Below are 50,296 nucleotides of genomic sequence, written 5' to 3'. Positions count from 1 at the left end.
TGTCGAGAGTGCGGAGGAGTTCCGCACTCTCTTGAGTGATGTTTTCGAGCAGCTGACTAACCGCGTGAGCTTTGCGAAAAACTGGGTCGCAGAGTTCCTTGATCTCCAGAAATTATCCTGAGTACTAGCACGCCCGAGGCCGCGTTCACGCACGAGCGCAGGTGTTCCTCGCTCTGTGCCTTCGTCTCGTCGTCGCAATCACCAACTACGAACGCGGAGACAATCCGGGAAGCACGATCATCACGGTGTGACAAGAGTTCTATGACACCCTCTGTAGGGTTAAGGGGCCGCTCTCATCAAGTGCTTGGTATACGTGTTGGGCACTAGGTGGCAGGTCTGCTGGCTGCGACACGTCACTCTAGGCCTCCGTTAGCAACATCAAACACAGAAGCAAGAGATTCTCGCATTGCTTGGCGCCGATGCTGACGCCGATGGGACTCCGAAAGGTAGTTTTCCCGGACGACCGCTGCAGACGCTGATCCCTGTTCGTCGGCGATATCCTCGAGTTGGCCTAACAGTTCGGAGACCGCGCTCTGATAGCTTGCATACCAGAAGCGTCGGCCCATCTTCGCTTTGGGGAGTTGGCCGTGAACAGAAACATTAGCGTCAGCTGCGAGACGTTTGAATCGCCGGCGTACTGTGTCCACGTGGATGTGTCCTGATGTAGAGCGATTAGATGGAAAGAGATAGCCATTCCATCCCTCCCGCTGTGTGAGCTCGTCGATACGGCTGGTTAGGGCCTCAACACCAACGAGTAGTGCGACTGTCCCAGGGCCGTTCTTTCGGCTGTCATCAAAGTTGAGGTGGGGGTCATTGGCTTCGAGATTGATTTGGGAAGTATGTAACTCAGCGACTTCACTGGGGCGTAGTCCCCAGCCGGCAAGTGCGATTGTGATGAGTTGCTCTTCGGCTGTATCCGCGACCTGGTAAATTGCGTGTACCTGTTCAGCTGTCAACGCTGCATTGTCTGGTTCTTCTCGTTCCCAGCCGAATTCTTCGGTGGCTCCCTCTAGTGGGTTATACTGCGCTCGGCCACGGCGCATTAAGAAGTTATACCAGTCCTGAGCGACGCGAAGGTACTCCAGTTTGCTGCGATCAGTGCCGAGGTCTGCATCGAAAACGTCCAACACAGCAAGCGCGCGTTCGATTTCGCCAACGCGTTCACTGGGGTCAGCTACTGCTTCGAGTAAGTCCTCGCGACCGTGGAGGCGCTGATACACGCGGACGTATTTCTTGAGGCGGTGCCGACGTGTTTCAACCGTGCTATCGGCCATCCGGCCCCTGGTCTGGAGACTCTTGAGGTAGCTTTCGGCTGCGTCAACAGTCGCTTCTGCTGCGCCTTCCCACGTTTCTGTGGTGTCTGTGTCCGACTTGAGGTGAAGTACCTCAGTACAAAATTCGTTGAGCGTCCGATCGTGATGCTCACGTAGTGCGTAGGAAATCCCTGAGTAGCCCAGCTCTGTCAATTGCTGATAGGAGGGTACGACATCAGGATCGTGTTCTAATTGGCGGCGGAGATCAGGGGCGATCTCAGTCCAGTAGAACTCTGCAAGCTCTTGCTCGGACATCTGACTCCAATTTATTTGCTCAGACACGGCTCTCACACCACAGAAGGTTGGTTCCTCTCTTTGGGGGTGATTTTAGCGCTGGCATTCTGATGCGATAGCGTCTTTCTTCTATCTACTTTATATTTTTGCTAATGCGAGTGTGTCGTCCACACACTTGCAATAAGCAACATTTCACGGTCTGGGTGGTAATTCTGCAATAAATTGGATAGTGCTATATCAAGTACGCCATCGCGGGTCCACCACATTTTCGGGATCTCAAATTCTACCAACCACTAGACTGCTGACAATGTCTTTGCGTGGCGGTACCGATTGACGAGACAGCTATGAATCTAAGAGAGATCTGAAACAGTCGATTTGGCGACTAATGTGACGAGTTGAAACCGTTCGCCGCCGCGCTCAAAACTACGATGACGTCTCAACGAATGTCGGCGGTCCGATGGCATCGAGTGCGGCCAGATTGTGTATGGAGGACCCACGGACACAAGAATGAACAATGGACCTCGGTAGTTCTTTGAGATACCTCCACTCAACGTCTCCCGTAACCAGAATCGGTTGATAGATAGATATATACTGAGGTCGTGGTCTTATACTAACACTTCTGCATATGCCCGCTGCAGCCTCCAGTACACGAACGCCCTCTTGGCGGACATTAAGTGGTTATAGTCTCATTTTCATACTCGGTAGCACACTATTGAGCCTCCGACTCCTCAATAGCCTCCACCAAGCTGAGAACGTGTGGGTAACGCTTCTCGGACTCGTGATCCCACTAGTCTGTTCGCTCGGTTTACTAGTGGGTGGGTTCCTTCTGTGGCAAAAAGGAGTCGATGAAACAGCTATTCTGCGAGTCGCACTCTGGTGTGTAGCTGGAGGAGTGCTGTTAGCGGTCGGAACGGGGTTTGTCCATTTGTATCTACAGGCGAGGGGCCTGCTCGTAGATACCCAGCTGTTCATCATCTTGAATGCGATTTCTGGAGGTAGTCTCACAGGATTCGTCGTTGGTGTCTACGATATCCGTCGTCGACGTGCCGAACAGCGTGCGGCACGATTGAACGAATGGCTGACTGTTCTCAACCGTATCCTCCGTCACGACATCAGGAATCAGGCCAATATTGTTTACGGGCACGCCGAACTGCTTGAGGAGGCGACGGAGCATCGAGATGAGATCAAACGTATCCAGGAACACGCGATGGAGTTGGTCTCTCTTGGCGATCGCGCTCGAATGCTTGAACAACTCTCAAAGGAGAATTCACGGAACTTACAAACCGTCGATGTAGCCGCGCTTGTGGACAAACAACTCGTCGAACTCACGTCTGATTATTCCAATGTCGACGTGGAAACGTCGTTCCCGGACGAACTTCGAGTCTCGGCACATCCATTGCTTGAATATGCGCTGCAGAACCTCCTTGAGAATGCAGTTATACACAACGATAAAGAAACGCCCCAGCTCTGGGTCTCCGCTTCAGTGCCTGAGGACCCTGGCGCGGAATATGTCGAGATCGAGATCGTTGATAACGGCCCCGGGATACCCGACAGCGAAGTCGCAGTCTTGGAACAGGGCTATGAAACGCCGCTTGAGCATTCCGGTGGGCTCGGGCTCTGGCTCTCGAAGTGGATTGTTGCTGAATCGAGTGGCCGACTGTCCGCGGACACTGCCTCACCACACGGGACGCGCATCTGCATTCGCCTTCCACTCATCGATAACTAATTTGCAGTACCAATTTGAAACAGTTCGCAGCTGGACCAGCTACATTACTCTTATCCGGCGTCGGTAGTAATCTCATCCAACCTTCCTCTGTGATTTCGTATAACCTAGAATTGTCCGCAGGTCTGGCCTTTTTTGATCTAGCGATGAGATTCGCGAGTTGGGGTACAACCGGTTTACACAATCTCCTATGCGAGGTTTACCGCGACGTTGTGTTTACCGTCTCGAAGCTCTAGTAGGATGTCAATGGTCACGAACTTACTTGGGCTGAAAATACATCGGAATCCCGGGCCAAACGAATATTGAGATATGTAACTATCCCGTCTACTCGCCGCCTACAGCAACTCCTTGAGGACGGGCTGTCCGTGGACCTCTACACTTTCCGTCCGTCCCCGTGCTGGGCATAGCGTCGATATACGTCGTCAGTTTACGGGCGAGAGTGTTCGTCTCAGTCTCGCTACTCCGCACTGCCTTCGAAGACGTGTGCGGGACGGACATCCCAGAAACGGGGTGGTCGTCTCACCCGAGTTTAACTCTCGGTGGACTCGGACGGGCACGTTTGCGGTGCAGCGACGTGTCCTCGTCCCCGAGTTCGGGGCCAGTCTACGGTGGCCCGTGCGAAGTATCCGTTTTGGCCGCTTCGCTCGTTGAGGGGGACCTCCGCGCCACCGACGGTGAATTCACCGGACAAATTTTATTTGACGAGTATATACGTGTGTGTGTATGACAAGCAATTCTCCTCGAAAAATAGCCTCACTTGACACGGCACATCAAATCGTACAAAAACTCCAGGAACTCGATGGGGCAGGTGCCAGTGAGATCGCCGAACATCTTGATATCGGAAGAAGTACAGCTTATCAGTATCTTATGACGCTACTTGACGAAGGATACGTTATCAAACGTGATCAAAAATACCACATTGGACTGAAATATCTAGATCACGGTATGTATGCTCGTAATAACCACCCAATGCTTGAAGTTTCCCGGCCGTCATTACAGGACCTAGTTGATAAGACCGGAGAGATTGGATGGATAACTAGCGAAAACAACGGAAAACTGGTTACTCTAGATATTGTTATTGGTGAAAGAACTCTGAATGACAAATTCCGTGGTCGGATCGGCAATAGAGAATATATGCACGCCCACGCAGGAGGGAAAGCAATTTTATCAGGATATAGTTATGATAAGATTTCAGACATAATTGAATCACATGGGATGCCAGCATATACTGACCAAACAATAACAACCAGAGACGATCTGATGGAAGAAATAAAAGAAGTGCGTGAAATAGGTGTAGCGTTTAATGATGAAGAAGCGATTAGTGGGTACAGAGCTGTTGGTGCGCCTGTAACTCTTGATGGGGAGACGGTCGGTTCAATTACTATTGGAGGTCCAAAGAACCGATTGGATGATGAGTACTTTCGTAATGAACTCCCCAGCCTTGTCCGGGGGCTGATCAACGAAGTAGAATTACGTGGCTCTGTGTCATCTCCTTGGAAGTGATATTGAAATCCGACGAGACCCAGTGCTGTCCTGAATCTACGAATAATATGCGTACATATATTCTTGAAGTCTGCTTGTTCCTGTTGTCGTTAAGGAGCATTCTCGCAGAATCTCTTACCGTAAAGTGACTATCAATCAATAAATACTACCGTAACAGTCGTACATCTGTTATTTACTCCTTTACTCACTCTAATGTAATCGAAGAGTATTCGCATATGCGCATAGACGGAGGATTGCGAGTGGGTCGAATTTCCTCGTATGCCTCCGATTGTTTGTCCAATTTATTGTGGCCAAGAGCTGCTGTACCCGAAGACAGGTTGTTTGTTTATGCCGACAGTCTACTGGTAGGACGGCAAGTTTTGATGAGATTAAGCCAAGGTATTCTCTGAATCCCAAATAAATGTCTAATATCTGTGCAGATCTTGCTTCATAATTATATGTTCTGTGTTCACTCGCTTTGGCTGTTTTCCTTCATCAACACTATAATTAAAAACAGGAGTGTTCCTCAATAGCGCTATTTGATCTAACCTCTACAATTAGCGTTCTGAAACAGTGTTTGTTGTTTACAAACATTGTTGTGAGGGATCAATTAGCGACGCAGATCAGCGATATCTTTTTAATGAGGTTCGGTTAATCATTGTCACGCACGTTGCGTAAATGGGGTCTAAACAATGGTCGAACTCACCAACGATACAATAATTTGGGAAGACAATGTCGTACAGCATCGATTGAATTCCTTTCCACAGATAACACAGACAAATCACAGGGGACGGAATGTTCGTGTATACGAGGACCGTCCCGACCTCTTGTTCGAGTTATTTGCTGCAGCCGTCAAGGAATCTCCTGGGTCAGAATTCGCTGTTTTCCCCGAATCTGGTGTCAGTCGCACATACCGTGAAGTTGCTAACCGTGTAGATCAACTTGTGGAGGGATTTTTGTCTCAAGGGATATCAGTAGGTGACCGAATTGCCTTGATCCTCGACAGCCGAGTCGAATTTGTTGAATCCATACTTGCTGCTGCCAAGATTGGGGCTGTCATTAGTCCGTTGAACACTCGCCATTCTCCAGAAGAGATACAGGCTCTGCTTGCAGAGACAAACCCGGATCTGGTCATTGTTGGCAGTGCATACGTTCAGAAACTTGCTGGTTCTAATTATGAGCCACCGAGTGACCAAACATACACTGTAGGCGGGACTGACCCGAAGAGTTCCTACGAGGAGTTACTACAAAGTGAGACCAGAACCGCCCGCCCTGCGAACGTCACCTCTGAAGACCTCCTGACCGTTATGTACACGTCAGGTACTACTGGACAGCCTAAGGCAGTCCCCATTGACAACTTCAATGGTGTCAATGCCGCACTGAATAACGCTCGTGTTCACAACTTGGAAGAGAACATCAGTATTCTCGTTCCGTCGCCACTGTTCCATGTAACGGGGCTCGTTTGTGGGCTCCTGACAGCAATTGCTGTTAACGGAACCGCAGTGATTATGCGGGAGTATGATCCAGATCGATTCCTCCAATCTGTTGAATCAGAGGATGTCAATTACTGTATGGGGGTGCCAACCCATCTTGTGTTAGCCGCTGAAAAGGTGACAGGCTCGAAATACGACACTTCGTCGTTCAAAAAGTTCGCCTACGGCGGTGCTCCTATGCCGAGTGAAGCTGTTCCGAAAATACGCGAGGTTTTCCCGAATATTGAATTGTATCACTCATATGGTAAGACTGAAAACTTCGCCGGCATTGCTGCGATGATTCCAGATTCATACATCGATGATAACCCAGAAGTTGTAGGTATGCCAACACCTACAATGAAATTCTCCGTGGTCGACGAAAACCGGAATCGCCTGCCTCCCGGTGAAATTGGTGAATTGGCGATGTATGGTCCATTTGTTGCTGAGCGGTACCTAAATCCACCCGATGGAACTGACGAAGAGTTCCGTGATGGATGGCACTACACTGGCGACATAGGCGTCATTGATGAATCCGGTTTCATCAGACTCCGAGGACGCAAGGGGGATATGATGATCCGTGGAGGCGAAAATATCTACCCTGTGGAGGTGGAGGACGCATTGCTCTCCGTGGGGGCCGTCCGTGAAGCTGGGGTTACTTCATTTCCTGATGACGTCCTCGGGGAGCGGGTCATTGCAGTCGTCGCTCCAAGGGAGCAACAGCGCGTAACCGAGGATCAACTCCGGACAGCCTGTGAAGAACATCTGGCAGAATACAAGGTTCCGGACATTTTCCGCATCGTCGATGAGTTACCTCGAAATCAAAACGGTAAGTTAGAACGTGACGAATTAGTTCCGAAACCGTTGCAGTTCGGTATTAAATTTGGTGAGTGAGGTATGCACCGAGGTTTGATGCAGCACCGTGGGAAAAATTTATTCACTGTGGCCAGTATGCAATACACGGAATGTTAGAAGACACAGTCTGTATTGTGGCAGGAGCAGGCCGCGGCCTCGGAAAAGAAACTGCGAAACTGATGGCCGATGAGGGTGCATCCGTCGTTGTAAACGACCTCGGTGCTGATCTCTCCGGAGAGGGTGAAGATGAGCAACCAGCACAGCAGACGGTTGATGAAATCACTGAGGAAGGTGGAGAGGCGATGGTTCACTATGGAGATATCACAGACCTAGAGTACACCGACCAACTCATCGCCGACACAGTCGAGGAATATGGTGCTGTACACAGCATTACAAACTTTGCTGGGATTCTTCGCGATCGAATGATCTTCAATATGACTGAGGAGGAGTGGGATGCAGTCATTGACGTCCATCTGAAGGGGCATTTCTCTCTGCTTCGGAATGCCTCCCAGCACTGGAAAGCCCGGTACGAAGAAGAGGAATTTGAGCGACAACGGTCATTCCTCGGTGTATCTAGCTCGGCGGCGATTGGGTGGGCTGGACAACCTAATTATGCGGCTGCGAAGGCAGGTGTTCTTGGCCTCACACGAAACTGCGCGCAAGAACTTGAACGATATAATGTCCGAGTGAACAGCCTTTGGCCAGAGGCCTACACACGAATGTACAAGTCTATTCCTGAAGAATATCAACCCGACGGGATGACTGATGAAACGCACGGACCACAGCTTGTCGCTCCGCTACCTGCTTTCTTAGCGAGTGAGGAAGCGACAGACATCACAGGGTGTACGGTCGGACTTGGGTCTGGTGAACTCTCGTTCATCTCTGACCCCGACCGCGAACGTAAAATTATCAAGGAAGTTCCAGCGGATACGAAAACAGGTGGGTGGACGCCAGAACAGATCGCCGACTCGTGGGAAAATCTCACTGACGGCTATGAAACGAAGCGGACATCGAAGCCAAGCATCCCGAACGTACAGAATTGATGGCTCCCCACGGCCTGGCTTCAGTGTAAGTCGTCTATCCGGTCACAGTCGACTCGGTTACTAAGCTGCTTGCTCTGTTCGGTAGGTGGTGTTTAGTTTGGAGCATTGAGCCAAGCAGCAAACGCTTGGAGCCAATTTTCAGCAGTTTGCGGCTCAACGTGGCTAAAACAGTTTGAGAACGAGGATGTTCGGCGTTTGAATTCTCGGAAAATTCGCTCGATAGTGTTCCGATTTCCAGTCCGTTCAGCTTGAAATCGGAGCCCAGATCTGGCCAGTGCAGTTTGGAGGTGCTGAGCGCCATCGATGAGAAATACGGCGGATTCGACATCGTGTTTCTGGCGGAGTTCTCGCAGAAAGATCTCGGTTAATGCGGTCGTTGTCGTTGCAAAGAGTCGCAGATGCAGCAGGTCATTTGTGTCGGGATCGGCGGCAGCGTACAGCCAGAATTGCTGGTCATTGATTCGAATCACGGTTTCGTCGAGCGCAACGTGATTCGGGCTTCGTCCGTCTGCGGGCTGTAGATCGGCCTTTTGCACCCAATCGTGAATCGCTTTGCGAGATCGTTCGACACCCAACTCTTCGAGTATTGAGACGGTATTCGACAGCGACAACCCCGCTAACTGCAGCTGAATACCGAGCTTCATCGCACGCTCGGGTGTCCGCTGTCGCTCCACAAAATCCAAATCAATCCAGTCTGTACATCCGTTGAGGCGGGCGATTTCTGCCATAGACCAGCAAGAAATTCTCCCGCCTCACCCTTCATCCTTAACTACTTGACTTCGCACGTTAGACGAAGATACCCTCGATTTCTTGCATTAGCTCGTCGGTGCTTCGGTTCGGGCTATTCAGTGCCCAGGAGATGAGGTTCTCGACGCCTTCGCGGAAGGATCGTTTGATATCGGCACGTAGCGACGCTGCATGACCGAGAATCGTTCCAAGAGCGCTGTGTGCAGCACCCAGCTTAAGGAGGCTGTAGGCCAGCATCAGCAGGTGCCAGTGCCGACTGGCACCTGCGGCATGCCGGAGCTCGCAGTCACCAAAACCGAGGTCCTGCTTGGTGTCTCTGAAGAACGTCTCGATGCGCCATCTCATCGCGTACAACTCGATGAGATGGCTCGCGGGCGCGTCGATTTTGTTCGACACGATGTACTTCACGCTCGGTTCGTCGTCCTCGTCGTCTTGCTCGGTGGGTTCTTTCTTCGTGATCAGCAGCTTCACTTCACCGAGGCGGCCAACCTCACGCTTCTGTGTCCAGATGTGGTAGGTGTCGCCGTCAATCGTCCGAGGAACCGTGTCGACGCGCTTGGCCAGCGCGTCGACACGGATCCGTTCACCACCATACGTGACACGCGCGTCACTCTTGACGGCAGAAACCCACTCTTTGCCGTAGCCTTCGAGGTGAGTCACGAACTCCTCGGAACAATAGCTTATGTCGAAGAGATAGGTGTCCGCCGGGACACCTATCTCGATGAGGTCATCAACAAGATCGATGGCGAGTTCGACACGTCGTTTGGCGTCTTTCTCGTAGAGGCGGAAGCCAAGCGGATAGGTGGTTTTCTCGTCGGCGTAGAGTGCGTAGATGAGGTTCTGTCCCCAGATGTAGCCGGGAACAGTGTGGTCGTAGAATTTCCCTACGTTGGGGATTTTCTCGCCTGTTTTGTGCGTGAAGGTGTCGTCGATGATGACGACACCTTCACTGGACCAACGAGTGTCGTCGGCTTGCTGAAGAAGCTCCAGACGCTCTTTGTTCAGTTGATCTTCATCCCAGTCGTACTCGGTGAGGAACTTATTGAGAGCGCGTTCGCTCTTGGCTGGAAGTACGTGCGTGGAGATACCGTCCACGGTCTTGTTGCTGGCCGCAACAAGACCGGTGACGTAGGTCTTGGCATGGTACTTCTGCCGGGTTGAAAAGCACTCTAACTCGTCGATTGGAGCGGTACAAGATAGAAACGACGTGAGTGGGAGCATCCGATCTTCACGTCTCTCTACGCGCTACATCAGCATAAGGTGCGAAGTCAAGTAACTAAACACGACCGTTCGGTAACAGAAAAGTCAGTGTGAAAACCTCGCTCGGTGGAGTGTTCAACGATCAATTGGTCTGAAGACCGGGATTGATACGCTGTCGTCTGCAGTCGGGATGAATGTCACTTCTACACTCGTGCCGATCTCAATCGTATCTGAGGAACACTCTTGCAATGCTGTGAGGATTCGGGGCCCCTCGTCAAGCTCAACGTAGGCAAGTACAAGTGGTAGTGCATCTTCTGGCCACTCAGAGACAAGCGTCGTTGATGTGTAAGCGTACACTTCACCAGTGCCTGTCGCCTCCAGCCATTTGACATTATTACCCAGGCAGTCCGGACACCGCGCACGTGGGTAATAAAACGAGAGATCACAGTCATTACACCGGCGGAGGAGAAGTCGACCTTCTGCAGCTGCTTTCCAGTACGGCTCCGTCTCAGGATCCACTGCTGGTGTCGGCCGCGGCTCCCAACTCATTGTTCAACCCTCCCTAGTATTGCGGTTGACCCAGCGTGTCTCGTACCTAGGTAACCACCTGTTCCGTGCGCAAGGGCAACCTCGGCATCAGGAATCTGTACTGGACCGTTTGCCTCACCTCGTAGTTGTCGAACAGCTTCAATTACCTTCGTCATCCCCCCGCGGTCAGGGTGGTTTGAACACAGCCCCCCACCGTCGGTGTTGAACGGGAGTTCCCCGTGTGGTGCTTGTAGGGTCCCTCCTTCGACGAACTCACCACCGTTGCCTTTCTCACAAAATCCGAGATCCTCCAGCGTCTGGAGGACGGTAATAGTGAATGAATCATAGATCGACACGTAATCGATGTCACTGGGTTTGACATCTGCCAAGTCAAACGCTCTGGGACCGGACTTTCTGGCAGCAGTCTCAGTAAGGTCAATACGTCCAGCATTGTGGTGATCAACAGCGACGGCGTGTCCAAGTATTTCAACACACTCTCGATCAAGTTGCTCCCGGACGGAATCAGAGACGACGACAAATGCGCCGGCACCATCGGATACGACACAGCAATCTAATAGATGAAGTGGATCACTAACAGTCCGTGATTCAATCACCTCTTCGATTGTCACCGGGTCTTGGTACATCGCGTGCTCATTATGCTGTGCGTGCTGTGATGCTGCTACCCGAATTTCAGCAAGCTGCTCTGGGGTGGTGCCATACTCGTGCATATGCCGGCGCGCAGCCAGTGCATATTGCGGCAATGTTTCGGCGCCGTAAATATCCTCAAAGTTCTCTTGCATAATCATTGCCTCTTGCTCTGGGTGATCGCGTTCGTCAGTCCGCATTCGACCAGCGAGCGTGACGAGCGCAACATCACACTTACCGTCAGCAATAGCACTGGCTGCCTCACCAACGTGGTTGACGTATGCTGACCCTCCGTCATCTGTTGAATCGAAATATGAGACGTCAAGTCCTAGGTAGTCGGCCATCGCCAGTGGTGGGTACCGACCGACCTGATAGTTCTCACCTGCAGTGAGGTATCCGTCGACGTCGTCAGCAGCCAAGCCAGCATCGTCAAGAGCGCCGGCAGCCGCTTCTGCGTGCAGTTGCGGAATCGATTTCTCTGGAGCCTCTCTTGTTGGGTGTTCGAAGACCCCCGCGATGTATGCTGTCGTATCTGAACTCATAGTAGCCTCGTATATTCTGGTTCCTGTGCGATGGTACGTTTCAACAACACACAGGCTCCGATCAAACCTTGATCAGCGGCGATTCATTAGTTTTCGGGTAGATGGGAGATCTAGTATTGATATGTGTGTAACAAGAACCGTGCGTGCGAAGAGTCGCGAGCGGTCATATTCATCAGAACCCATTGCTGATTTGGTGGTTTAACGCCTTGAATCGCTACGCCATCAGGCGATCAGGACCACTCTGGCTTGTTGCCTCCGGTACAATTATGAGGGACCGTGTGAATTTGTTTGCTATGTTGCGACGTCACACGAAAGGACGGGTAGTATGGACGAGTAGTTGCAGCAATTTCAGCCATCTAAACTGACGATGTCATCGCTCAAAACAGAGGGCTTGACAAAGCGGTTCGGTGACATCGTCGCTGTTGACGACGTTTCGCTGTCAGTGAATGATGGGGAATTATGGTGTCTGTTAGGTCCAAGTGGATGTGGCAAGTCGACAACCTTGCGTATGCTTGGGGGACTTGAACATCCGACTGATGGATCAATCTACCTTGGTGATCAAGAGGTGACTAACACTAGAGCCTACGAGCGAAACACGTCAATGGTGTTTCAAAGTTGGGCGTTGTTCCCGCATAAGAGTGTCCTCGAGAATGTCGCGTTCGGTCCGAAAATGCAGGGAGTCGAAAAGAGCGAACGGATCGAACGGGCCGAGAAGTATCTTGATATGGTACAGATGAGCAATTTTAAATCGAAGGCACCAACCGACCTCAGCGGTGGTCAGCAACAGCGCGTGGCTCTCGCGCGTTCGCTTTCAATGAACCCCTCCACTCTCTTGCTTGATGAACCACTGTCTAATCTTGATAAACGCCTGAAAGAGGAGATGCAAATTGAATTGAAACGCATTCACGAGGAGCTGGAAACGACTATGATTTATGTGACTCACGATCAAGATGAGGCGTTCACCTTGGCTGATCGAATCAGTATTATGAACAACGGCGAACTTGTGCAGGTCGGAACGCCACGAGATGTGTACGCCAATCCCGACAACCAATTTGTTGAGGAGTTCCTTGGCGATACAAATATGATCTCTACCACTGTCCAACAGGTTACCTCTGATTCAGCCGTAGCTACGACTGCGTCAGGTAAACACCTCACAATTCCTGTGCAGTCTCCAGAAAATCTCACAGAGGGGACCAACGTCCCAGTCTCTCTCCGGCCTGAATTCCTCGATATTGAGCGGCACAGTGACGCTAGTACCGACGCAATTCGATCGGACGGTACTGGGGACGCCTCGAGTTTTCGAGGCGAAGTTACGACGACACTTTATCGTGGATCGACAGTGCGAAATTACATCGACATTGGCAATGAAGAAATATTTGTAGAACGTCATATTAACCGGGGAGTCGAACTTGAGGGCGGTGACATCGTCACGATCAGTTGGGACCCCACGGACTTACTCTGCTTTGATGAGCGTAACGAGCGGGTGGCTTGATTATGAGCGTTACCACAGAGAGTGTATTTAATCGGATTGGCCGCTACCTCCAGCAGGGATCTAACAGAGCCAAACTTCTTCTAATCCCGACTGCCATATTTGAGCTCGTCTTCTTCGTGATCCCGCTGCTCTACTTGACCCGCATTAGTCTTTATCAACCAACGGGCTCGGGATCTTATGCTGCCGGCACCTGGGCAATTTCGAGCTATCTCAATGTGCTTACATCCTCGTACATTCATGGCATCTTCGTATTTACTCTCAAGCTTGCGGTCGTTTCAACAATCATCTCAGTCACGGTTGGGTTTGTCTACGCTTACGCCATCTGGCGCTCTAGTGGCATTAAACGGCTCGCGCTACTGTTCGCAACGGTGCTTTTGCTGTTGACGACGATCGTGGCCAAACTCTACGCATGGGTCCTGTTGCTCACCCCGGAAGGGTTAATCAACAACGTGCTTGTCGGAAGTGGACTCGTCGCCCAGCCGGTGCCCCTGATGAACAACTTCCTCGGCGTCGTCATCGGACAAGTGTATATCTGTCTCCCATACGCAATCCTCTCGATATACAGCGTTATTAGCACGCTCAATTGGGAAACTGTTGAGGCGGCCCGAGATCTCGGGGCGAGCCGGCCTCGCTCTGTGATTGAAGTCGTCGTTCCTGGTGCCCTCCCAGGTATTGCTGTCGCCACGGTCATTACATGGGCTTGGGGTGTCGGTGCGTACGCAGCTCCATCGATTTTGGGTTCCAGCACCCAACGAACCATTGCCATTGAGGTTGACAATCGGATGCTGACTGCGTTCAACTGGCCTGAGGCAAGCGCGATGGGACTGCTTATGCTTCTAATCGTACTCGCAAGCGTATTGTTGCTGTTTAATTTCTTGAACCGCTATGGAGGAGGTGTAAACGATGTTTGAACGCGAGTGGTTCGAGGCTGGGCTGTTCAAACTGTTCTACGTCCTCGTATTCTTAGCGATGCTCGCTCCGCTATTTATTATCGCAGGCTCTTCTCTGGCACAATCTGGCTACCTTCAGTTCCCGCCTAGCGAGGTCAGCCTTACTTGGTACTTTGAGTTCCTCAACGATGACCAGTGGCTCACCGCGGTGAAGAACAGTGCTATTACAGCTTCGGGGACAGTTATCCTTTCGACAACCCTCGGCGTAACAGCCGCACTCGGTGTCCAGGGTGCGGACTCGCGGTGGACAAATATCCTCGTTCCCCTTGCGCTGTTGCCCTTGCTCATCCCAGCAGTCGTCATCGGGGTCACCTTGCTGATGTTCCTGAGCCGCTTCAATCTGCAGCAGTCGTATCCGGGTATTGTACTGGCTCACTCACTGTGGGCGACACCGCTTGTATTCTTCATTATGCAAGCGGTGCTGTCCCGGTTTGATTGGGAACTTAGAGACGCTGGCCAGGATCTTGGCGCTGGTCCGTTCCGCACGTTCTTTGAGGTAGTGTTACCAAATATCCGCCACGGGATCTTCGCGTCGGCTATTATTGCGTTCATTATCAGCCTTCAAGAGTTTATTATGGCTCTATTCCTGTCGGGCTATCAGACTCGAACGGTTCCGGTCTTGGCTTGGGTGTCGCTCCGTCAGTCGCTCAGCCCACTCATTAGCGTCGTAACGACAATTCTAATCCTCGCCACTCTCGTGCTGGTCGTGCCCGCAGCGGTGGTGCTCGGACTTGAACGTCTTGCGAAGCAGCTGTAACCCATCTGAGGTTTTTGTATTCGGTTTCGGCCCTCATATTATGCATAATTTTTTATTTTTATCCCGAATTGGTACAGATGATGCAAGCAGTCTTGCTTGAGGAGTTTGGCGAGCCGCTCAACGTGACCAATGTCGAACGTCCCACTGTGAACCCAGACGGCGTCGTTGTAGAAGTCGAATGTTGTGGTGTCTGTCGGAGTGATTGGCACACTTGGCAGGGTGACTGGGATTGGCTAGACTCCCGTCCGACTCTCCCACACGTGCTGGGCCACGAACCCTGCGGTACTGTAGTTGAGACCGGAGACGAGGTGACCTCCCGATCTGTAGGCGACGACGTTGTAATCCCGTTTAATCTTGCCTGTGGAGAGTGTCTAGCTTGCCGGAATGGCTATGAGAACCGGTGTGAGAACCGCATTGACCTCGGGTTCTCCGATGAAGCTCCAGGAGCATTTGCTGAGGAAGTTCACGTTCCACGTGCGGATATCAATACGACTCTACTCCCAGATGTTATCAGCGCTACGGCAGCGGCCAGTATCGGCTGTCGATTTATGACTGCCTATCGTGCAATGGCCCACCGCGCTGGACTTGGACAAGGAGAAACAGTTGTCGTCCACGGTCTAGGTGGTGTTGGTCTCTCAACCGTCCAAATCGCCCAAGCGCTTGGATGTCAAGTCATTGGCGTTGACCTTACTAACGAGAAACTCGACCGAGCAGAAGACATTGGCGCTGATATTACCGTTAATGCCGCAGACGTTGACGACCCTGCAGCTGAAGTGCGAGCGATCACCAATGGTGGGGCCGACGTAGCTGTTGACGCCCTTGGGATCTCTGAAACGTGCCGAAACGCACTTTCATCGCTTGATACTGGCGGACGTCATATTCAGATTGGTCTCACAAGTAATGCGGAGGGAGGAACAGTTCCACTTCCTGTCGACCAAATTGTGACTGGTGAATTGGAGCTGTACGGGTCCTACGGCCTGCAGCCGTCTAAGTACAGCGAGTTGCTGGATTTGGTGACCACCGGGAAACTTGATCCCGGTGCCCTCGTCTCTGACACAATTGATATCCACGACATCCCCGGCACTATGGAAGCAATGACTGAGTATAATACAATCGGAATCCCAGTCTGTACTGAATTTTCAGAGTGATTCAAAAGGAGATGCTAGAGGCCAAGTAATCTTCCGTCTCTATGTTCTGGAGCGTTCTACTGCTCGTGCTGCCTGAAGCACGGTTTTGTCGTCGAAAGTATTGCCAACAAACATCAGTCCAACAGGCAAGCCGTCTACACTTCCACAGGGCACTGAGACGGCAGGGTGTCCTGTCAGATTGAATGGAGCGGTGTTTCCGAACATATCGATTGAACGCTCAATGCGCCGCTTTAAGGACAAATCGGGATTGATCTTATGAGCAGTCTGTGGTGTCGTTGGCATCGCCAGTACGTCCACTTCGGCTAGCGCTTTGTCGTAGGCAATTCGCAAGTCGTCTCGTACCCGTTGAGCATAGCGATGGTATCGGCCGTGGTAGTTCTCAGCCAAGTAGCGTCCAAGCGCGATCGAGAGGCGCATTGCTGCGGGAAACTCATGAGCACGGGTCCTGCGTGCCTGCGCGAACGCTGACGCGAAGGCATCGTCGTAGTTGCCACGCCTGTAGTAACCGGCACCTTCGTCCCGTACGAGTGCTGCATACGACTCAAGGACGATAGTATTGTAAATCGCAAATCCGTCAGCGTGCAATGGAACCGAGACTGACTCGACAGTGTGACTCTCAGCACTAAGAGTGTTCAGCGCGTTCTGGACCTTCTCAGACACAACCTGGGACCCAACGTTGCGATCAAAAGCCTCTTCGAGAATGCCGATCGTAAGCGATTGGTCGGTGTGGATCGCATTACTTGCTCTCGTGGCTGGTATTGTCCCTTGCCGGGAGTCGGAAGGATGCGTTCCTGCCATCACCTCGAGTGCCAGCGCACAGTCAGCCACCGACTGGGCCATTGGGCCGATATGGTCAACCGTGGGCTCAAGACTTACCCCACCGGTGTAGGGGACCAGTCCAAAGGTCGGTTTGTGTCCTACACACCCAGACCACGCTGCAGGTACTCGTACTGACCCACTTTGGTCGGTACCGACCGCCAGATCAACCGTACCGTTGACCACGGCTGCGGCACACCCGCTAGAGGATCCCCCAGCGAGGTACGAATTGTCGCGAGGGTTGGGCACAGGCCCGTAATCAGCGATCTCACCGCTGCCGGAGTAGGCCATCGACTCAAGATTGAGTTTACCGACCACAGTGCCACCAGCAGCCAACAAGCGCTGCACTGCGACAGCATCTCGGGGAGGTATGAAATCCTCCAGCGCAGTTGATCCACACGTCATAGGAACGCCGGCCACAGCGATATTATCTTTCACCCCGATGGAATACCCTCGAAGCGGGCCGTTGGAAGCACCTCCAAGACAGAATCTGGAGAGGAACGGCCCTGAATCGTCTACGGTCCAAGTCTTCTCTACGTCAGCAGGACTGCGGTCCGGGACGGGCGTTCGATCGGCAGCCAGCGATGCTACCCGGTCGTGGTCCGCTAGCCACGATTCTGCCAGTGATTCGAATACGTCTAGTTCCTCTTCAGTGGGCGGTGCAAAAAAGTCAGCAGAAATTCGACGGAGACGCTCTCGAGACGGTGGTTCCACCATTGCGGAGGATCTTACGACGTCTTTAGCTTCTGGAAGTTGTCGCTGAACTTTGAGGAGTAGTCGCTTAGGTAACTCCAATCAGGGAACGCGAACGTATTTTTGTACTCTTCATTCGATTGTGGGTAGTCCTCTGAGGTCAGATCGGAGTACTCGACACCTTTTGTGGACATCAGTAGGTTAGCCGAGTTCGTCCACTCTGTTTGAACTTCTGGACGGAGCATAAAGTTCAGCAGCTCTTCTGCTTCTGCCTTTTTATCAGTCCCACGGACGGGACAATAGTGGTCAAAGTAGGCTGTAGTCGTCGGTGGCAGCACAGCGTTAACATTGTCTTGCTCTTGAGCCTCCTGAAGTGCCGTCCCGTAGTACCATTGTGCGATGTTGACCGTACCCTGACGGAATAATTCCCAAATCTCAGCGCCAGATCCGTACCAAGCTTTCACATCGAAAGCCTCCAGCTGATCAAAGACAGCGCTGTGGCTTGACTCATTGTAGATCTCTTGGGCACCGGTTTTTTGATCGGCCGCAATAGCACCAACGTGCAAGGGGTAAACGTAGAACCCACCTTCCATACCGACTTTTTCAGCCTCTTCTAGGTCTTGCCAATTTGATGGCTCCCAGTCGATGTTGTCGGAATTGTAGATGAGCGCCATCGGAGACCCGTCTGTTGGGACGCCATACTTTGTCGTCCAGAACTCTTTGAGGTACGGATAAACGTTATCGATGTTGGGGACATTGTCGTAATTTACCTCCATAAATAGATTATCCGCCATCCCTTGATGGTAGAAGTAGCCGTCAGTAATGGAAACATCGTAGGGAGGGTTATCAGCTGGTGCAGCCTTGATTTTTGAGAGGATTTCGTTCCAGCCTGGAATCACTTTTAGAGTGTTTCCAGTTTCCTCTTCATACCTTTTTTTCACCGTCTCTCTGAAATAGTCAGCATAAGTCCCACTCCACACTGAGACCCTGAGGGTTACTGACTCATCGCCCGTGCTTCCAACTGTCTCGCCCCCGGAGTCAGTTCCACTACCGGAAGACCCAGAACTGCTTTCAGTTCCTGATCCCCCGCTGCCGCCTGAGCACCCGGCAAGACCCGCTATCGTAGCTGCAGTCCCTGCACGAATGAATTGGCGACGGTTGACTCTTCCTGAGTTGTTTGACTCTACGCTGTCGGAGCTCTGTCTGGTTCCCGTCATCATACCACATATCAATGAACAAGTATATAAAACCCAGGTTGTTATTGATATTTTATATTTTTATCTCCCCTGCCAACTGGGTTCTCGATCAGATCCAAATGCTTCCGAACCATCTTGATAGTCTTCGGTATGTAACAACGGTAGGTATGTCTTGTACTCATACTCAGTCCCGTCTTCTAGACCAACGTTTCGTGACTGATTGATTGCGTCTTTGATTGCGCGCACCGCAAGAGGTGGCTTGCTTGCTAAGGTTTCTGCAAATTCGGTAACTTTGTGCTTCAGGTCATCAGCGGTGTGAGCATAATCAATTAGTCCATCCGCAGCAGCTTGAGTCCCAGAAACGAATTCACCAGTCATACAGAGCTCCTTCGCACGGCTCGGTCCAACAAGCAGTGGGAGCCGCTGAGTTGTGCCAACTCCAGAGGGGAAGATACCAAGGTCTATTTCTGGGAATCCAAGTTCACTAGATTCGCTTGCAATTCTAAAATCACACATCAACGCGAGTTCTAGACCTCCACCAACACAGTAGCCATCAATCTCTGCGATCACTGGCGCGCCAAACTGCTCGATAGTGAATAGCGCTTCACGAAATGAAGAGGCAGTGAATGGATAGCGTTCTCCACCGATGTCATCAACGTCGACTCCAACACAAAAGGCCTCGTCACCCGCACCAGAGATAATCAAACTCCGCACAGAAATACGGTCACCATCTCGATCAAGCCGATCGAATGTCTCGATGGCCACTGGAAGTTCGTTGAGCGTCTGTTCTGACATAGCGTTCAGAGAGCCGGGACGATCTAGGACAATCCGTCCGACTCCGCTCCCCTCGTCGAACCGACACTGAATTGACTCGAATTGGTCGCTGTAGTCCATTGGCATACGCTTTCGATATTGCTGACCGAAGGTATGTAAAGATTCTCTGGGTTTATTATGTAGTAACCAGGCAGCGTATGTCTGACTTAGCCGGCCCTATAGAAGACAGAAAGAAACAGAGATAGAACTCACCCTATGGGTTACAGCTGCTTCCAGAAGGCTGGACAACCCAATACGACAAGACAAGATCAATTAGCCGCTGCGATAGTCACTCCAATGTCTACGGCGACCCTCCGGCCTCAAATTTGAGCGGAGAGCTGTCGCCGTAGATGCCACTCACTCGTCGAGAACAGATTCTGCGATGATCCCCCGCATAATCTCATTTGTACCGTCGTAGATCTGCGCAATTTTCGACCATCGCAGGTACTCTTCAACGAGGTACTCATCAAGAAGCCCGTATCCTCCGTGTAATTGAACCGCATCGCTCGCCACTTCTTCGGCCAACTGGGCTGCCAGCAACTTTGCCATTGCTGGCTCCTCTGCGAGTTCAACGTTCTCCTCAAGGTCACGAGCGGTCTCGTAAGTGAATGTTCGGAGCGCCTCTAAACGGGCTTCGTACTCTGCGATCCGGTGTCGAACTGCTTGCCGATCTTTGACCGGCTTACCAAAAGTTTCTCGCTCAGAGGTGTACTCGATCGTTCGATCCAGTGCTCCGCGCGCCGCCCCGATCGAACTTGCGGCAATTTCAAGCCGACTACCATTCATCGTCCGCATTGCTTGATAGAACCCATCCCCTTCCTCACCGATCCGGGCATCAACAGGAACCGTAGCATCATTCAGTTCGAGTCTTCCAAGTGCCATCGCTCCTGGCCCAGTGAACCCTTCAAGCTCTTCGCGATAGAAGCCCTCGGTTCCTGATTCAACAACGAAAGATGAGAGTCCTCTGTGGGGTGGATCCGTATCTTCTGTTCGCGCGAAAACGAGTACAGCGTCGGCGATGTGTCCGTTCCCAATGAAAATCTTCTCGCCATTAAGCACATATTCGTCACCATTGCGGACGGCTTGGGTCTCGGTGTTTGCGAAGTCCGAACCGCCACGCGGTTCTGTCATCGCTGCCCCGGTAATGATTTCACCATTTGTAACTGGACGGACCCACCGCTCGGCTTGTTCTTCGGTCCCATCATTCGCAATAATCTCGCACCCGAACATTGACCCTGTGATGGCTTCTGCGATCCCAGGGTCAGCTGCGTACAGCTGTTCCCGCACCAAGAGACTCCCAGTAATTCCGAGCCCTCCACCTCCGTATTCTGCAGGGAGTGACGCAGAGGTAAGTCCTTCTCGGGCGGCTTCTCGAACGATGTCTGTTGGGTGCGTACTTGTTCGTTCGTGCTCAACTGCTGCCGGTTCAATCGTCTCAGCCGCGAACTCTGCTGCTCGCTCTTGAAGTGCTGACTCCGCTTTTGACAGCCTCATACAATCTTCACTTCGTTCGCACATTCAAATATGTACGGGTGGTAACACGCCGCTTTGGGCTGCGCAGCTTGGAGTACTGAAATACGCTCTTGGGTAGAGGATTGTTGGTGAGTTCTCAGCAGTAGCTGGAAGTCACAGCGGGCAAGGGTGACGCGGCCGCGTCACCCGACGAACAATGTTCCCTATCAAGACGTTCGTCTCGGAGCGTCGCGCCGCGAACCTGCTGGAACAGGTTCGCTGGCGCGACGGCGTCTATTGCCCACGCTGCCGTGGCGAATCTGTGATTCGGTACGGCAGCTATCGCGTGTTTCAGCGGTATCTCTGTAAGGATTGCGACCGCACGTTCAACGATCAGACCGGCACGATCTTCGAACATTCTTCGGTGGCGCTCAGAAAGTGGTTTCTCGCCGTCTACACCTACATCCGCTTCAACACAAGTCTCAGGCAATTAGACGTAGAGATTGACGTTTCATACAAGACGATCTACCGGCGCGTCCAGCGCTTTTTGCGAGCGCTGGACGCGCCTCGACTACAGCTCGAAGGCCCCATCGAGATAGATGAATTCTACGTGAAAGCAGGTCTCAAGGGCCGCGAGCGCGACCAGCCGTCGCGCTCGCGTGGCCTGTCTACGCGCGGACGTGGAACATACGCTGAGGACAAGCTCCCTGTGTTTGTTCTCGCTGATCGCGGCAGTGGTGAACGACACGTGATCCCAACGAAAGCCGCGACCGAATCGAGGATTCGACTCCTGCTGGCCGACCGCCAGCAGGAGTCGTTAACCGTCTACACAGACGGCTTTCGGGCATACGATCCACTTGACGAGGACAACGCATTCACCCGTGAATACGTCGTCCACGGTGACGGCGAGTACGTCGATGGAGACGTTCACGTGAACACCTGCGAGAGCCACGCGTCGCTGGCGCGACGGTGGCTCTCGCCGCATCGAGGTGTCTCTAAAGACAGACTCACGCCGTATATCCGAGCGTTTCAGCTCCGTCGAGAAGTGTTCCGCAAACCGGGGAAAGAAGCGCTCAAAACCATCCTCGAAACTGCGCTATGACTCACCAACAATCTCCGCCACAAGAGCGACTGAAATAAGAGAATTTGTACAGACTATCGAGACTCGAATGCTTCAGGATTCACCACACCGTCGACGGCTTCACCCCTATAAGCGGCAGCAGCAATCTGCGATCCGCGTCGCCGGACTCGCTCAACAGCGTCCGGAGAAAACCAGGCTGCGTGAGGCGTTACGATCGTATCAGGGTGGGTTACAAGCTCGTTATTTTTTTCAGGTGGCTCTGTTGCGAGCACGTCAAGACCCGCTCCTCGGAGTGGTCCATTATCAAGTGCGTCAACAAGCGCATCTTCGTCAACAAGTCGTCCTCGAGCTGTGTTAATTAGCACCGAGTTTTCGGCCATCCGCTCAAAGACAGAGGCATCGAAAAGTTGCTCTGTTTCGGGAGTTAACGGTGCGTTTAGTGAAAGGAGGTCGGACTTCTCAACAAGGTCGTTGAACGACACAGGGTCTGGCCCAGCGTCGCGTATCTCTTCATCAGAAAGGTATGGATCGTGGGCAATTACATTGAATCCAAAATCTTCTGCGCGTTTCGCGGCGACACGCGCCTTTCGACCAAATGCAAAGAATCCGAATGTCTGTGTCGTTGCCGTCTTTACAGGCCCGGCCGCGCGCCAGTCCCACCCGCCGTTAGCGGTGTGTTGTTCATACTGGGGCAGACCACGAAGAAGTGCCAGACCGAGCGTCACGATATGTTCTCCAACTTCTTCGTCACAGTATTGCGGCACGTTCGTTACTGCCACGCCCCGATCAGTTGCTGCTTCTACGTCAACGTTGTCGACGCCTGTGGCATAGCAAGAGACGACTGAGCACTCAGTAGCATTCATCACTTCTGCTGGAACTGCTGCATAGTGGGTGAGGATAATATCTGCCGTCCCAACTTGGTTTGCAACTTCTTTTCCGCTTGCGTCTACAGCCTCGAAAGTCATTGAATCGAACTCGGACCCCAATTCGGAGCGTTCGATCTCCAGATCTTCAAACCCATCTGGGTCAATGTGCACCACTCGAACCTGTGTCTCAGGAGACATCACATTCACACTCAGGCGACGGCAACATACGTCTTTGGGTTGTCAATTGTTTGATGGTTGATGTGATGACTGAGTCGAGATTGCTTAGTCGTGTATTTTTGCGTCCACTACGGTGGGATTTGCTGATCCGATCGCTGAAGTCAGCGTCTCCACAAGGTTCGAGCGCTTGCTCACTCGGTAGCCGGATGCACCGTGGCTTTCAGCATTGGCCGCGATATCAACGGCTGGGTCAAAGTCCATTCCCACGTAGTCGTGGTCGTCGTCTGTCCCACCGTAGATGTCGAGCATACCGTCTTTGAGAATTCGGTAGTTCTCGTTGTTGGGAACAACAACTGTCAAATCGAGATTGTACCGTGCTGCACTGTATAATGACTGCGGGTAGTACAGGTATGAGCCGTCGCCGAGGAATCCAACAACGGAACGATCACTTCCTTGCTCTCTGTGTGCCACTGCAGCCCCCACCGTGGCAGGAAGACTATAGCCTAACCCACCATTCTTGTTTGAGACGAATTGTTCGGGCCCTGGCTCCCAACGAGATAGAAGAGCGAACTTACTGGTATTGCTCTCATTAAGTACGTAACTATCCGGACCGACGTCTGCAAGCGCATCCGCGAGGGCTTCCTTTGAGATCGCTCCGTCGGAGCGATCTTCTCTACTAACGTCAAGCAGGGATAGTATCTCATTACGCCGTTCTGGGATACGTTGCTGGCGCTTGTTGCATTTGTCCTCCGAAATGTCAACCTGGTTCGCTATCTCACGCATTACCTCCTCAAGTCCACCGATGACTGCGACGTCCGCCGGTTTATTCTTCGCAATATCAGCCTCATCAACGCTGACATCTACTATCGTTGCATCTGACGGTATGTAGGGGTCATCGTACGGAATGTATGGCGTGTTCGTCGTACAGCCAACGAAGACCAAAACATCGGAATCAAACGCTACCCTCCCCATATCGGGATCGGGTGAGAGATACGACACCCACTGGTCGTGTTCCGGTGGGAAGTTAATCTCACAGGTGTTCATCTCGCTGTAGACAGGGCTTCCGGTCGCTTCGGCAAGCGAAATACCTGCCTCAATGGCACCTGGGCCAGCCCGCGCGACCCGATCTCCTAAGACCAGAACAGGATCCTTAGCAGCTTCAAGCGCTTGTGATGCCGCTTCGATCTGTGCCGCGTCTCCTCGACCAGGCGATGGAACTGCGCCAAGTCGTTCAGGCGAATCAGTCGTCTCCGCACTCATTACGTCCATCGGGAGTCCGAGAAACACCGGGCCCATTGGAGGAGTCAGCGCTGTCTTAACTGCTCGCCGCACCATTGTGGGAATGTTCGAGACATCTCGTATCTCAGCGCTCATTTTACAGTATTCATCTACCATCCCCGCGAGCTCGCCAGATAAAATCGGCTCCTCATACTGGAAATCAGTACTATGATTTCCTGCAGTGACAAGGAGGGGTGCCCCAGACCAAGCCGCGTTTTGCACATTTCCGAGTCCGTGCGCTAATCCTGGTGCGACGTGGAGGTTCACCACACCAAGCGGATTAATTGATGAGTCGTAGTGGGAGTGGTATCTGCGTGCACTCGCGTACCCTCCAGCCATTCCCACTGCGATATCTTCGTGGAGGCCAAGGATATACTCCAGGTCTGAGCCTGCGGTAGCACGCATAATGGGCAGTTCTGTCGTGCCGGGATTACCGAATAGGTGTGTAACGCCGTATGATTCCAGCGCTTCCACGAATAATTCGGCACCCGTAATGGGTTCAAATTGCATGGTAGACGCCAACAGCATACATTCTCGTGTACGCCACTACTAAAAGATGTTTGATCTATCAACATATTAAACAGCATCACTCAAGGGGGTTGTATCTGTCGTTACGTTGAAACGCTCACCTCGACACAACTTTTTTAAATTGGACGCACGAGACTCAGACAATGACACAGAGTGCCAAACAGCAGTCGCTGACGTCACTCGATGACATTGACGTCGTTGTTGACGCCGACGCGCACGCACAGGCCTCTTGGGCCGACATCCGTGCTCATCTCGATGACGGTCACGAGCGCTTCGAGTCGTTCTTTGAGTCGTCGCCAGCGCCAGGGACAGAGATGAATCTCTACCATTCACCGACTCCGACGTACCTATATGAGGATATGAAACAGGAAGAGGTGGAAGGAGGTGGGTTGTACAATGATGCTAAGCTTGAAGAGACGGCTGCCGTGACTGAACGCATTGGGGTTGACGCAGGGGTTGCAAATCCGACACTCATACTCAACCTCAATTTCATCCGAGAACGTGACTACGCTGTCGCGATTATGCAGGGATATAATGATTGGCTCGTTGCAGAGCTTGACCAATACGACAATATGGTCGGTAACCTTGTGGTTGCTCCCCAAGACCCACACAGATCGGCCGAAGAGATCAACCGCCTAGCTGACGAACAGGATATCGCCGGGGTGCAGCTATTAGGCACGGCACTTGTTCCTCCAGCAGGGCACGCCTCGTATGATCCGATCTATGAGGCAGCCGAATCAAATGACCTTCCCATCAGTATGCACACAAGTGGTGCTGGTATGAAGCCGTTCCCAGAGCAATCCTTCTGGGCAGAAACATACGCAGAGGATCACGTCACACAGCATCCGTTTGCACATATGGCAAATGCATCCTCGTTGTTGCTTAATGGCGTCCCTGAGCGGTTCCCAGATCTCACATTCGTATTCCAGGAAGCAGGTGTGGGCTACGTTCCGTACTTACTCGGTCGGCTTGACACTGCTTACCACGAATTCCCCTCAGAAATACCAGCTCTCTCAAAGCCGCCAAGTGAGTACGTCTCCGACACATTCTATTGGTGTACGCAACCGCTTGGACATACGGCCCAGACACCTCGACATCTTGCGTGGCTCATTGAGCTTATTGGTCCGGAGAATCTGATGTTCGCTGCAGATGCACCGCACCCAGACTTCGATACTCCCGAAGAGCTCTTTGACCGAGTTCGAGCTTATTTCAGTGCTGATGAAGTGAATGCAATGATGGGAACAAATGCGATGGACGTTTACGATATTGTATGACCGAACGTTACGCTGTTGCTGACGTCAACGCCCTTGATGAAGATGGATCGCGTGTGATTACAGAGATTGATGGACAAGAGATTGCTGTCTTCCGGCATCGCGGCGAGTATTATGCCCTTGCAAATTATTGTATTCACCAAGCTGGCCCCCTGTGCGAAGGTGCACTCAGCGGAGGTATGACCACGGGTGAAGACGGTTGGGACTGGGTGTACGATGACGAGGAACGATACGTTGTCTGCCCGTGGCACGGATGGATGTTTGATATTGAGACTGGTAAGAGTCCCAAAGACGAGCGCTATGGGGTACCCACGTATGATGTTGAAATCGAAGACGGAACCATCTACGCCGTTCGGTAACTGACTCTTTGTAGCAGAGCCTCTGCTTTTTCCTTTTCTGTGTGACAACAGATCCGGATCCGAATTCGGCCGGTTGGCTGAGTAGGCACGATACTATTATGAGGCCGCGGGTATCCACTAGCCAATATGCTAGAGAGTGCATTGCACGTTCCCGAAGAGGAACAAATCGGGAACGTCGATGAACTTGACCGTGTTGTCGATGCTGATATGCAGGTTCAAGAGACCCCTGCTGCACTCGTTGAGCATATGGATGACTCCACTGGGGCTCACAGAGTTGTATCCTTGACAGACCTACAGCACGATATGATCTACGCTGGGCCGTCGAGTTATCCATTATACGAGTACAAACGAACCAATGGAAGTGGGGATCCTGTGGCTGAGAGCTCTGTTGATGAGGTGATCGGTGCTGATGACGTCGCTGGTCGGGCCGCAACTGCTGATATTGATGCGGGAGTAATTAACCCGACACTCAACCTTGGCCTCTCAGAGGTCAACAACGACCGCTTCGCTGTTGCCTTAGCAAGTGCGTATAATGATTGGCTGTTATCACAGCTAGATGAACATTCAAACCTCGTAGGAAACGCTGTCGTCGCACCCCAACATCCAACTCGAGCCGCTGAGGAAATTGACCGACTCGCTGATGAGGACGACATTGTCGGTGTTCAGTTACCCGCCAGTGGCCTTCTTCCCCCGCCGGGGCACCGTCAGTACGAACCCTTGTACGATGCGGCGGAAGCGCACGATCTCCCTATCGCAATGAAGTCTACTGTTGGAAACAAGAGCTTCGGACAGCAGTATTGGTGGGCACAGTCATTCCCAGAAGACTTTGTCTACCAGTACGGATTCGTGCAGATGCGGAACCTCACATCGCTTCTCTTTGAAGGTGTACCAGAAAGATACGATATTGACTTTGTGATTCAAGGGGCAGGAGTCGGCTTTGTTCCGTTTATTACCTACCGGTTGGATGATCACTACCTCGAACTCGGATATGAAATTCCGGCCCTATCGAAACTACCCAGCGCGTACCTTTCAGAGTCATTTTATTGGACAACTCAACCGATGAATCAGCCAGCTCACGGGCAGCCACAGTTCGCTGCAATGGTGAATATGGTCGGCCCCGAGAACGTGCTGTTCGCTTCTGACCTGCCACAGGGTGTTTCTGACCTCCCGGAGGATGTTCTTGACCGCCTGTCAGAAACTCTCACTGCCGGGGAGCTTCAGAAAGTTATGTCAGAAAATACAGAGCGAATATACGGACTCTGAGGCCTTCTTATTCCTCAATCGCTTCTGTGATAGATTCTTCGAAGTCTTCCGCTGTCAGTTCGTACCGTGTGTTGCCGGATTCAGTTCGAGTATGCTCAACCGAAGTGGCTACCTCGCCATCAACGAGTATTTTCCAAGATCCACCGTCTTGTGGATCAACCGCGCGTATGCGGATATCGACGTCGTAGGTCGTCTCAAGCCGGTCAATGATATTTGTCGTCACTGTCCCATCTGACAAGCGTGGGGGACGGTAAGGCCGCATCTCATGTTCGCGGAACACCTTGATATTCTGGGTCCACCAGTCAGGATGATCGTCAAGCTTACCAGCGTTATAGGGAGAATCCTCGTCAAATCCTGGTGGCAAGTGTGCCGGACGCGGGGGATCTTTTTCAGACATTATTCATTCATTATTTTCCACCAATATAAATGATCAAGCCGGTGACGAGCCTCTTGCTGAGATCGCTAAAATGCTGTGATTGCTGCGCCGAGGACCGTAAGAAGCGCACTTACGATGGTCCGGGAGGTAACGTTCTCTACGTCTGTCAATACCACATAGGCAAGAGCAGTCGTGAACAGAGGAGATGTACTTACGAGTGGGGCAACAATGACGACAGGACCGTTTGAAAGCGCAGTAAACATCGTGAACACAGCGGCTGCGTTTGCGAGTCCAGAGCCCACGAAGTACATATCAGAGGGACTGGGTGTGGTTATCGCATCCGTGTGGAACATAAGGGTATGTCCAACAACGAGCGGCAGTGCACTAGTTAAATTGATTGTTGCGGCTTCCAGCGGTGTTGCAGCCGACGTTTGGAACCCAAAGCGATTTAATACGTTGCTTACAGCAGCGAACACTGCAGCAGCTAGCGGGAACAACAACGCTGTGGAGGCTCGGGACTGCAGATTTGTGCTCCCAGAAAGAGAGAGCAATCCAACACCACTGACAATAAGCACGACTCCTGTAATTGTCGTCGGTGTTAAATTCTCACCCAATGTAAGCGCGGCGAGAAGGGCCGCAAATAGTGGCTGGGTATAAAATAGAACGTTGCTCACGCTCGCACCTACCCACTTGATACCACGAAACCACAGCAACCACGCCATTGATGTTCCAATCACACCTGAAATTGCAAAAATAGAGATTGTCTGGATGGGGAGCTGTGTTACTAGACTGTGTACCGTACCGCGTGCTAATGAGAGAGCCCAGAAGACAGTTGCACCCACAAGGAGAACAATCAACGTTGCTCGGCGTGGTTGTCCCCCTCGCTCCATACCAAGTTTAGAGAATATCGGTCCAATACCCCATAGAACGCCTGAAATGACTGATAGGGCAACAACCCCTGTTACACTCGTCATTAACTCTCAGTGAAACAAATCCAAGGGCAGTAAAAAAACGTTGGGAGGGATTGACAAAAATTTATGCCAGTGAATGTCAAACAGCGTGCTGATGAAGCCGTTATACATTAGTGGCGAGTGGATTGAACCTGAGACTACCCCGATTCGGGCAGAGTCCCCAATTGACGAATCAGAGCTCGGGAAAATTGCTACCGGGACTACAGACCACGTTGACGAAGCTATCAACGCAAATGTCAAGATAACACGAGAGTTCCGCGAGACTAACGTACACGAACGCGCTGCAGCCATCCGTACAGCAATGGACTTCCTAGAACAGCGTGCCGATGAAATCGCCGAAACGATGAGTGTGGAGGTTGGGAAACCTCTTTCTGAGGCTCGTGAAGAGGTTTCGAGTGCCATTCATTCGGGACGAGCATACGCAGCGGATGCAATTCGGCTCTCTGGAGATACCACCCGGTCGCAATACGATAACCGACATAATTTCACCCGCCGAGAACCGTACGGACCGACTAGTATCATTACTCCATGGAACTATCCATTTGAGATCCCCTTGGATCATCTGTCAGCCGCACTCGTCACTGGAAATCCGATCACGTGGAAACCAGCATCCGAGGCCGCACTGACTGCCACTCACATTACTGACGCTTTCGCACAGACGTCACTTCCTGATGGAGCCTTCAACTTCATTCCTGGCGCAGGGAGCACTATTGGGTCCGCACTGAGCAGCCACCAAGACGTGCGGCTCATCGCCTTCACTGGGAGTACTGATGTTGGTCAACGTATCGCTGCAGACGCCGCCGACAGAAGTGCTGAGTGTCTGCTTGAGTTAGGTGGAAAAGATCCTGTGTTAGTACTTGACGACGCAAATATTCCAAAAGCTGCAGATGCAATCGTGATGGGAAGCAATTATAACTGTGGACAGTCCTGCTCGGGGACTGAACGAGTGATCGCTACTGAGGCCGTCTATGAGGACCTCGTCACCGCTGTTTGCCAACGTACTGAAACCCTCACTGTTGGCGATCCTCGAGACGACGAAACCGACATCGGACCTCCAATCAATGACGATATTAAAGAAACGATGCGCGAACAGATCACTCAAGCCGTCGAAGGGGGCGCACGTGTAATTACAGGCGGATCTATCGGCGATCGCTACATTGAGCCAACTGTATTAGCTGACGTGACTCCAGATATGCGAGCTGCGGCCGAGGAAACGTTTGGCCCGCTCACTCCAATCATCCCTGTTTCAGATCGCGAAGAAGCCCTCAAAGTTGCGAATGACTCCCGATATGGACTCCAGGCGGCCGTATTTACAGAATCCATTCAACACGCTCACCAAGTAGTCGATCGTCTCCAGTCAGGTGGTATCGTAGTCAACGGCACAAACAATTTCTGGGAGCACCAATTACCGTTTGGTGGATTCAAAGAAAGCGGTAGCGGTGGCGAATACAAGGGCCATTGGCACCTTGAGGGAATGACGCAGCTGAAGTCAGTGGCAATCGACTACGGTGAGTAATTGTTTCTACGCCTAGTCTGTTTTTGTCAAATTCGAGTTTATTAACAGCAATCATATACACGGATAATCTTTCGTAAACTAAGTTAGCCGAGTGGGGAACATTCAGCGGCGGACAAATTAGAATTTCAGTAAGAAGAACTCGATGAAACGGTTCGCGAATCACCTGTGGAGGCCAGCATCGGCGCGCCGGTGTGTCCCCTGTGCTCATCCAAGAGTATCTTGAAGAGACGCAACACCCAGAATTTATCGCCGAGCTATCGGCGGTTCCTGGAAAAAGTGGGATAGACTACTGTAAACTGTACCGTCCAGCCGCCAAAGTCAACGAAGACAAGTGGAAAATATCCTACCACATAGAAAGTTCTGGCGAGGACAGACGCTACCGTAGTCTGTTTCGATCAAAACTAAGAGATCCGTGCAAGTTGAGCCCCGTGTCGTGGGTGTCCGGACAGCATACGACATTAGTTGAACACTCTGGCAACGCGACAGGACGTGTCTGCTGGCTGCGACCACCGAGAATGATGATCGCACGTTGTCCGGACCGAAAAATACGTCACCGCCAATCACGCGTGAAATATCAGTTTAGTACTATACAAAGAATTTATAGAAATTTGGTTCGTTTTGAATTGGAGTGTCATATCTTCAGGCGTCTGCTGTCACGGACCTAGTAGTCTGTAACGGCCTCACTTTGTGTCGTTACCGGTGTATTCTCCATTTCAAACCAGTTAAAGAGAAGAATCAGACACTTCGACTAGCAGTCTAAATGAATAACGTTGGTACGTCACGGTGGCAGGCCTAATCAGTATCTACCTGACATTAATGTATATCAGTTTGTATTAATTGTCTTGTATCAGTTAAATTTATATTTACCAATGTGCTGGACAGGTGGTTTTTAAACCCTGCACGGTAGAGTTAGTCGTCTATGGTTGAGATTTCAGAATCGCTTCGGTCTGTTCATAGTGTCACTCTCGAAGAAAGAAATGGAGAGTACGTTCTTGAGGTCCCCTCTGACCAAATCACGCACGACACTCTTTCAGCTGGTGAGACATATCGAGTCGCAATCTTAGACACGGTCACTACGCCTGTGGAGACAGAATCTACACAGAAGCAGGATCAACCGGTCACCCCGCCAGTCACTCAGGGAGAGATTCGGCGGGTTACTATCGAAACAGTCGGCGATCAGGGTGACGGAATTGCCAAAGTTGATCGTGGCTTTGTGGTAATCGTGCCTGAGGCCGAACCAGGCGATGAGCCACTGGTGGAGATCAGCCAAGTAAGACAGAACGTAGCGTTCGCGAACCCTGTTGACCGACACACTCCTTGAATCCTCTTCCGCGTAAATTGCCTCGGGGTCAAGCCCCGGGGCTTTCGCGTGGACCGAGCGGTGGGAGTTTCAGGTTTGGAGTCCAATCATCGGACTCCCAGTTCTTTCGGGCACAAGTATTCCCATAGCATCGAACTGGTGGACTGCTGGCAGTTATTACTACCACGGGGTCAGCTACTCCGTTGGCAATCTACGCATTGCCTTCCGAAATGATCAGTAACATATATCTATTATCTAACTAGATTCCGACTGTGTCCCCCCACGACGACCTCCACAACGGCGAGCAAGAACTCGTCCAGTATCTTAACGATGATCTCGGCGAGTATTTCAACCTCGCAGTCGCCTACGACGATTCTGATATTCGGACGCTCTATATCGCTCCCACTGCGGAAACAGAAGTCACGAAAAGAGATGAGATATATTTGGATGATCTGCATTCTCTCGTCGCTGATTTTCGAGATCAAGAGACTCCGCAGAACGAGTTGCAATCAGCCATACTTGGAGAGTATCGGTGCACACTCTATTTATATCGTGACTGGCTGTTGCTCCATTATCAGGACGCTGATGAGGGAGTCATCATCGGCGTCGATGCTCAAAGTGCGTCACACCTTCGCAGATTCCTCGATGATCTCTCTCCGGTTGTGTCTTCAGTGGTTTGAGTGAGTGCACGTGGCATTTACTCGACGTCGACGCCCCAGGCGTCGTGATCACTGGTTACCTCGGTCAGCACCTCACCATCATAACCGTCGAAGTTGAGCTCACGTGCTGCCTCTACCTCGTAGGTTGCGTCGTCTTCGTCAACAAGCCCGAGGCGAAGTTCAACGCCGTGCTCACGGAGGATGTCACGCATCGTCCAGCGGTCGACATCAGCGAGTCTCGCAGCATCACCGAGTGTGATTCGCTCGCGTTCGTAGAGGGCCACCGCAGCTGCAATCCGTTCGTTCTTATGGTCCTCGAAGTATTCACGCACGAACTCGCGCAACGCATCGCTCTTTCCCCCGAACACACCAGCCTCGACAGCCCCCTCGATGAGGAGGTCGAGGTCATCTGGGTAGGAGCCGGTGATTCGTGCCATCGTTCTATCCGTGACTACGTCTTCATACTATTTATCAACAGCCCAAAATGCCATATGCCGTCAGCTACCTCCCTGCAGCGTCGAAAACGGTGCTGTTCGATGACGAACTATCTTCAGATGGTGAGCAATAGCACTCACGACCGCACAACGAGGAAACTGAGCAACCGAGCGTTCCGAACGTTCGTCGCTATGAGGGTTCAGCAACCCCTGCCGATTGCGTGGGCGTTTCGTTAGCGAGCCGGATCACAACCGTCCCCCCCGCCGCCGATGTCTGCTCTCGGCGTATCTCGCCGCCCACCAATTCTGCAATCCACCGAGTGAGCCAGAGACCGAGTCCGCTTGCGTGCGACAGTTGTGTGATGTCTTCATTGCCGACGACGACCTCCCACTCACTGTCGGGGATACCAGGGCCGTTGTCGCTGATCCGGACCTCCGCCCAGTCGCTCTCGTTCGGGACCGTCCGAGCACTAACGATAACCATCGGGCCGTCAGTGTGCTCGATCGCATTTTCAATCACCTCTTCAAACGCCCGAGTGAGAATCTCGTTTCCAGTAACCCACAGCTCTTCGGGAAGGTCCAGGTCGATGTCGGCTTCTGCATACTCGGCTTGCTTTTCAGCAGCCGCCTCCCGGAGGAGTGGGACGACATCTGTCGCTTGGGTGTCGTGCTGGCGTCTACTGAGGATCCGTTCGAGGTCTTTGGCTTTCTCGCTCAACGTCGCCACGGCTTCAGCGTTCGCGCGAAGTCGCTCTGCGTGCTCAGTAAGCTCCTCGTCGTCAATCTGGTCGGCCAGATACGTCGCCATTCCCATGACGACATTCATATCGTTTCGCAGGTTGTGCCGCAGCACCCGATTGACCACTCCCAAGTACCGTTCGCGCTCTTTCTGGTCGGTGATATCTGTGTACACTGCAAACGCGAACTGCTCGGCATCAAGTGCGTAGGGGATGCTCCGAACAAGGAAGTCACGCCGGCCATCTGCTGTCTCCCGTTGGACGTTGACGCGCACCTCTGTATCGGTCTGTGTACTCTCATACAGGATGCCAGCGTCCGGTGCGCGTTCGTCAGGAACGACAAGTGTGTTCAGGTTCATACCACGAGCTTCCTCCGTGTCATAGCCAAAGACAGCAGTAAAGGCCGGATTGCTGTATTCGACAATCGGCTCTTCGTTTTCGAATCGCACCTCAACCACCGGGTCAGGAAGGTTCTCGAAGAGCTCCCGAAACCGCTCGCGCTCGGCTTCGAGGTGGGTACGTGTCGCCGCGAGTTCGCCGATGTCGTGCAACACGGCCGCAATCGCGACACTGCTCCGATCCGATATCGCCGAGAATTCGAATTCCACAGGCCGGCGTTCACCGTCGCCTAGCAGAACTTCGGTTTCCATCGTGAGCCGTTTCTCAGGGGGCGATGTCCGCACGTCTCGCAGTGCCGCGTCCACGGATCCCCTCTCATCCGGCGGTATGAGATCGGTGAGTGCCGTCTCAGCAAGTTGGTCAGGATCCCGCCCGAGATACCGCGTCAACGGTTGCGTCACGAAGGCCAACTCTCCGCCCTCGTTCAGGAGGAAGACTTTCTCGTCGAGTTGGTCGAGAATCCGTTGGAGTTGGCGCATCTCCAGCTCCCGATCGAGACGATCAAGCGCGCTCGCGGCCGTGATCGACAGCAGTTCCACAAGGGCAGCGTCTTCCTCGCCGAACGCACCTGGAGTCATCGACCCGATGCCCAGCACGCCGTGCTCGCCGAGCGGGAGAAACATCGCCGATTCAACCGGTCCGTACTCGATATTCGTCGCAGCAGACAGATCGTCGATCACTACCGGCTCCTGTGACTGGAAGGCATCCCCGATCACTCCCTCGTCGTCATCGAACGTCGGCGGATCGGGCACGTGTTTGTGTGCCTGCGAGGAGTATCTTGTCGGGGGGAGTGCCTCGGCGTTGGTATCGTGGAGCCGGACTGACGTGAGTTCATATCCGAAGACACGCTCCATCTCGTCAATGATCGCCGTGAGAAGCTCCTCCTCGTTTGCGGCTTCGATGAACGCCCGTGAGGCGTCGAGAAGCGCATTAAGTGTCCGTTCACGCTCCTTGCGCTCAGTCACGTCTTGGGCCGCTCCCCGGATCGTCACCACGTCGCCGTCCGCGTCAGTAATCGGCACCCCCCGGACGCGGAGCCAGCGGAGATCATCTTCGGACTTCCAGTAGCGCAGTTCGACGTCGAATGGTTCCTCTGCTTCGATCGCCTCCGCAACAGCGCCCTCAATGATCGGTCTGTCGTCCTCGTGATAGACATCTAGCGCCTCATCAAGTACGGGTTCCTCGTCGTACTCGACGCCGAGCAGGTCAAAGAGGTGGTCAGTCCAAAACACCGCATTCGTTTCGACATGTATCTCCCATCCGCCGACATCGGCGACACGTTCTGTTTGGTCGAGCAGGTTTCGGAACCGTTCGAATTCGCGTTCGCGCTCCTTCCGCTCAGTGACATCCGTGAAATACACCGACAGCCCCTCTTCGTCCGGATACGCCCGCACCTCGAACCAGACATCCATTGGTTCGAAATACTCCTCGAAGAAGACGGATTGCTGCGTCTCGAAGGCATCGTGATACTTCTGGAAAAATGTCGTCTCGACGGCTTCGGGGATGTTCTCCCAGAGATGTTTCCCCATCACGTCGGCGTCCTCACCGAGCCCCATCGCCTGTCGAAGCACCTCCGCACCCACCTCATTGATGTAGGTGACACACCAGTCAGTATCGACAGCGAAGAACGCATCGTCCACCCGTTCGAGCGTGCGCTGAAGTCTGTCTCGCGTCGTCGCAAGCTCATCACGGTACTCGCGGTGTTCGAGTTGTTGGCGCAGCCACTGCGCCATAATCTCGATCAGGGCTCGTTCCTCGTCGGTGAACTCGGTCTGACGTGGATCTCGATCCGCGAAACACAGCGTCCCGTACAGGTCGCCGTTGACGTCGAGTCGGGCACCCAGATAGCAGCCCAGCCCGAACTTCTCGAAGGCAGGATCGTCTGTCATCTCCTCGGCTGCGTTCTGTACCGCCACTGGAGCGTCGGTATTCGTGTCTACCGTTCGGCGACAGTACGTTTCCGAAAGGTCGGTTGATACACCCGCCTGAATCAAGTCGTGGTCTCCTGCCGCCGCAACGACCTCGAAGTCACCTGCGTCCTGCTCAATCTGGGCGAGAAACGCGATATCAACCTCGAACACGTCGGACCCGAATGCGAGCAACTGATGGACTTGCTCTTTGAACGTCGAGTCTGGGTTCGCCGTGATTCGGTGGAGTCGCTGGAGACTATCCTGACTTGCTGCCAGCCGTGATTCAGCGGTGCGACGTTCACGAACCCGCGAGACGACAGATTCGATCTGATTGGCGACAAACCCTGTATGGACCTCGCCGTCCCGCATTTCGATGAGCCCTGTGGCTGCGCTATCAAGCACGTGGTCAGCGTGTGCGGTCCCGGTCGCAATCAACACCGGCAGTTTCGGGTACTCGGCGCGCAAGGCCGAGAGGATTTCCACGCCATCCATCGTTGGTGGGCTATGACGCGTCAGGACACAATCGATCTGTTCGGTCGCAAGCACAGTTTGGGCCCCCTCAAGCGTCGGGGCAGTCTGAAGTACAAGGTCGTTCCGTTCGTCGGACGTGAGTTGGGACGCGAGATCGATCCCAGTTCCAGTTGAGGGCTCGATTACCAAGACCCGTATGGAGTGTTCCTCGAGTTCGTCGTCAACCGGCATCTACTGTAAGAAACTCGAACTGAACATTCATAACCGTTCTGCAGAAGAGTTGAAGACCGTTCTCTATCAGGCGTCAGGGTCGAATGGATTCGGGAGTTTCGTTTCGTCTCCGATGTCCACAATCGCCTCGTCAAAGCCGGAGATATCGTTTCCGATCAGCTTGGCGTTTTCGGCCGTTGGATAGACAACAATGCCGACATCCCCGTCTTCAGAACTAATCGTGTTTTGTCGGAGACCGCTGTTCTCTGTCTCCAGCACAAGGCAACCGTAATGGGAAACTCCGTTCTCTCCGGGATCGGCTTCAGTTACAGTGACCGTATTGTGGATCACATTATGCTGATTGCCACCCCACAGCGCGATGCCAGCATCATTATCTCTGACTGTATTCCGCTGTAGGTGTACTCCATCACCGGGTTGATCGAGGATGATTCCCGAAGATTGGAAGTTGTCTAAGTTCCACCAATGGTCCGCCACCGTATTGTTCCGTACGTGGGCGGTCGCGCCGGCAGAAATCTGAATACCGTTTTCAGCCCACCCATCCGATTTGGGCCCTAATCCAGTCACATCGTTGTTCCGAATCGCGACATCCGTTCCGGAACCTTCAGCGAGGATCCCAACTCTGTGGCCCCCATTCAGTGTATTTGACTCAATCTTCCCGCTTGCACCGGCAGCGAACCCGACAGACAAGAACTGTTCAGCCAGTGCGTCATCACCATCGATCAAGTTCCCGACGACGTCTACCTCAGCATCCTCGACTCGAATCCCAAACGTCGGGTTAGTGGCCATATCGAGGACGGTTATCTCGTTATGCGAGATCTCACCAGAATACCCGTCGTTGTAGATGACATATGCCCCCTCACCGCCGTCGTAGAAATCCTGGCTATTGATCTGGATTTCTTGGCCAGCAATCACGAAGTCGTCGTCGGTCGCAACAATCGCGCCGTCGGTAGTCTGCTCGGCATTTACGAGTTGAGAACCAGTAGTATTTGATCCACCACTAGCCCCCGCGGCCGCCGGCGGCCCAGTAGCACTTCCGGTAGTACTCCCAAGAGTACAGCTCCCGATTACTACTCCACCCGCTTTGAGAACTTGACGCCTGTCGAACGTCCTCTCGTTGTGTTGTGTCATACAGCCAATCAATCCACTGCCCGTCTAATAATTATACAGTGGCTGATAGGGAGGTCTAGACAGTAAGGTAACAGTACTCAGAATATGGAATCGGGTATTCGGTTCAGTGAATTAGTGGAGGGCAGGCTTGATACTTCCCGTCCCAGGACGCAACCGTCGTTCAGCAAATCGATAGTATACGGCATTGGTCGGTTACGTGGTAGCCCACGAAGACACCGCTATGAAACAGCGCAGGAGTATCCAGAGCACGGCGAAATAGACCCGAACTTCGAGACATAGTTCGTTTCAAACGACGAGGAACACAAGGTCTCACACAGTGACATTCGGTACCGGTCAGATCGAGGGTAGTCCGTATGCACAACGCGCATCCACACCACTGTGTCCGTTGTTCCACTCTTGAGGCCGCTGTTTGTCTGCTTTGTGAGGAGTAGTCTCGCTGTGAGATTCAGAGTTTTGGTGTCGGGGTTGACACTGGCCTCGAAAGGGATGGTTCCGTTCGGAGAGGGCACTCACAGTACACCATCAGCGGGAGTGAGGGTGTTCGGATCGTAGTTGAGTCAGGTGAGTTTGTAGCGGCCCGTTTCCCACATCGCTGTCGCTCTGCAGCCTCCGTCGCAGTTGTCCCAGCGAAGAGACGACGCTAGTCCCCCTCCGCACCGCATCTCGTTGGCCGCCGTCCGGGACGGCGGCCTGCGCGGCTCCGGGCCCCCGTGGGAAGGGGCCGCTCCGCCGCTTGCGGTGGATGGGTTGGGGAGCATCGAGTTCGAGAGTGTGAGATTGACTGTGGACTATGGCTCTTAGTGAGAGTGTCTGCGAATCGGCGGTCTATGGGAGAGTCTGGACGTGGTTTTTTGGATTTCAATATGGCCGGTAGGTAGCCGTAGCGGGGCCCTCTTTCGGTGTTACACTCGAAAGGTGGTGTGTCCCGACGGTGGCTGTTGTCTCTCAGCTATTGTCTCATCGTGGGGTGACGCCTATCGGTGGGGCGCGAGTCTGAGTGGGTTACTGACACTCGTGTGCAGCAATCCGTTCTGGGAGTCCCTCCCGCCCACACTGTGAGCACGCCACCAATGGTGTTGAGTGGGTGGTTGCGAGTGCTTCCCGTGCTGCCACAATGTGTTCACGCGCGTCGGGGTTCAGCGCTCGCGTTTCCGCTTGGGCCAGTTGTGTAAGTGCCCACTCACGCGCCGTTTCACTCATTGTGGGGCCTCCTGGAAATCGCGCAGACACGAGATGCAGAGCGCTGGATCTGAGGGGCCACGGATGAGTAGCGTTCCGCACGATGCACACGAAACGCCGTAGATGGCTGTCGGTGCGTGCGCACTCATTCTGTGACTCTCCAGACGGGTTCAGGTGCGCCCATATCCACGGAGATCTCGCCAAGTCGGTCCCCCGTTGAGAAATTGATGCGATTGACGAGGAGCACGGTGACTGCGTTGCTCCACCTGCCGGACGCTTCGACAGCGTGTTGCTGGGTCGGGCCCCCTCGAAGTGGGTGGATTTCGCGAGACCCGCTGTCGTCGACCGTGATGGGCTTTGTTCGCGAGCCAACGAGGATTTGATCGCCGGCGTTGAGGTTGCGGACGTCGGTGATGCGTTCGTGGTCGGTACGTTCTTTAGTCGTGTCGCCATTAGTTGGCGATGGGCTTGCGGATGACATAGACTCCGTCGACACAGCCCGGCTCCGGTGCTGGTACACCGGGGCAATTCTGCGGGAAAGCTACCCATTGAGCCGTCTGTGTCTACTTTCACGTACTAGCTCTACCACCATAATACTTTTTGTAATAGCCAGAAGATACTGTAGGTATGGCTCAAGGTAAGAGGACAGTCACAGATGAAGAAATAATGAGAGAGATGAGAGTGTCAAGGAGTCCAGCATTTACGACTGCCGAGCTTGCAGAGCGGTTCGATATGAGTACAGAAGGGATACGCAACCGGTTAAAGAAACTACGAGATGAAGACCAGATCAAGTCCAAGCAGCCAGGATCTCGTACAGTGATCTGGTGGGTCGAATGAGATTAGCGTGCTTTCGTCTGCTGTACGTAGTACTCTACTCCATCATCGGTAATCCAATACAAGACGGTCCGTTGTCCTGGCTTCTTCTTGTCGAGGTATCCTTGGTCAACAAGACGATTCATTTGATGACGTGCCCCCTCCGTAGTTACATCTAGTTCATCAGCAATCTCAGAGGGAACAAATGCAGGATCACGAGAGCTAAGAAACACCCCTAGAATACTGATAGGGTCGATGGTAGGGGTCGGGCCTGGTGGCACTACCCATCAGTTTCACAGCGTTACTATTCAATTCCCGCATCGGCTTCTTCTTGCTTTAGCAAAAAGTTAAATAGCGGCACTGGCTACTCGATAATATACGACACTACAAGAGAATCTGGCGCGCCCACAAAAACGCGCCAGCCGAGCTGGACCCTCGGTTGACGCTTGTAGGGTCGTATGGGATACGACAATGTCAAAGACGCCACGGACCGCCAAAAAACAGGTGGTCACAAGCCGTGACGAACAGCCCGTACTCAATTCCACTACGCCGGTGGTTGTAACCTTGTATTCTGTCCAGAGTATTCAAAAAACAGCCGTTAGACGGCGTTTAGCTAATGCAAAAACCAATATTCTCGATAGCTTCTCGGACGGCAGTCATACTAACGGGCAGCTAGCTAACCGTCTCAATCTCTTTTCGAGGCTGACCCAGATGGGTGCAGAACCACGTGCGGACGCTGATCGTAGTTTCCCAAACCGGGTGGGTAGGTTAGACACATTGCAGAACTCCTGCATAGACCATCACGACGCAAGTGAGAGTGAACTCTCGCCTAAGCGTGCTTTCACCTAGTCGCGTGAATTGAATCCCTGACCCATCACGCGCCGAGGTCGTGATCTCTCCAGTCACATCTGACACCACCCACAACAATGAGTACACACGAGATATCTGAACTGACCGACGCATCGGCCCCTGAATATCGCAACGCACAGAATAGCGGTCACATCGAAGCGAGACTCGCACAACTGGAAGCCCGATTCGAGGATCGAATTGAGGCGTTGGAAGCGGAGAATGAACGATTGCAGAAGCGCGTCGGTGAACTCGAAGCAAAAAACGACGAGCTTCGAGCAGAGATAGAAGACGCCACCACCGACGTCGACCGGAATAGTGAGGATCTTGCCGAAGCCTTCCAGACGATCACGCCACTGCGGAAGCTGGTGATCGGTGAGGGACACAGCCAGCCACCAGTAGAGGTAATGAAGCAGTTTCGAGAGAAAGAGGGACCACTCAACCAGCAACTCGGGGAATTCACGCAGAAACTCCACCGACTGAAAGACGATTTGAATGAAGACATTGCTCGGGAGGTCGGGATCCTTCGCTCCCAACAAAATACACGGATACGCCAACTCGCCACCGAAACGGGTGTCGAACTAGAGCTAACAACCGGTGATCAGATCACGCGCGTTCGAGAGGATGGCATCGATGCCGTATGTGCCTCACCGCGGAAGCGTGATCGGCGTGCCGAACGCGTGTTGCAGCATATCGAAGAGTGGGGGACAAAAGAGCAACTCCGATCCGGGAGTGCCTATCGACTTCCACGCCCACGGGTGAAACGACTGCTCAACGGAATCGATAGTGTAGGGATTACGATGACGAGCAAGACAGTTGGGGATATCTTCGATGCGATCGAGAAGATTGCTACGGGCTCAACCCGACTTGTCCAGCGACGAAAACAAGATGGCGTGGAGCATCTCTACGTCGGTTTCCCTGAAACTACGGCATAATGATGACGGGAGGGCATCTTACAGTCGTCGTAAGACGGGATCGAGGGTGTGGCTGTAAGAGTGGTCACGGCGAGGACAGACGGCCCACGCCAGCACGAGTGAGAGTTCCAATAGATCCCACATAGGTCACGCATCCACCTTGCGCGGTTGTATTCGCTTGCGTCGGTAGTTGCATCGCCGTCGTTTCTCCCGTCGTTCTCCCGTTAGGACGGGTGACAAAGACGTGGTGAGTGGTCTTACGACAACTGTAAGATCCACTGGGAGACTCACTCAATGATCTTCGTCTGGGTTGGGTGGAACTGCGAGTAGGAAGATTGCCACAAAAGCAACGTTAGGTCACCGAGGCAGACAAGACATCTAGATCACAGATGGGAGTGTAGTCCTCTTTTCGTGGGCATATCTACGGCGGTTGCCAGACATCGAACCAGAACCACGACCTACATTCAAGCCATTGTCGGCGACAAGTAGCCGGTTCCGTGTTATCGTCCTCAGCGACGGACCGCAGAGCTTCCAGACGTTCGTTTGTGGACATCAATTCCGAGGTACATAGTCTGTTCACCCAGGACGCCAGTGCGTGAAGCAGAGATTCACCTATTCGGGCTTTCCCGGATGCCGCGCGGCGCAGCATCCGGGCTGTCACGCCTATGACTCGGCTTCTTTCGCACACGGGCCAGTCAACACGACGTGCTCTGTAGCACGGAATAGCGGTCGGTCTCTTGCGCCCCATATTATGGTTCACGCTCTCCTAGGGTAGCAGCGTTTCCATCAAGTCAACACGGCACTTTATGCGGGGTCGAAGCGGACCGCGACCTCAACGCGGCGTACAACATCCTTTCACGCGGACTCGATCAAGTAGGGGTGGCTCACCCCGATTCAATGCCTGCGGAGACTGCGCTCCCTACGGGGACCGATTCAGTTCCTGCAAAGCGCGTCGTGGAAACAGGAAGCCCCGTCCTCAGCGAGGCCGTCAGGCCGAGCAGGGCGGGGTAGTTCACTCAGTCGGCCGCGCTGGACGAGTTCCCGCGCTTCTTCGATGTGGTCGTCGGTCACGCAGTACTCCTCGCGTTTCTCGGTGACCTCCGCACCGACGCGAAGGAGATCGATCGCCTGTCGCGCGTTGCCCATATCCTGTGCGGCCATCGCCGCCGTCATCGTGATCGCGGACATATCGTAGCCGCCCTCGATGAACGCCTGTTCCGCGCAATCGAGGAGAATCGTCTTGAGTTCGGTCGCGTCGTACGGCGAAAAGGAGATCTCGGTCTCCATCAGCGTGTCTTTGACCTTCGGCGAGAGGTCGGACCTGAACGTGTAGTTGTTGCTGATTCCGATGACCCCGACCCGTGCCTCGTCGAGGTGTCCGTTCGAGCGAGCCCAGGGAAGTTCATACAACAGCGTGTTGGCGTCCGAGAGGTGGTCGATCTCGTCGAACGCGAACAGGTGTGTCCCACCGACTCTGTCCAATTGTGTGTAGAGTTCGTCGAACGCGTCCCCGGTCCCGAGCCCCCGCTTCGGGAAGTCGCTCGTGTGACTCGGGAGGAGGTCGTTCACCAGGCGTCGGACGACCATAAACAGGGTCTTTCCGTTGCAGTTGACCGTGTGGATGTGTAGGTCGTCGGCCTGCTCTCGCGTTTTGACTTCCTCAGCCAGCGCATCGAGAATGTACCTCGTGACCGCCGTCTTTCCCAGCCCCGCCTTTCCGTACAACATCACGTTCTTCGGATCGCGTCCGAAGAGAACGTCCTGGAGCGCATAGCGGTACTCCTCGATCTCCTGCTCCCGTTCGAGAATCTCGTCGGGCTGATACTCTTCGCTGAGCACGCTCTTGTCAGCGAAGATCGTCTCGGTCATATCGCTGAACGGCCCTGGCATCTGTCCTTATCCGACTATCAACAAGATACTATATAAAACTGCAGTTTGTTTGTTTCGTATGTTTCCAGCTATCGATCGGTTCTGCTGGAATACCCGTTTAGAGGTATTATGGACCACTATCTTTCGCCGAAGCACACGAAATGTACTCTCTCCGTGGGTTGTCGATGACTCCACGTCGCGTTCTGAGGACAGTCGCTTCTATACTGAGAGGTATCTCTCACCGAAGCACACGAAATGTACTCTCACAGGATTCTGAGTGGCACGAGACGATCGGATTAGCGGATGACAGATTGACGTTGGGTCTCCGGAGGACCAGGACGAAGCGGTGGAGTTGTTGGTTACCGAATTGTGACCAATCGGTCCATTTCTCGAAGGAGCGAAGCCTATCTCCGCCTCTACGTTGGGACCAGTATCGATCAGGACTTAGTAACAGGTGTGGAGAACACAATTTTCTGCTGTGTTGAATAGCGCCCTCAGAGCCACGACGAGGTGGCACCAGTTTTGAGACCACCGGCATCAGCTCCTGACAAGCCAACTCAAATCTCAACTGTCCCGACCAGCACCGCTATTCAACACAGCACAATTTTCGGGACCCTGTAACGAGCTATCGAGTAGATCAAATTCGTGCTTTGATTCCGCTAATAACATCCTCATTGATATTTTCCCAATCATATTTTTTGGCTTTTATTTTAGCCTCTTGACCAATTATGATCTTAAATTCAGGGTTCTCGTATAATTTTATTATGTTGTCCGCGATTACATCTGGGCGGTTTGGAGGAACAAGGAGGCCAGTCTCTTCGTGATCGATTACATTCCCTATACCTCGAAAATCGCTGGCGATGATGGCCGTACCCATTGCCATATACTCGAATAACTTGATCGGATATGTTCGACGATAGTTCCTGATCTCGGGAGAGAGAATACAGACACAAACATCGCTGCTCGCCATCCGATTCAATGCCTCTTCGTGGGGTCTGCGCCCCAGGAAAGAGACGGTATTGGATACCGAACGCGCTTCCAGCTCGGCTTCGAGCATCTCGGAGTGCGAGTCGGGAACTGGCCCGACGAATTCGAACTGGATGTCGTCATATCCTCGCGACTTCACAATCTCGGCAGCTTCAAGGAGTTCTCCTACTCCTCGTTGCTTCTGGACGTGCCCGACATAGAATACGGTGAAATTCTCCCTGGGAATCGGGGTGGCTGTTTCCGTCAGTTTACAGTCTACCCCATTAGTGATAGAGAGGACTTTGTCATCGTCTTCGGAAAAACCGTAGTCTTCGATGAGTTCGGGCACGAAAATGATGAAATCGGTGAATCTGATAGTCCGCTTTATAATCTTTAACGAGACGGCCCAGTACAGATAGATCGCTATCTGATATAACGAGATGTCGATATCGGGATCTTTCCACTCGAGCCGTGCCAATTGAAGCCCGAGCAAGGGATCGTCGTAGATATCCGCGACCCAAGGATAGCCGAACAATTTGAGAAGAATTCCTGTGAGAAGGGCGGGTTTGTTATACGATGTGTAAACGAACCGATATTCTTCACCCGATTTGAATACCTGGTATACTACCCAGAGAGGGAAGAATATTTTATAAATTATTCCTCCGGACGCGGAGGACGCAGTGACTTGGTCCTGAAAGTCGCTGGGTAACTTATGTAGGGTGAAGACGGTTAGGTCAAATTCGTCCGAGAGGCTATTTAACCGCTGATACGGGGTGGTGCTCGGAGCGTCTGGAACACGGTTGGAGATGAAGACGGCGGAATCGGGCATAGAGGGTTAAACATACCAGCTTCGAATAAAAGTATCGAGGCGCATCCGTTCTAGTTTAGTGGCGGTCAAAGGCAAACTCACCCGATTCAACGTCTCTGCGTAACCGTTGCCTGTGTGGATTTGGATTTCGTGACGCCCACAGCAACAGCTCGTCCAAATCCGGCAGTTCGTAGCCCAAATCGACCATGAGATACAACTGGATCAGATGAGCGTGGCGTTCAACGGCGAGTGAACAACGACGCCGAGGGAGCCGCGACGCCGACTCGTCGGCGTCTGCGGCGATGTCGGCCTCACGCTGTCTGGCCTCAAGTGACCGCAACTCGTCCACAATTACACGGCTCATCATCAGCGAAATTGCTGCCATGATAACCAGCGCCTCGATAATGTAGGCGTCGGTCGTGTTGATCTCGTCCAAACCGAACCGCGATTTTAACTCCTTGAACAGCAACTCGACTTCCCAGCGCGCCCGATAGAGCTGCGCGATATCGGGCGCGCTATAGTCCTCTTTGCCGAGATTCGTCAGATACAGATGGTACTCTTCGGTCTCCTCGTTGCGCAGGCCGACCAGTCGAAACGTTCGGGTCGCGCTGGCGCCCGACCCTCGTTTGCGCTCGAACGAGAGCGTGATGCGGACGTCGATCTCCTGTCACTGCAGGTCGTCAAGGACGGCCTGCAGCGACTCTCCTTCCAGCGGAATGCTGTTGCCTCGCCAGGTCCGCAGTTCTTCGATGATCTCGAAGTTCGCGTTGTCCTTCACTCGGGAGACGAACCAGCCGCCATTCTGGTCGATTCGGTCGAACAACCAGAAGTCGTAGAAGCCTAAATCAAGCAAGATGAGGGCGTCAGCTACCCACTCGCCGGTGGGTAGCTGACTCCGTTCGTGAGTTGTTCCGTCGGTTGTACGGAACCGTGTTGGAAGGCCTGTCGAGAGTGACTCTGTGAGGTGGAGCTTCAGTTCAGCTTGGTCCTCGCCAGTTGCTGCGTAGACATCAGCGGCGTCCTGGTACAGTGAAACGATAGTCGCGTCGGCAATCAGGACGTCTCGAAAGCGTTCGAGACGTCCGTTCAACTCGGTTCGTCCAGTATCGAGATTCTCGATAGCGTCATCGAGAATCTCTCGAAGGAGTGCAACGAAGCCCGGTTCGAACTGCTGTGTTGAATAGCGCCCTCAGAGCCACGACGAGGTGGCACCAGTTTTGAGACCACCGGCATCAGCTCCTGACAAGCCAACTCAAATCTCAACTGTCCCGACCAGCACCGCTATTCAACACAGCAGTTCGAACCAGTCGTGGAATGCTGCGTAAGAGAGTTTGTCGCAGTCAGCCATCTCGACGTAGCGTTCGAGAAATGCTTGTAGAGAACGGTCTGAGCCGGCAGCGAAGCCAAACGAGAGTGTGTAGAACAGTGCAACGATGTCGAACTTGCGCTGACGTTCGACGAGATTCGTTGCGCGAGCGCGCTCGCGCAACTCATCGGAGGGAAACGCTCTTTGAATCCGGTCAACTACGACTGAATCCGGTGGGCTGTAGGTCATGCTTCCCACCGGGTTTCTCAACCGGGGAGTTGCGACGATATCAGACCAACAGACGGCGGTCGGTTGTCGCGTTAAACTAGAACGGATGGACCGCACCCCTATCTTCTTTATCAATGCCTTGATTGTCATTTTACCTGTCGGTTATGGTGTCCCTGACGGACCACACTAAATCATTAACTTATTGGTCCTATTGCAAACTCTACTCTATCTATAGCATCCCGATGAATCTTCAACGCTCAACTATTGCTGTATTCGGTTCTACTCTAATAAGAAATATCGCGTCTTTCCTGGCGATAGCGGTGTTCTCGAGGAGTGTCGGTGTCGCCGGCTTAGGGAGTTTCTTCTTGTTTCAGTCGGTTCTATCAATGGTCTCTCTACCTGTCGATATGGGCATACGAAGAGGGATTGAAAAGCGATTGAGTGAAGGAAAACCAGCGGGCGAGACAGTATCCACAGGCCTGACGATGAAGTTAGTCCTGCTGGCTATCTTTCTTGTCCCTATAGTTCTCTTCCAAGAGCCTCTAAATAGCTATATTGGTGCAGAGGTATCATATTTACTTGGAATCGGCCTAATTCTCTATGAACTCGGTGGCGTGGGGAAATTCACTCTTCGTGGCGAACTACGGGTCACGGAGAGCGCTATTTTTGCGCCATTACAGACCATCCTCTGGGCAATCGGGGGCTGGATATTTATCCAGATCGGGTTTTCAGAAATCGCCCTATTCTGGGCGTATCTCCTCGGATTAGCAGGAGTTCTGGTTCTATCATGGATACTTATTGATACTCGATTAAGCGCCCCGTCTCTATCACGAGCGAAATCTCTATTCGGGTATTCAAAATTCGCTGCAATCGGGTCAGTTGGAGGCGTGATCTACAGTTGGACTGACGTGATACTTCTTGGATTCTTTATCTCTCAAGAAGCGGTCGGAGCATACGAAGTCGCTTGGAAAGTCGCAGCAGTTTCACTCCTCCTTAGTCAGGCTATCAGATCCGCGATCTTCCCCAGCGCCAATCAATGGGGAGCGGAAAACGACTTCGTCAGGCTAGAAGAGCTGATAGAGAGAACATTCGTGCCCTCGCTATACCTCGTGATTCCAGCATTCATAGGAGGTATAATCCTCGGTGATGAGATCCTTGATCTCTGGTTTGCCGTCCAATACCCTCTCATCTACCTAGTTATCATAGGCCTTCTCTTCGAGAAATTGCAACGAGCGATTTTACTTCCGCTTATAGCACCTATGCATGCTGTTGGCCACGTTGATTATGGCGCCTATACAACGATTATCGGAGTAGTAGTAAATATCACAGCTAATCTCGCACTCATCCCACCCTTCGGAGTAGCAGGGGCAGCCCTCGGCACGACGCTTGGAGCTTTCGCGAATACCGCGTCACACGCTTGGCTTCTTTCCACAGAACTAGATATCCGGTTCCCTCTGAAGGCAATCAGCTGGCTGGTAGTTTCAGCGATCCTTATGGGTGTTGGTGTCTATAGTATCACGTCTCTCCTCGACGAGATAGGGCAGCTCTCTCTCGGTGTAATCATCGCTGGTGGAGCGGCCCTCTACGGGGTGATCTCTTTAGCATCGCCCACGATCCGGAGTGAAATCAAGTCGACGGTAAACGCCATCACGTGATTTAATACAGAAGTGGGCAAACCAAGGCTATGACAAACCTCAATAAATACAATCTGCGGAATTTGAAGAGAGTGGCTTCATTCTCGGGGATACGCGGCGTCAGTAATCATCTCGGGACGGCTGTCAACCAATGGTACTACCAGAGAACTAACCATACTGGGTTTGACCCTGTTAGCGAGGATTGGGATAATCTACTCATTTTAGATGGATGTCGATATGACCTCTTCCAAGACCGCATCCACCACCAGGGAGAGCTTGATCATCGGACATCGCCAGCGAGTGAGAGCTGGGAGTATTTAAGCAAATGTTTCAATGGGCGGGATCTCTATGACACCGTCTACGTCACTACGAATCCGCATACACCGAAAATACAGGAGGGTACATTCCATACCATATGGAATCTTCTGGAAACGGATTTCGACGAAGAGCTTCAAACCGTTCCACCCGACGATGTTGCTACCGCTATCCGAGAGGCCTTGTCGGAATTCCCTAACAAGAGAATTATCGGTCACTTTATGCAACCCCATTATCCATTTATTGGGGAATTAGGACGAGAGATCGACACGAGTGGCATTGATCCAGACTTCGATACAACCCGTACGGGGACAAATATCTGGGCTCGACTCCAATACGGGCTTGGTGTGAACTCAGACGAGGTTTGGTCTGCATACGCAGAGAATCTCGACCTAGCCCTGGACATCGTCTCGGATCTACTTGACGACATTGAGGGGAAGTCAGTGCTGACATCTGACCACGGGAATCTAGTAGGGGATCGATGTAGACCCATCCCAACGCGCGGCTATGGCCATCCTCCGAACCTCTATGTGGAACCGTTGGTCAAGGTCCCCTGGTTTGAGGCCGGATACGATACCCGTAGAGATATAGAGGCTGAGAAACCGGTTAGAGGTGAACGACTGTCGGATGACGTGATCGAGGATCGGCTTAAATCCTTAGGCTATCGATAGGTCCTGAATTGCAGCTAGCGGCCGATTCACAACAAAGGTCAAATAACCGCGATGACAAAAACAAAAAGAGAACGTTGTAGCTGAATATTTTACTAAGTCCACTATTTATGGACCATATATAAAACATATTCGATACATCCTATGGTGTGAATATGACTCTGATTATAAAATACGTACGTGTTTACTCCGGAGTCTCGACGGCCGGCACAGCGTGAGCCCGTGAGTCATCTCATTGCTGCTGACGACTCGACGGAGCTCTTCGTATGGATTGCGTCCCTGCTGGCGCCAGAGTGGTCTGCATAAGTTCTGAACTAGCCGGGACAAACGACGAGAACCACGACATCTCACCGTAGTCTCCCAGCATCTCCGTGCCGTGGCCAGCGTCCATCAATGGGTTCAACAGTTCTGCTGATCACTCCGTCGCCAGCAGGGACAAGACCGTCTCGTGAACGAACATTCCTCGGTCATTACGGAGCGTTCCGATGATTTTCCGGAGAACCACTGGCTCACGAAGCGCGTTCTCCGCGGCATTGTTCGTCGGAGAGACCGCTGGCTCACCGACATAGTCAGGTGTTCGGAATGTGCATCAGCGAGCGATGAGCGTCAATTTACTACACCGATGGGTGAAGTGCAAAATGAGAGCTGTCTGTTCAACTCCGCACTCGAAGACCGCCATCGTTCATTCCTGGTGTGA

38 protein-coding genes and 6 pseudogenes are annotated in these 50,296 nt (G+C 52.7%); 21 read left to right on the top strand and 23 right to left on the bottom strand.

Translation table 11 applies throughout. The features are described from left to right. Window positions 1–128: 128 nt before the first annotated feature. Window positions 129–251, top strand: a pseudogene (locus D3D02_RS16160) (IS5/IS1182 family transposase); the annotation flags it as partial. 102 nt (window positions 252–353) lie between these two features. Here the strand turns inward: D3D02_RS16160 and D3D02_RS16155 are convergent. Then, complete coding sequence (locus tag D3D02_RS16155; protein ID WP_121571010.1) at window positions 354–1,568, bottom strand: tyrosine-type recombinase/integrase; 1,215 nt, start codon at window positions 1,566–1,568, stop codon at window positions 354–356. 691 nt (window positions 1,569–2,259) lie between these two features. Between D3D02_RS16155 and D3D02_RS16150 the strand changes: the two genes are divergently transcribed. The 4 genes from D3D02_RS16150 to D3D02_RS16135 all read left to right on the top strand — a co-directional run bounded on the left by D3D02_RS16150 (window position 2,260) and on the right by D3D02_RS16135 (window position 8,119). Then, entirely contained in the window at window positions 2,260–3,273 is a 1,014-nt protein-coding gene (locus tag D3D02_RS16150; protein ID WP_158599394.1) for a sensor histidine kinase KdpD, read from the top strand. A gap of 720 nt (window positions 3,274–3,993) precedes the next feature. Further along, window positions 3,994–4,773 (top strand): IclR family transcriptional regulator, encoded by a 780-nt coding sequence (locus D3D02_RS16145; RefSeq protein WP_121571004.1) that lies wholly within the window; start codon window positions 3,994–3,996, stop codon window positions 4,771–4,773. Window positions 4,774–5,444: 671 nt separating this feature from the next. Next, entirely contained in the window at window positions 5,445–7,115 is a 1,671-nt protein-coding gene (locus D3D02_RS16140) for a class I adenylate-forming enzyme family protein (protein WP_121571003.1), read from the top strand. A gap of 71 nt (window positions 7,116–7,186) precedes the next feature. Then, the gene (locus D3D02_RS16135) at window positions 7,187–8,119 is read left to right on the top strand and encodes an SDR family NAD(P)-dependent oxidoreductase (RefSeq protein WP_121571002.1); all 933 of its coding nucleotides are present in this window, start codon (window positions 7,187–7,189) and stop codon (window positions 8,117–8,119) included. Between the two features lie 92 nt (window positions 8,120–8,211). Here D3D02_RS16135 and D3D02_RS16130 read toward each other — a convergent pair whose 3' ends face one another. The 4 genes from D3D02_RS16130 to D3D02_RS16115 all read right to left on the bottom strand — a co-directional run bounded on the left by D3D02_RS16130 (window position 8,212) and on the right by D3D02_RS16115 (window position 11,781). After that, window positions 8,212–8,847, bottom strand: a complete 636-nt coding sequence (locus tag D3D02_RS16130) for an IS6 family transposase (RefSeq protein WP_121571001.1) — start codon at window positions 8,845–8,847, stop codon at window positions 8,212–8,214. Between the two features lie 58 nt (window positions 8,848–8,905). Continuing rightward, the gene (locus D3D02_RS16125) at window positions 8,906–10,087 is read right to left on the bottom strand and encodes an IS701 family transposase (RefSeq protein ID WP_121571000.1); all 1,182 of its coding nucleotides are present in this window, start codon (window positions 10,085–10,087) and stop codon (window positions 8,906–8,908) included. Between the two features lie 114 nt (window positions 10,088–10,201). Then, entirely contained in the window at window positions 10,202–10,585 is a 384-nt protein-coding gene (locus tag D3D02_RS16120) for a Zn-ribbon domain-containing OB-fold protein (RefSeq protein WP_199723134.1), read from the bottom strand. A 26-nt stretch (window positions 10,586–10,611) separates the two neighbouring features. Beyond that, on the bottom strand, window positions 10,612–11,781 hold the full coding sequence (locus tag D3D02_RS16115) for a thiolase domain-containing protein (protein WP_121570998.1): 1,170 nt from the start codon (window positions 11,779–11,781) through the stop codon (window positions 10,612–10,614). Window positions 11,782–12,148: 367 nt separating this feature from the next. On the opposite strand from D3D02_RS16115, the gene D3D02_RS16110 reads away from it, so the two are divergent. From D3D02_RS16110 to D3D02_RS16095, 4 genes are all read left to right on the top strand, one after another. Then, window positions 12,149–13,273 carry an ABC transporter ATP-binding protein gene (locus D3D02_RS16110; protein ID WP_121570997.1) on the top strand — a complete coding sequence of 375 codons (1,125 nt, stop codon included), beginning with the start codon at window positions 12,149–12,151 and terminating at the stop codon, window positions 13,271–13,273. A gap of 2 nt (window positions 13,274–13,275) precedes the next feature. Next, the gene (locus D3D02_RS16105) at window positions 13,276–14,184 is read left to right on the top strand and encodes an ABC transporter permease (RefSeq protein WP_121570996.1); all 909 of its coding nucleotides are present in this window, start codon (window positions 13,276–13,278) and stop codon (window positions 14,182–14,184) included. Next, complete coding sequence (locus tag D3D02_RS16100) at window positions 14,177–14,980, top strand: ABC transporter permease (protein WP_199723133.1); 804 nt, start codon at window positions 14,177–14,179, stop codon at window positions 14,978–14,980. Before D3D02_RS16105 ends, D3D02_RS16100 begins: the two co-directional genes overlap by 8 nt. An 80-nt stretch (window positions 14,981–15,060) precedes the next feature. Beyond that, window positions 15,061–16,128, top strand: a complete 1,068-nt coding sequence (locus D3D02_RS16095) for a zinc-binding dehydrogenase (RefSeq protein WP_121571008.1) — start codon at window positions 15,061–15,063, stop codon at window positions 16,126–16,128. A 39-nt stretch (window positions 16,129–16,167) separates the two neighbouring features. Here D3D02_RS16095 and D3D02_RS16090 read toward each other — a convergent pair whose 3' ends face one another. From D3D02_RS16090 to D3D02_RS16075, 4 genes are all read right to left on the bottom strand, one after another. Next, window positions 16,168–17,661 carry an amidase family protein gene (locus D3D02_RS16090; protein WP_121570995.1) on the bottom strand — a complete coding sequence of 498 codons (1,494 nt, stop codon included), beginning with the start codon at window positions 17,659–17,661 and terminating at the stop codon, window positions 16,168–16,170. 11 nt (window positions 17,662–17,672) lie between these two features. Next, window positions 17,673–18,857: a PotD/PotF family extracellular solute-binding protein gene (locus D3D02_RS16085; protein ID WP_121570994.1), complete on the bottom strand. Its 1,185-nt coding sequence runs from the start codon at window positions 18,855–18,857 to the stop codon at window positions 17,673–17,675. 57 nt (window positions 18,858–18,914) lie between these two features. Next, window positions 18,915–19,727, bottom strand: coding sequence for an enoyl-CoA hydratase/isomerase family protein (locus tag D3D02_RS16080; RefSeq protein WP_255410170.1), 813 nt, complete (start codon window positions 19,725–19,727; stop codon window positions 18,915–18,917). A gap of 276 nt (window positions 19,728–20,003) precedes the next feature. Continuing rightward, window positions 20,004–21,140 (bottom strand): acyl-CoA dehydrogenase family protein, encoded by a 1,137-nt coding sequence (locus D3D02_RS16075; RefSeq protein ID WP_158599393.1) that lies wholly within the window; start codon window positions 21,138–21,140, stop codon window positions 20,004–20,006. Window positions 21,141–21,315: 175 nt separating this feature from the next. Here D3D02_RS16075 and D3D02_RS16070 point away from each other — a divergent pair, with 175 nt between their 5' ends. After that, window positions 21,316–22,200 carry an IS1595 family transposase gene (locus D3D02_RS16070; RefSeq protein ID WP_121570991.1) on the top strand — a complete coding sequence of 295 codons (885 nt, stop codon included), beginning with the start codon at window positions 21,316–21,318 and terminating at the stop codon, window positions 22,198–22,200. Between the two features lie 53 nt (window positions 22,201–22,253). Here D3D02_RS16070 and D3D02_RS16065 read toward each other — a convergent pair whose 3' ends face one another. From D3D02_RS16065 to D3D02_RS20675, 3 genes are all read right to left on the bottom strand, one after another. Beyond that, a complete protein-coding gene (locus D3D02_RS16065) occupies window positions 22,254–23,243 on the bottom strand; it encodes a C-terminal binding protein (protein WP_121570990.1) in 990 nt (329 codons plus the stop codon). 84 nt (window positions 23,244–23,327) lie between these two features. Beyond that, window positions 23,328–25,028, bottom strand: coding sequence for a thiamine pyrophosphate-binding protein (locus tag D3D02_RS16060; protein ID WP_199723132.1), 1,701 nt, complete (start codon window positions 25,026–25,028; stop codon window positions 23,328–23,330). A 176-nt stretch (window positions 25,029–25,204) separates the two neighbouring features. Further along, window positions 25,205–25,357, bottom strand: coding sequence for a hypothetical protein (locus tag D3D02_RS20675; RefSeq protein WP_158599392.1), 153 nt, complete (start codon window positions 25,355–25,357; stop codon window positions 25,205–25,207). A gap of 30 nt (window positions 25,358–25,387) precedes the next feature. Here D3D02_RS20675 and D3D02_RS16055 point away from each other — a divergent pair, with 30 nt between their 5' ends. The 3 genes from D3D02_RS16055 (at window position 25,388) to D3D02_RS16045 (ending at window position 27,921) form a co-directional block, all read left to right on the top strand. Further along, window positions 25,388–26,302 (top strand): amidohydrolase family protein, encoded by a 915-nt coding sequence (locus D3D02_RS16055; protein WP_158599391.1) that lies wholly within the window; start codon window positions 25,388–25,390, stop codon window positions 26,300–26,302. After that, entirely contained in the window at window positions 26,299–26,658 is a 360-nt protein-coding gene (locus D3D02_RS16050) for a Rieske (2Fe-2S) protein (protein WP_121570988.1), read from the top strand. The genes D3D02_RS16055 and D3D02_RS16050 overlap by 4 nt, the downstream gene beginning before the upstream one ends. 126 nt (window positions 26,659–26,784) lie before the next feature. After that, window positions 26,785–27,921 (top strand): amidohydrolase family protein, encoded by a 1,137-nt coding sequence (locus D3D02_RS16045; RefSeq protein ID WP_121570987.1) that lies wholly within the window; start codon window positions 26,785–26,787, stop codon window positions 27,919–27,921. 7 nt (window positions 27,922–27,928) lie between these two features. Here the strand turns inward: D3D02_RS16045 and D3D02_RS20410 are convergent, their stop codons facing one another. Both D3D02_RS20410 and D3D02_RS21660 read right to left on the bottom strand, forming a co-directional pair. After that, complete coding sequence (locus tag D3D02_RS20410; RefSeq protein WP_147435644.1) at window positions 27,929–28,318, bottom strand: hypothetical protein; 390 nt, start codon at window positions 28,316–28,318, stop codon at window positions 27,929–27,931. Window positions 28,319–28,383: 65 nt separating this feature from the next. Continuing rightward, window positions 28,384–29,271, bottom strand: coding sequence for a DMT family transporter (locus D3D02_RS21660; protein ID WP_121570986.1), 888 nt, complete (start codon window positions 29,269–29,271; stop codon window positions 28,384–28,386). A gap of 91 nt (window positions 29,272–29,362) precedes the next feature. Here D3D02_RS21660 and D3D02_RS16035 point away from each other — a divergent pair, with 91 nt between their 5' ends. The 3 genes from D3D02_RS16035 to D3D02_RS20405 all read left to right on the top strand — a co-directional run bounded on the left by D3D02_RS16035 (window position 29,363) and on the right by D3D02_RS20405 (window position 32,764). Then, a complete protein-coding gene (locus D3D02_RS16035; protein WP_121571006.1) occupies window positions 29,363–30,784 on the top strand; it encodes an aldehyde dehydrogenase in 1,422 nt (473 codons plus the stop codon). Window positions 30,785–31,703: 919 nt separating this feature from the next. Further along, window positions 31,704–32,105, top strand: a complete 402-nt coding sequence (locus D3D02_RS16030; protein WP_121570985.1) for a TRAM domain-containing protein — start codon at window positions 31,704–31,706, stop codon at window positions 32,103–32,105. A gap of 251 nt (window positions 32,106–32,356) precedes the next feature. Continuing rightward, window positions 32,357–32,764, top strand: a complete 408-nt coding sequence (locus tag D3D02_RS20405) for a hypothetical protein (RefSeq protein ID WP_147435643.1) — start codon at window positions 32,357–32,359, stop codon at window positions 32,762–32,764. A gap of 17 nt (window positions 32,765–32,781) precedes the next feature. On the opposite strand, the gene D3D02_RS16020 is transcribed toward D3D02_RS20405, so the two are convergent. From D3D02_RS16020 to D3D02_RS20400, 4 genes are all read right to left on the bottom strand, one after another. Further along, window positions 32,782–33,180 carry a UPF0175 family protein gene (locus D3D02_RS16020; protein ID WP_233560682.1) on the bottom strand — a complete coding sequence of 133 codons (399 nt, stop codon included), beginning with the start codon at window positions 33,178–33,180 and terminating at the stop codon, window positions 32,782–32,784. Window positions 33,181–33,367: 187 nt separating this feature from the next. After that, window positions 33,368–36,925, bottom strand: coding sequence for a PAS domain S-box protein (locus tag D3D02_RS16015; RefSeq protein ID WP_121570983.1), 3,558 nt, complete (start codon window positions 36,923–36,925; stop codon window positions 33,368–33,370). A gap of 66 nt (window positions 36,926–36,991) precedes the next feature. Beyond that, window positions 36,992–38,053 (bottom strand): right-handed parallel beta-helix repeat-containing protein, encoded by a 1,062-nt coding sequence (locus D3D02_RS16010; protein ID WP_121570982.1) that lies wholly within the window; start codon window positions 38,051–38,053, stop codon window positions 36,992–36,994. Between the two features lie 1,324 nt (window positions 38,054–39,377). After that, window positions 39,378–39,713 carry a hypothetical protein gene (locus tag D3D02_RS20400; RefSeq protein WP_147435642.1) on the bottom strand — a complete coding sequence of 112 codons (336 nt, stop codon included), beginning with the start codon at window positions 39,711–39,713 and terminating at the stop codon, window positions 39,378–39,380. Between the two features lie 146 nt (window positions 39,714–39,859). Between D3D02_RS20400 and D3D02_RS16000 the strand changes: the two genes are divergently transcribed. The 3 genes and pseudogenes from D3D02_RS16000 to D3D02_RS21245 all read left to right on the top strand — a co-directional run. Continuing rightward, on the top strand, window positions 39,860–40,069 hold the full coding sequence (locus D3D02_RS16000) for an HTH domain-containing protein (RefSeq protein WP_121570980.1): 210 nt from the start codon (window positions 39,860–39,862) through the stop codon (window positions 40,067–40,069). 902 nt (window positions 40,070–40,971) lie between these two features. Further along, window positions 40,972–41,826, top strand: coding sequence for a hypothetical protein (locus tag D3D02_RS20395; protein ID WP_147435641.1), 855 nt, complete (start codon window positions 40,972–40,974; stop codon window positions 41,824–41,826). Between the two features lie 786 nt (window positions 41,827–42,612). Beyond that, window positions 42,613–42,816: pseudogene (locus D3D02_RS21245) on the top strand (RNA-guided endonuclease TnpB family protein); the annotation flags it as partial. 3 nt (window positions 42,817–42,819) lie between these two features. Here the strand turns inward: D3D02_RS21245 and D3D02_RS15985 are convergent. The 4 genes and pseudogenes from D3D02_RS15985 to D3D02_RS15970 form a co-directional block, all read right to left on the bottom strand. Beyond that, window positions 42,820–43,695: pseudogene (locus D3D02_RS15985) on the bottom strand (AAA family ATPase); the annotation flags it as partial. A gap of 616 nt (window positions 43,696–44,311) precedes the next feature. After that, window positions 44,312–45,469: a glycosyltransferase gene (locus D3D02_RS15980; RefSeq protein ID WP_121570977.1), complete on the bottom strand. Its 1,158-nt coding sequence runs from the start codon at window positions 45,467–45,469 to the stop codon at window positions 44,312–44,314. Between the two features lie 55 nt (window positions 45,470–45,524). Further along, window positions 45,525–46,616 (bottom strand): annotated as a pseudogene (locus D3D02_RS15975) (IS4 family transposase); the annotation flags it as partial. A gap of 135 nt (window positions 46,617–46,751) precedes the next feature. Then, window positions 46,752–47,012 (bottom strand): annotated as a pseudogene (locus D3D02_RS15970) (IS4 family transposase); the annotation flags it as partial. Window positions 47,013–47,224: 212 nt separating this feature from the next. Between D3D02_RS15970 and D3D02_RS15965 the strand changes: the two are divergent. Further along, window positions 47,225–48,637 carry a polysaccharide biosynthesis C-terminal domain-containing protein gene (locus D3D02_RS15965; RefSeq protein WP_158599390.1) on the top strand — a complete coding sequence of 471 codons (1,413 nt, stop codon included), beginning with the start codon at window positions 47,225–47,227 and terminating at the stop codon, window positions 48,635–48,637. A 29-nt stretch (window positions 48,638–48,666) separates the two neighbouring features. Next, window positions 48,667–49,602 (top strand): hypothetical protein, encoded by a 936-nt coding sequence (locus D3D02_RS20390; protein WP_147435640.1) that lies wholly within the window; start codon window positions 48,667–48,669, stop codon window positions 49,600–49,602. Window positions 49,603–50,014: 412 nt separating this feature from the next. Here D3D02_RS20390 and D3D02_RS15955 read toward each other — a convergent pair. After that, window positions 50,015–50,167: pseudogene (locus D3D02_RS15955) on the bottom strand (transposase); the annotation flags it as partial. Between the last annotated feature and the right edge of the window lie 129 nt (window positions 50,168–50,296).

This window comes from Halobellus sp. Atlit-38R (assembly GCF_003665925.1).
In the GTDB taxonomy this organism is placed as follows: domain Archaea; phylum Halobacteriota; class Halobacteria; order Halobacteriales; family Haloferacaceae; genus Haloquadratum; species Haloquadratum inordinatus.
The sequence above is the reverse complement of the archived record's forward strand: the minus strand, read 5'-3'. Positions and strand labels throughout refer to the sequence as shown.

Bases quoted from the DNA above. Each gene is read 5' to 3' on its own strand.
- D3D02_RS16155 (WP_121571010.1), bottom strand. From the start codon at position 1,568: ATGTCCGAGCAAGAGCTTGCAGAGTTCTACTGGACTGAGATCGCCCCT.
- D3D02_RS16145 (WP_121571004.1), top strand. From the start codon at position 3,994: ATGACAAGCAATTCTCCTCGAAAAATAGCCTCACTTGACACGGCACAT.
- D3D02_RS16140 (WP_121571003.1), top strand. From the start codon at position 5,445: ATGGTCGAACTCACCAACGATACAATAATTTGGGAAGACAATGTCGTA.
- D3D02_RS16135 (WP_121571002.1), top strand. From the start codon at position 7,187: ATGTTAGAAGACACAGTCTGTATTGTGGCAGGAGCAGGCCGCGGCCTC.
- D3D02_RS16130 (WP_121571001.1), bottom strand. From the start codon at position 8,847: ATGGCAGAAATCGCCCGCCTCAACGGATGTACAGACTGGATTGATTTG.
- D3D02_RS16125 (WP_121571000.1), bottom strand. From the start codon at position 10,087: ATGCTCCCACTCACGTCGTTTCTATCTTGTACCGCTCCAATCGACGAG.
- D3D02_RS16115 (WP_121570998.1), bottom strand. From the start codon at position 11,781: ATGAGTTCAGATACGACAGCATACATCGCGGGGGTCTTCGAACACCCA.
- D3D02_RS16110 (WP_121570997.1), top strand. From the start codon at position 12,149: ATGTCATCGCTCAAAACAGAGGGCTTGACAAAGCGGTTCGGTGACATC.
- D3D02_RS16105 (WP_121570996.1), top strand. From the start codon at position 13,276: ATGAGCGTTACCACAGAGAGTGTATTTAATCGGATTGGCCGCTACCTC.
- D3D02_RS16100 (WP_199723133.1), top strand. From the start codon at position 14,177: ATGTTTGAACGCGAGTGGTTCGAGGCTGGGCTGTTCAAACTGTTCTAC.
- D3D02_RS16095 (WP_121571008.1), top strand. From the start codon at position 15,061: ATGCAAGCAGTCTTGCTTGAGGAGTTTGGCGAGCCGCTCAACGTGACC.
- D3D02_RS16090 (WP_121570995.1), bottom strand. From the start codon at position 17,661: ATGGTGGAACCACCGTCTCGAGAGCGTCTCCGTCGAATTTCTGCTGAC.
- D3D02_RS16085 (WP_121570994.1), bottom strand. From the start codon at position 18,857: ATGATGACGGGAACCAGACAGAGCTCCGACAGCGTAGAGTCAAACAAC.
- D3D02_RS16080 (WP_255410170.1), bottom strand. From the start codon at position 19,727: ATGGACTACAGCGACCAATTCGAGTCAATTCAGTGTCGGTTCGACGAG.
- D3D02_RS16075 (WP_158599393.1), bottom strand. From the start codon at position 21,140: ATGAGGCTGTCAAAAGCGGAGTCAGCACTTCAAGAGCGAGCAGCAGAG.
- D3D02_RS16070 (WP_121570991.1), top strand. From the start codon at position 21,316: ATGTTCCCTATCAAGACGTTCGTCTCGGAGCGTCGCGCCGCGAACCTG.
- D3D02_RS16065 (WP_121570990.1), bottom strand. From the start codon at position 23,243: ATGTCTCCTGAGACACAGGTTCGAGTGGTGCACATTGACCCAGATGGG.
- D3D02_RS16060 (WP_199723132.1), bottom strand. From the start codon at position 25,028: ATGCTGTTGGCGTCTACCATGCAATTTGAACCCATTACGGGTGCCGAA.
- D3D02_RS20675 (WP_158599392.1), bottom strand. From the start codon at position 25,357: ATGGTAGAGATTCATCTCTGTCCCTGGCGCTGGCGACGACTCAAAGAA.
- D3D02_RS16055 (WP_158599391.1), top strand. From the start codon at position 25,388: ATGAAACAGGAAGAGGTGGAAGGAGGTGGGTTGTACAATGATGCTAAG.
- D3D02_RS16050 (WP_121570988.1), top strand. From the start codon at position 26,299: ATGACCGAACGTTACGCTGTTGCTGACGTCAACGCCCTTGATGAAGAT.
- D3D02_RS16045 (WP_121570987.1), top strand. From the start codon at position 26,785: ATGCTAGAGAGTGCATTGCACGTTCCCGAAGAGGAACAAATCGGGAAC.
- D3D02_RS20410 (WP_147435644.1), bottom strand. From the start codon at position 28,318: ATGTCTGAAAAAGATCCCCCGCGTCCGGCACACTTGCCACCAGGATTT.
- D3D02_RS21660 (WP_121570986.1), bottom strand. From the start codon at position 29,271: ATGACGAGTGTAACAGGGGTTGTTGCCCTATCAGTCATTTCAGGCGTT.
- D3D02_RS16035 (WP_121571006.1), top strand. From the start codon at position 29,363: ATGAAGCCGTTATACATTAGTGGCGAGTGGATTGAACCTGAGACTACC.
- D3D02_RS16030 (WP_121570985.1), top strand. From the start codon at position 31,704: ATGGTTGAGATTTCAGAATCGCTTCGGTCTGTTCATAGTGTCACTCTC.
- D3D02_RS16020 (WP_233560682.1), bottom strand. From the start codon at position 33,180: ATGGCACGAATCACCGGCTCCTACCCAGATGACCTCGACCTCCTCATC.
- D3D02_RS16015 (WP_121570983.1), bottom strand. From the start codon at position 36,925: ATGCCGGTTGACGACGAACTCGAGGAACACTCCATACGGGTCTTGGTA.
- D3D02_RS16010 (WP_121570982.1), bottom strand. From the start codon at position 38,053: ATGACACAACACAACGAGAGGACGTTCGACAGGCGTCAAGTTCTCAAA.
- D3D02_RS20400 (WP_147435642.1), bottom strand. From the start codon at position 39,713: ATGTCATCCGCAAGCCCATCGCCAACTAATGGCGACACGACTAAAGAA.
- D3D02_RS16000 (WP_121570980.1), top strand. From the start codon at position 39,860: ATGGCTCAAGGTAAGAGGACAGTCACAGATGAAGAAATAATGAGAGAG.
- D3D02_RS20395 (WP_147435641.1), top strand. From the start codon at position 40,972: ATGAGTACACACGAGATATCTGAACTGACCGACGCATCGGCCCCTGAA.
- D3D02_RS15980 (WP_121570977.1), bottom strand. From the start codon at position 45,469: ATGCCCGATTCCGCCGTCTTCATCTCCAACCGTGTTCCAGACGCTCCG.
- D3D02_RS15965 (WP_158599390.1), top strand. From the start codon at position 47,225: ATGAATCTTCAACGCTCAACTATTGCTGTATTCGGTTCTACTCTAATA.
- D3D02_RS20390 (WP_147435640.1), top strand. From the start codon at position 48,667: ATGACAAACCTCAATAAATACAATCTGCGGAATTTGAAGAGAGTGGCT.